Raw genomic sequence first — 56,619 nt, forward strand, 5'->3', positions numbered from 1 at the left:
ATGCTGGAGGATTTCTGCGCCTTGGCCTGACTGGCCTGGGGTCTGTGCACCTCGAGCCCGGCTTCACGCACGAAGGAGGTGGTGACAATAAAGAAGATCAGCATGATGAACACGATATCCAGCATGGGGGTCATGTCGATCTGCACTTCGTCACGCTGGCGTTTGGATTGCCGTCTCATTGCATTACCTTCTCTTCTCGCAGGCCGTCCCGGGTCTTGGCCAGCGCACGCTTGGCCTGACTCTCGAGCCGACTGAGTAACAACACGCCGGAGAGCGCCACCACCATGCCCGCCATGGTGGGGATAGTGGCGCGGGAGATCCCGCCCGCCATGCTCTCCGGGTTAAAGCGGTTGGCCGCAGCCAACGCATCGAATACGCCGATCATGCCGGTCACAGTGCCCAGCAGCCCCAGCATGGGGCAGAGCACCACCAGGGTGCGGATGAAGATCAGATGACGGTTCAGTTCCAGCTCCGCCTGTGCCAGCCAGCGGCTGCGGATCGCTCGGGCGTGCCAGCTGTGGCGCTCGCTGCGGGCCTGCCAGCGGCCGAGCAGCTGTTGCTGCAAGGGGCCAAAACCCAGATTGAGGTAGAGCAACCGCTCGATCATCAAAATCCACATCAGCACCAGCAGGGCCAGAATGACCCAGAGCACAGGGCCGCCACGGCCCATGAAGCTCTGCAGCTGTTGCCAGATGTCGAGCATCATGCTGCTCGCTCCATCCCGCCGTTATTGCTCTCGGCGCGCTCGGCCAGAATGCCGGCTACCTGCTGCTCCAGTACATTGGAGAGCTCGGTGAAGCGCGATTGCAGCAGGCTGTGGGCCAGGATCAGCGGAATGGCCGCCACCAGACCCTGTACCGTGGTAACCAGCGCCATGGAGATGCCGCCCGCCATGATCTTGGGATCGCCGGTACCAAACTGGGTGATCGCCTGGAAGGTGCCGATCATCCCGGTCACGGTACCGAGCAGACCCAGCATGGGGGCGATGGCCGCGATCACCTTGACCATGCCGATGCCGCGCTCCATGCGAGGAGTCTCCTGCAGGATCGCCTCATCAAGACGCAGTTCGAGGGTCTCCATGCTCAGCTCGGGGTGTTTGTCTGCCACCGTCAGCACCCGGCCGAGGGCGTTGTCGGCGTGATACTCGCCGCTCTTGAGCTGGCGACGAACCCGACCCAGCTCACGGGAAAGGCTCCACAGCCGTACCGCCGCAATTCCCAAACCGATGGCGGCCAGCAGCACGATAATGGCGCCGACCTGACCACCCTGTTGCACCTGCTGCCAGAAGGTGGGCGCCTGCGCCAGCATTGCCAGCAGAGTGCCATGAGAAGGATCCAGCGGCAGCGCTTCCCCTTCCTGACCCTGATAAGCCGCAACGGCAGAGAGCACGCTACCGGGCAGACCCAGTACCGGGCTCAAGCCTTCGGCAGTCGGTTGCAGGAAGCCTTCGCTCCCCAGCAGGGCAAAACTGCCAACCCGGGTCAGCGACTGCTCGCTGGCAGCCCCCTGGGCATCGAGCACCTTGCCGTTGAACTGAGCAATCCGGCCAGATTCGCGGATCTCCTGCAGCAGCGTGACGGGCAGCAGGGCGAGGGCGGCGCGATCCGGCACCTGTTTATCCTGTGCCATGGCTTTCAGCGGGGCGAGACGCTCCGGGTACTGGCCCTCGACGGCGGATTCGCTCAGCAGCTTGACCGCATCGCTGGCGCCCTGACGGGTGACCGCGAAGATCTCGTTCATGTCGCCGGAGGCTTGCTCCCACTGGGCGTTAAGCTCGACCAGCTGCTTCTCGTTGCTGGCGAACTTGCCAGCCAGCTCCTTGCTCAAGCGCTGGGCCTCGGCCAGTCTGGCGCGGGCAGTGCCGAGCTCCTTGGCAACGGTCGCCAGATCTTGCTGAGCCTGCTGTTCACGAGCCAGTTCCTGCTGCTGCCACTCATCGGCGACAGCGGCGTTGGCACCGCAGGAGAGGGCAATAAGGAGGGGGAACCACTTCATGGTGACTCTCATGATTGGGCCTCCTGACTGCGGCTGACAGAGAGGGGGACATTGAGCAACTGGGGAACTTTCTTGTCGGCGGCCACATCCATCGCCTCGGCGATGGGGGAGAGCCACTGGCTATCGAGGGCTTGCCACTGCTTCGCCTCGGCAGACCAGCGCCATGCCTGACTGCGATCGGCCGTCATTGCCAGCAGGGAGACCCGGCCCAGCGCCAGCACATCGACCCGACGCGGGGCACCATCCAGCTCCAGCTCGGCGGAATAGCTGTCCATCCGGCTGCCGTACTCGGCTTCAATCTGATAGGCCTGCAGCAGCTGACGGAATTTCTCTGCCTCGCTAACGTCTGCGCGAGCTAGGGTCGCTTTTAACTGTTCAACCCGCGCCAGCCGATCTTCCTTGCGCAGCGGGATGTCGTTTTGCACCAGCTGTTCCAGATCTGCCTGCATCTGCAACATCAGCGGGATCAAGCCCTGACGGGTCTCTTGCACCGCTTCAAGCTGCTGGCTCAATTTACCCAGCTCATTTTGCTGATCGGCCACCAGAGATTGCATGTAGCGGTTGTAGGCTTCTAGGTCGCGCAGTTGCAGCTGGGCGTTTTGCAGCTCCAGTCGTGCGGCAACAGCGGCATCGGCGGCTTTTTCCACCCGCTGCTGGGAGGCTTTCCCGGCAGCTATGCTGTTCTTGAGGGCGGGAGCAACCAGCTCATCCCCGATGGCAGCAAAGTGGACTGACAGTGGCAGCAGGGCCACACCCCATAATTTGTTCATTGAAATACATCTTACTAATGATAACTATTATCATTATCTCAAATGCGGGGCGGACTGGCAACGAGAGGATTTTCTTGGCCTTTATGCACAAAAACAGGATAATTTTTAAGCACGCACGGAATAAGTGGCGCCAATAGCCACCGCACAAATATAAATAACGATAAAAAATCTTTTCGATCAGTGTGATAGAGATCGAAAAAGGAGAAAGTAATGCTCAACGATGCGATCTGGGAACATATCGACAAGTTCACCAAGGCAACAAAAACCAGCGATATCCAGCAACTGCTGGAGCGCTTCAGTCATCAAATGGGCTTTGATTACTTTCGGCTGCTGATTATTTTCCCCATCAGCATGCAAAAATCCCACGTGGCACTGTTCAACAACTGTCCGACCACCTGGTTTGACGCCTACAGCGAAAACCAGTATCTGACCCAGGATCCGGTGGTCTATCTGGGGCTGAAACAGACCCAGCCGATCTTCTGGAACAAGCTCGACTGCGACTCGCCCTGGCTGCCCAGCGCCAGCCGCGACGTGATGAACCTGGCGGCTGATTTCGGGGTACGCAATGGCGTCTCCTTTCCGCTGCACACCCCGCAGGGGGAGCACGGCATCCTCTCTTTCATCACCAAGGACAAATCCAACTCCGATCTGATGTTTGAAAATGTTCCGCTGCTGTCGTTTTGTGCCAGCTACATCTTCAACTCCGCACTGCAACTGATCAAAAGCAGACCGGATATGATGAAATACCTGACCGAACTGTCGGATCGGGAGAAGGAGTGCCTGTTCTGGGCCAGCGAGGGCAAGACCTCCTGGGAGATCGCCACCATCCTCGGCATCAGTGAGCGGACGGTCAACTTTCACCTGACCCAGGTGACCAACAAGACTGACTCGAAGAACCGCAGTCAGGCCATCGCCAAAGGGATCACCAGCGGCATCATAGTGCCCTCCCTCGACGAGGTCACCATCACCAACCTGCGGCTGTCGTAACCCCTCAGCCGAAACAAAAAGAGCCGCAATAGCGGCTCTTTTTCATTTGAGAGAGTGACTTATCAGATAGTGACTTACTCAACGGTCACCGATTTTGCCAGGTTGCGCGGCTGGTCCACGTCAGTGCCCTTGATCAGGGCAACGTGGTAGGAGAGCAGCTGCAGCGGCACGGTATAGACGATGGGGGCGATCACCTCTTCCACATGGTTGAGGTTCATGACCCGCATGGTCTCGTCGCTCTTGAAGCCGGTATCGGCATCGGCGAACACGTAGAGGATACCGCCACGGGCGCGCACCTCTTCCACGTTGGACTTGAGCTTCTCCAGCAGATCGTTGTTCGGCGCCACCACAATGATGGGCATTTCGGCATCGATCAGCGCCAGCGGGCCATGCTTCAGTTCACCAGCGGCGTAAGCTTCGGCGTGGATGTAGGAGATCTCTTTCAGCTTGAGCGCCCCTTCCATGGCGATAGGGTACTGGCTGCCACGGCCGAGGAACAGGCTGTGCTGCTTGTCGGCAAACTCTTCGGCCAGGGTTTCGATATCCTTGGCCAGCGCCAGGCTCTCTTTAATACGCAGCGGCAAGGCTTGTAGCGCCTTGACCAGTTCGGCTTCGGCGGCTGCGCTCAGGTGGCCACGGCAGTGACCAACCGAGGCCACCAGCATCAGCAGGCCAGCCAGCTGGGTGGTGAACGCCTTGGTGGAGGCCACCCCAATTTCTGCCCCCGCACGGGTCATAAAGGCCAGATCCGATTCACGCACCAGCGAGGAGCCCGGCACGTTGCAGATAGCCAGCGAGCTCATGTAGCCGGATTCCTTGGCCAGACGCAGCGCCGCCAGGGTATCGGCGGTCTCGCCACTCTGGGAGAGGGTCACCAGCAGGCTGTTGGGGCGCACTACCGATTTGCGATAGCGGAACTCGGAGGCGATCTCCACATCGCAGGAGACACCAGCGATCTCTTCGAACCAGTAGCGAGCCACCATGCCGGAGTGATAGGAGGTGCCGCAGGCGACGATCTGCACGTGCTCGACCTTGTCAAAGATGGCGCGCGCGCCGTTGCCGAACGATTCGACCACCACGCGATCGCTGCCCAGACGCCCTTCCAGGGTGTTGGTGATCGCTTTGGGTTGCTCGTGGATCTCCTTGAGCATGTAGTGACGGTATTCACCCTTGTCACCGGCATCGTGGGAGAGTTCGGACTCCTGCTCTTCGCGCACCACGGCGTTGCCATTGGTATCGAAGATATGCACATCGCGACGGGTCACTTCGGCCACATCACCCTCTTCCAGGAAGATGAAACGACGGGTCACCGGCAGCAGCGCCATCTGGTCGGAGGCGATAAAGTTCTCGCCGATACCGCGGCCGATCACCAGCGGTGAACCGGAGCGGGCCACCACCACGCGGCTGTCGTCGCGGCTGTCCATCACCACGGTACCGTAGGCACCGCGCAGCTGCTTCACCGCAGTTTGCATGGCGGCCAGCAGGCTGCCGGCGCTCTTCAGCTCGTGATGGACCAAATGGGCAATCACCTCGGTATCGGTGTCGGAGCTGAACACATAACCCAGCGCCTTCAACTCTTCCCGCAGTTCTTCGTGGTTCTCGATGATGCCGTTGTGCACCACCACGATATGCTCGGAGACGTGGGGGTGGGCATTGCGCTCGGAAGGCTCGCCGTGAGTGGCCCAGCGGGTATGGGCGATGCCGGTACCACCATGGACGGACTGCTCGTCGAGCGCCTTGGCCAGCTCGGCCACCTTGCCCAGACGGCGAACCCGCTGCAACGGCTGGTTGGCGCTGAACACGGCCACACCGGCTGAGTCATAACCGCGGTACTCCAGACGGCGCAGGCCCTCTACCAGAATTTCAGCCACATCACGTTGGGCGACAGCCCCGACGATGCCACACATACACTTCTCCTTGAGATGCAAATCGTAAAGTCAGTTGGATGGTTCAGAGCTCGATGTCAGCAAGTGACCGGGGCGCAGATAAGCGTCACCCCCTGGGCTTGAATCTGTTCTCTGGCCTCGCTGGCCAGCCCCTCGTCGGTCACCAGGGTATGGATGCTCGACCAGGGAAGTTCGAGATTGGGGATCTTGCGGCCGATCTTTTCCGATTCGACCATCACAATGACCTCCCGCGATACCTCGGCCATCACCCGCGACAGGCCCACCAGCTCGTTGAAGGTGGTGGTGCCACGTTCCGGGTCGATACCGTCGGCACCGATAAAGAGCTGGTCGAAGTCGTAGGAGCGCAGCACCTGTTCCGCCACCTGCCCCTGGAAGGATTCGGAGTGAGGGTCCCAAGTGCCACCGGTCATTAACAGGGTAGGCTCATTTTCCAGCTCGCGCAGGGCTCCGGCCACATTGAGGGAGTTGGTCATCACGATGAGGCCGCGCTTGTTGCCCAGCATGGGGATCATGGCGCTGGTGGTGCTGCCGCTGTCGATGATGACACGGTTGTGATCACGCAGCCGCTCGGCCGCCGCACGGGCAATGGCTAACTTTCGGTTCGAAACTTGTTCAGGATTGGCCTCGACCACCATCTCGCTCGGCAAGGGGACGGCGCCACCGTAACGACGCAGCAGCAGACCGCCGGTCTCCAGTACCGCCAGATCTTTACGGATAGTCACTTCGGAGGTAGAAAAGTGTTTGGCGAGGGCGTCGACGCTCACTTCACCCTGCTCTTGTACCAGGGTCACTATGGTGTGTCGGCGTTGTTGAGTATTACGTTTGGTCATTTTTAAGTTTCGATTCGAAAGAACATCGAAATATTAGCCCCTTTTTCGGAAAAATAAAACAGCAAATAGGATCCGATTTAGTTCGATGCCAGAATGGGGTGCCAATTTGCGACGAGGATGCCATGCAAAAGAGAGTCATCTGGCTGGTGGAGGATGAGGCCAGCATCGCCGACACCCTGATTTACGCCCTGCAGACCGACGGGTTCGAGGTGGAGTGGTTCATGCTGGGCCAGCAGTTGCTGACACGACTGGAACAGACGCGACCCGACTTCCTGATCCTCGATGTGGGGCTGCCCGACATCAGCGGCTTCGAACTCTGCAAGCAGGTGAGGGCGCTGACCGATATCCCCCTGATGTTCCTCACCGCCCGCAGCGAGGAGATAGACCGGCTGATCGGGTTGGAGATCGGTGCCGACGACTATGTGGCCAAACCCTTCTCGCCACGGGAGGTGTGTGCCCGGGTGCGGGTCATCCTGCGCCGCAGCCAGCCCGTCGCCCCCCAGCCCAGCACCCTGCTGGTACTGGATGAGGAGCGGGCCCGCATTCACTTTCGCGGCCAGCCGCTGGCCCTCACTCGCTACGAATATCTGCTGCTCAAGACCCTGATGCTGGCGCCGGGGCGGGTCTACTCCCGCCAGCAGCTGATGGATCTGGTGTGGCAGGATGCGGAGGAGAGTCTGGATCGCACCGTCGATACCCATATCAAGACCATCCGCGCCAAGCTGCGCGAACATGATCCCGAGGCCAACCTGATCCTCACCCATCGCGGGCTGGGCTACAGCCTGGAGCTGGCATGAGACTCGGGTTGCAACTGCTGTGCGGCCTGCTGCTGATCTTCGCGCTGGCCGCCTGGTTCGTGCTGGAGATCTTCGTCGAGGAGATAAAACCCGGGGTGCGCAGCGCCACCGAGGATACTCTGGTAGACATGACCCAGCTGCTGGCGCCGCTCGCCCTCGATGATCTGAAAGAGGGCAATATGATGAACGGGCGGTTGGCCAGCGCCTTCGCCCGCCTCAACCAGAATCCCATCAATGCGATGATCGATGGCCACCTCAAGCAGCAGGCGGAGTACCGCATCTATGTCACTGACCAGAAGGGCATGGTGATTTACGACTCCGACGGCACGGATCTGGGCAAGGACTATTCCCGCTGGAACGATGTCTACCGCACCCTGCGCGGCCAATATGGCGCCCGCAGCACCCGCACCGATCCCGACGATGCAGCCAGCTCGACCATGTATGTGGCGGCACCGCTGCGGGAAGGGGCAGAGATCATCGGCTCCCTCACCGTCGCCAAACCCAATCGCACCCTGATGCCAGCCATCGAGCGCGGGGAACAGGAGCTACTGCGGGCCGGCGGCCAGATGCTGCTCATCTCGCTGCTGATCGGCAGCCTGCTGGTGTGGTGGCTAAACCGCGCCATCGGCAAGCTGGTGCACTACGCCGACTCGGTCAGCAAGGGGGAGGCGGCACCGCTGCCACGGCTGCACACCGTCGAGCTGGATCGGCTCGGCCGCTCGCTGGAGACCATGCGCCACCAGCTCGATGGCAAAAGCTACATCGAAGCCTATGTGCACAGCCTGACCCACGAGCTGAAGAGCCCGCTGGCCGCCATTCGCGGGGCAGGGGAGATTTTGGCCGAAACGCCGCCCCCCGAAGTTGCCAAACGGTTTATCGGCAACATCAATCAGGAAACCGCGCGCATGCAGCAGCTGATCGAGCGAATGCTGCAACTGGCGCGGCTGGAGTCGGGGCAGGGGCTGGATCGCCAGTCGGTGGAGCCAGCGAAACTGGGCAAGCGCACCCTAGACGCCCGCCAGATCATCGCCCAGCGCCGTCAGGTCGAGTTGGTGGCCGAGCTGGCCAGCGCGCCGAAACAGAAGTGGGATCCGCTGCTGGTGGAGCAGGCCATCGGCAACCTGCTGGACAACGCCATCGACTTTTCTCCCGCCAACGGGCAGGTAACCCTGAGCGGCAGCCAGCAGGAGGAGGGCTACTGTTTTCGGGTCACCGACAGCGGCCCCGGCATTCCCGACTACGCATTGCCGCGCATCTTCGAGCGCTTCTACTCCTTGCCGCGCCCGAACAAGGGCAAGAGCAGCGGTCTGGGGCTCAGCTTCGCCCATGAGGTGGCCCACCAGCATGGCGGCCGTCTGACCCTGAGCAACCGGCCGGAAGGAGGCGCGCTGGCGGAACTCTGGCTGCCGTTCGCCTAGTCACCCCCGCAACTTCACATTCCCCACACAAAGCGGCATTAGACTGCCGCTTTCTCTCATCCATTTGCTCAAGGAAATGCTATGTCCCGCCTGCTTCTCTCCAGCCTGCTGGCTGCCGGTCTGCTCGCAGCCCTGCCTGCCTCCGCCACCAGCGGCTGCTTTCTCTATGCTGACGGCAACGGCCAGCCCCTCTCCAGCGAAGGGGACTGCTCCAGCCAGCTGCCACCCGCGTCCACCTTCAAGATCCCGCTGGCGCTGATGGGTTACGACAGCGGCTATCTGGTGGATGAAGAGCATCCGGCACTGCCTTACAAACCGAGCTATGATGGCTGGCTGCCCGCCTGGCGTGAAACCACCACCCCGCGCCGCTGGGAAACCTACTCGGTGGTCTGGTTCTCCCAGCAGATCACCGAATGGCTGGGGATGGAGCGCTTCCAGCAATATGTCGACCGCTTCGACTACGGCAATCGGGATCTCTCCGGCAATCCGGGCAAACATGACGGCCTGACCCAGGCCTGGCTCAGCTCCAGCCTCGCCATCAGTCCGGAGGAACAGGCCCGCTTCCTCGGCAAGATGCTGAGCGGCAAGCTGCCGGTCTCGGCGCGGACCCTGCAGTACACCGCCAATATCCTCAAGGTGAACGAGATCGACGGCTGGCAGATCCACGGCAAGACCGGCATGGGCTACCCGAAGAAGCTGGATGGCAGCCTCAACCGCGATCAGCAGATCGGCTGGTTCGTCGGCTGGGCCAGCAAACCGGGCAAACAGCTGATCTTCGTCCATACCGTGGTGCAAAAGCCCGGCAAGCAGTTCGCCTCCCTCAAGGCGAAAGAAGAGGTGCTGGCTGCCCTGCCTGCACAACTTAAAAAGCAGTGAGCTCGCTTCCCGCCAGATAAACCCCGATAACTACGGTCAGCCCACCAGCGACGGGCTGACCGCCATTCGTAAACGAGACAAACATGAAATTATTTCTATTGCTGCTCTGGCTTCCGGCCAGCATGGCGCTGGCTGCCTGTGATCTCTCCGACCGCCTGAGTAGGCAGGGAGAAGTCACCCATGATCGGCTAAACCACCTCGAATGGCAGGCGTGCAGCCTCGGCAGCCAGTGGCAGGAGGGGAAAGGGTGCGTGGGCACACCGGCCCTGCTGACGCTGCTTGAAGCCAAAGATGAAGCTGCCCGCCTTGGCGAGGGGTGGCGACTCCCCACCATCGAGGAGCTCTTCACCCTGCTCGACGAAGATTGCCGGGCGCCGATGACAGACCCGCGCTTCTTCTCCGATATCCATGACAACGGGGAAAATTCAGCCCCCTACTGGACCTCCAGCTCCATTGAGGAGATGCCGGAACTGGTCTATTACATCGACTTTATGCACGGACTCATCGACGGCCACACCGATCGTTTCGCACAAGCCGCCCGACTGGTGCGCTCCCGCCCCTGAACAATCCCGCGGCGCCTGATGGCGCCGTTTTTCAACAGTTCACCGCCACTTCACACAAGCCCATCACCACTTCACGCCGGACTGACAGACTCACTCCATCCAACAAGGAGACGTGTCATGGTCAAACAGATATTCACCCACAAGATCTTTCTGCTGCTGTTGCTCAGCCTGCTGTTGATGGTGCCGGTGCAATCCATCATGGAGCTGAACCGGGAGCGTCAGGCTTACCGCAGTCAGGCCATTCACAGCATCATGGCCAGCAACAGCGGCCCGCAACGACTGATGGGGCCCATTATCGTGCAGCCCTATACCCGTTCGGTGACGGTCGAGCAGGAGGGCAAGCGCTTCGTCCGTCAGGAGCAGATCTACCGCTACCAGCTGCCGGAGCAACTGGATATCAAGGCCAACATGGAGGTCACCCCGCGCAAGCTGGGCATCTATCAGGCACAGGTCTATCAGACTCGGCTCACCCTCTCCGGCCGCCTGCCCACCCGACAGAGTCTGCTGAATGACGCGACCTCACCGCTTGATGAAGCGGCCGAGCTGGTGGCGGGTAAACCCTACCTGAGTCTGGTGCTCTCCGATGCCCGCGGTATCAACAGCGTCCCCGAACTGCAACTCGGCACACAGCGGATCCCGTTTGCCCCCGGCGCCCGCCTCGGTGATGCGCTCGCGGGTATCCATGCCCCGATCGACAGCCTGCCGCAACAGGATGGCACCTTCCATCTGGAGCTCAATCTACAGGGGATGAACGCCCTCGACATAGTCCCGCTGGGCAAGGAGAGCACCCTGCAGCTGGCGGGCAACTGGCCCCACCCCAACTTTATCGGTGACTTTCTGCCGGGCAGTCGCACCCTGAGCCCACAAGGGTTTGAGGCCAACTGGCAAACCAGCTGGTTCGCCAGCGACATGGAGACCCGCTTCAACCGGATGATGAACGGGGGCGATAGCAATCTCTCCACCTTCAGCGTCAGTCTGGTGCAGCCGGTGGATCACTATCAGCTCAACGAACGGGCGGCCAAATATGCCCTGCTGTTTATCGGCCTCACCTTTATCAGCTTCTTTATGTTCGAGCTGCTCAAGGGGCTGCGGGTTCACCCGATCCAGTACGCGCTGGTGGGCATGGGGCTGGCCATCTTCTATCTGGTACTGCTGGCGCTGACCGAACACCTCGGTTTTGGCTGGGCCTATCTGGTGGCCGCGCTGGCCAGCGTGCTGCTCAACGGCTTCTATCTGAGCCATGTGCTGGGCGGCCCGAAGCAGGGGATCGGCTTCGCGGCGCTGCTCGGGCTGGTCTATGCCATCCTCTACAGCCTGCTGCAGGCCGAAGAGATCGCCCTGCTGCTCGGTGCCCTGCTCTTGTTCGCCACCCTGACGCTGATCATGATGCTGACCCGCAAGCTCGACTGGTATCAGGTGATGGGGCAACAGAGTGTCGAATCCCGCCCAGCCGGACATGACAATGACGACTGAGGGCACAACCTCCGTCAATCTCTGACCTAGACAACAAAGGCTTCAGTCGGTTCTTCTCGAAAACAGCGGAACCGGCTGGGCCTTTGTCCGCCAATTTCCTAGCATGCAACCATGTTCCACAGGCGGACGATCACATGAAAATGCATCCGGGCAGGATCCTGCTCTATTCCGGCTTGCTATGGGCTCAGGGAGCTCTGGCCGGCACCCTCACCATTCATCCCGAACCGGTCGAAGACCTCTTGCACAATCCCGGCGTCGGTATCGAAGAGTTTCACAACAGCTGGGGTCATCCCCTCTCTCTGGCTGAACATCCGGTCAGCACGGTCGACTACTTCCGCTTCTACTGGAGCGAGCTGGAGCCACGGGAGGGCGAATACAACTTTGCTCTGATCGACAGGGCCATCGATCAGGCACAGCACGCCACCCCGAAACAGTCGATTGCCCTCAGGGTCATGACCCTTGATGAGCCCTTCTCGGGCAGCAAGATCCCGGAGTGGCTTATCAACAAGGGGATTCGGGGAGAGTGGGGGAACAACCACCAGACCTTTGTGCCCGACTACAGCGACCCGCTGTTCCTCGCCCGTGCTACCCGGCTGTTTCAGGCGCTGGGAGACCATTACGATGGCAATCCGGCGCTGAGTCATGTCGACATCGGCATGATAGGTTCATGGGGGGAGTGGCACATGAGCAACTTCCCCGGCCCGACGCTGGAACAGCGCTACAGCAGCGAGCAGCTCAAACCCTATGTTGACCTGCAGATGGCCGCTTTTCCGCGAACCCCCAAGCTGATGCTCATCAACAACCTGCCCATGTTCGAGTATGCAGTGGGCAAGGGATCTGGCTGGCGGGCAGACTGCCTCGGCGACTGGCACCACTTCTCCCAAAGCTGGAGCCACATGCGCAATGCCTACCCGGAACGACTGGCGAGCGCCCGCGCCAATGTGGCGAACTTCGATTCCAGCTGGCAGAGGGCTCCGGTCAGTTTCGAGGTGTGCGGCAAGCTGAGCGAGTGGCCAGGCCAGCAGCAGTACACCATGGAGGAGGTCAAGGCCACCTTTGACTGGGCGCTGGCCCAACACGCCTCCACCATCAATCTCAAGTCGGATCCGGTTCCCCCCCAATATCGACCCATCGTCGACAATGCCCTGCGCAAGATGGGCTATCGCATCGTGCTGGACCAGCTGACCCTCAAGGGAACCATGAAGCCGGGGGCTACCCTTACCCTCAACGGCGACTGGCACAACGACGGAGTAGCGCCGGCCTATCGCAACTGGCCGCTCACCTACCGGCTGGTCAACGAGGAAGGGCAGGTCGGCGCCATGCTGGTGACCCGCAACGACATGACCCGCTGGATCCCGGGCAGCAAGGCTACCACTCGCGACAGCCTGACCCTGCCGGGCCGGATGGCACGCGGTCACTACTATCTGGAGCTGGCCTTCATCGGTCAGGACAAGCAGCCCGCCCTGCAGCTCGGCATTGCCGGTCTGGAAGAGAGTGGCTGGTATCGTCTGGCCGAGATCGACATCCAGTAACGCAAGAGGGCTCCCGCAGGAGCCCTCTTTCATCACATCAGCACACTCTTTTTGAACAGATCCCACACCCCGAACGAGAAGTGCTTGAAGATGTCGATGCCAAGGGCCGACTTCACCAGATAGAGCAGCAGCACCATGCCGCAGATCGCCAGCAGCAACAGCAGGGTGGTCAGCAGCACCTTGAGGTGAAAGCGAAAGCCGCTCTCCCGCCCGCGGTAGCGGCGATCCCGTCCCATCAGCACCACCAGATAGCAGCGCCAGCGACCGATGCCGAAGGCGCTGTTGACGTTGATGGCGTGCGACTTGCCATCACTCATCAGCCGCAGCGCATGCTCGATACCGTCGCGCTGGGTTTCACTCAGGCTCTCGGCCACCTCGGGGGGGAGAGCACGGTAGAAGCGGTCGATCGCCCCCTGCGGTTTCTGCGGTAATTGGCTCATTGGTTTTCTCCTGCGGGCAGGCCCAAAGCCTTGCGGTAGACCTCCATGGTCTGGCCGGCGATCCGCTGCCAGTCATACCGCTGCAGATAGTCGCTGTAATCGACCTTGCCGCGGGTCATCTGGGCGCTGAGTCGCTCTGCCAGCGCACTCACATCGCCGACCGGGAAATAGCACTCCTGTTGCAGCGCCACCGCCAGATTGGCGGGAATGTCGCTCACCACCACCGGCAGGGAGAAGGAGAGCGCCTCCAGCAGGGCGATCGGCAACCCCTCGTGATAAGAGGGCATGGCAAACAGGGCCGCCTGTGAAAAGACGCTGATCAGCGCCTCGCCATTGAGGAAACCGGTGCGGATCACCCCCGGAGTTTCATCCGCTATCCGCTGCAAGCGCTCGCTGTAGGGGGTCGGGTGATCCGTATCCCCCACCAGAACCAGTGGCAGCTCGGTATCAAGCTGGCGATAGGCTGCGATGAGATCGTGCAGCCCCTTCTCCTCGACGAAGCGGCCCACCGCCACCAGATAGCTGCCAGCGGTCAGTCCGAAACGGGCCAGCGTCAGCTCCCTCTTGTCCGCTGCCGGCAACTCGACCCGTTTCACCCCGTTGTAGATGAGGTGGGCATCCTGGCGATCGTACTGGCGGCGGATCGCCTCGTTGATCACTTCGGAGATGACGATCACCTCGCAGGCATAACGTACCGCCCAGCGCTCGCCAAGGCTTAATACCCACTTGGCCAGCGCCCCCCACTTCTGGCGGTCATAGTCGGGGCCGTGATGGGTAAAGACCACCCGCTTGCCAAGCAACCTCAGCAGCGGCACCACCAGCCCCGGGCCGATGGCATGGACATGCACCAGATCGCAGGCATGACGGCGGCAGTAAAAAGCCGCGAGCAGAGAGTGGAGGATTGCCTCCAGCGACTTCTTTTTGGGGGCGGGCAACGCCTTGAGAGCCACCCCTTCAAACTCGCCGCTTCGGTAATTCACATAGGGGGCGCGAGCCAGCACGGTCGCGGCCACTTCGAACTGGCGGTGCAGCTCCGGATAGAGGGACTGACAATGGGTTTCGACACCGCCCAGTACATGGGGGATCCCCCGGGTACCGAGTACGGTCACACTAATCTGCTTCATGATCTTCTCGAATGATTCTGGCGGGATTGCCCGCAACAACGGCGCGAACCGGGACGGAACGAGTAACGACGGCGCCGGCACCGACACAGGCATGATCACCAATGGCGATGGCCCCGATGACGATGGCGCCGGTGCCGAACTCGACCCCGTCCCCCACGGTGGGCGAGAGGAGCTGGCCGCTTTGGCGATCAGGCTTGTTGCCCAGGGTACAGTTGTGGCGCAGGGTGCAGTCACGCCCCATCTGCACGCCGTCACCGATGACGATATTCTGCGGGTGATAGAGGCGTAGACCCCAACCCAGCCGGGCTCTTGGCGAGATATCGAGGCCGCACAACAGCTTGAATCCCTTGAGCAGCAGCAAGCCGGGTAACGCCAGAAAGCGGCCTCCCTGATAACGGGTCTGTGCCAGCCGGTAACTGAACAGGAACAGGCGCGCCGTCTTGCTCGGATTGAGCGCCAGTTCGGCTTTCAACTCGTGCCAGAAACTCATCTCTGTTTCTCCTCCAGCAACGACTGGTAGAGCGCCAGCAGAGCTTGCTGGTGGCTGGCGAGGGAGTAGTTGTCGATCAGCCGCTGGCGGGCCGAACGCCCCATGGCCGCCGTCTGCTCCGGCTCGGCCACCAGCCTGTCCATGCAGCGGGCCAGCTCGTCGGCATTGCCCGCCTCGAACAACAGGCCATCGAGACCGTCGCGGATCTGCTCCGGAATCCCGCCAATTCGAGCCCCGATCACCGGTTTGCCATAGGCCATCGCCTCCAGTACCGACATGGAGCAGTTCTCGTACCACTCGGACGGCACCACCACGGCCTTGGCGTGACGCAGCAGATCGAGCAACTCCTCCCCCTGCCTGAACCCCAGCAGTTCGGCATTGGGATAATGCTGCCCGAGGTGCGCCTGCAGCGGGCCACCGCCCACAATTTTGAGACCCGCCGGCCGCGTCATGCGCTGATGGGCACGGGCAAGCGTTTCGACCCCTTTCTCGGCCATCAGGCGCCCGAGGAACAGAAAGTACCCCCGATCCTCTCCGCTTTCGCGGCTCGACTCGACATCTATGCCATTGAGGATCACCTCGATGCGGGAAGCGGGCAGCCGGGTGCGAAGCATCCCGGCCATGAAGGCGCTCGGCGCCACCAATGCATCGACCTGCTCATAGTTGCGGCGCCACTGCTGCCAGGCGGCCTCGGCAGAGAGCAGCAGGCTCTTGCCCCATGATCCCTCCTGCCACTGATGGCGAAACAGCTTGAGCCAGGAACCCTCGATCCGGGTCAGATCGAACGGCTCGCCATCGACCAGCATGCTGTAGTTGGGACAAGCCACCTTGTAGTCGTGGGCTGTCAGCACCGTCTTGCAGCCCAGGGATTTGGCCACCCGGATGATTGCCGGGGTGAGCTGGTGGTAGATGTTGTGAAAGTGAACGATATCGGGCCGCTCGGCACGGATAAGCTCCGCCAGCCGATCACAGGCCTCCTGATTGTGGATGAAGCGAACGGCGATCTTCAGCCGATCGAAGAGCCCGTGCCGCTGGTGATAATCGACGTTGGCCGGAAAGTAGCCACTCTGGGGCGAGGGGAGGTTATCCGGATGCTGCATGGCAAAGTCGATCACCTGATGACCCGCCTGACGCACCATATCCCGCTCCTGAAAGAGTACTGTCTCGGCGCCCCCCTTCATGAAAAAGAACTTGTTGGCAAAGAGCACCTTCACGGCAATGACTCCTGGATCAGACGATGGGCGGGCGCCTCGCGCGGAGAGCGCTGGGGCAACAGCAGGCCGCGCACCAGCCCGGCTGCATAGATGGAGAGGTTCATGACACTGCGCAGGGCATCTTGCAGGGAGCGGTTCTTCAACCACTTGAGAGCGATGAAGCCACCCAGCGGTGCCAGCGCCAGCAGCGGCAACCAGAACGGCAGCCCGGCTGCGAAAAGCAGTACGCAGAACAGGAGTGTCAGCAGGTAGAGCCCGAACAGCAGCTCGGAGCGGATCACCGACAGCACCTCGCGAAAATAGGGCTGCCCCCACGCCGAGCGCACCAGCTCGCCGCTGGCAAACAGATACCCCATGCGCCAGCGGTAACGGATCAGGGCAAGGGAGTCCATGGTGTGGGAGGTGTGAAAGAAGAAGGGGACATCGAGCCGCTCCAGCCGATAGCCCGCCTGACGCAGCCGGATACCCAGCTCCGCCTCTTCGTAACCGTGCAGGTTGCGATTGGTGAGATAGCCGATCTGCTCGATAGCGCTGCGTCGAAACAGGCCGCCACCACACAGCCAGCGCGACTCGCCCAGCGGATAGATCTGGTTGATGCGCTGCTTGCGCGACTTGAACTCATAGCTGTGGGCATCATCCATCTCGGCCCGCCCGGCCACGCCACCGCATTCGGGGTGGGAGTGCATGTGCGCAAGGGCGGCCGGCACAAACTCCGGCTCCAGCTTCATGTCGCCATCGAGCAGCAGCAGGAACTCCCCTTCGCTGAAGAGGTAGCCAAGCTGTGGCCCCACGCCGCAACAGCGATCTGCCGGGTCGGTCAGGCTCACCACAGTCACCCCCAGCTGGCAGGCAATCGCCTGGGTGCGGTCGGTCGAGAGACTATCCGCCACGATAATCTGGTGGGAGTAGTCGGCCAGAGCGCTCCTGATGCTGGCTATGGTGTCGGCAATCCCTGCCTCCTCGTTGTAGGTCTTGATGATGACGGAGATAAGGGGGGATGGAGTCATGACACCTCACAGGAACGGGTGGCCTGCCGAACCGAAGAACGGATCACCAGGGCGGCACCCAGCACGAAATAGAAGAGAAACTGCTGCACCGGGATTAGCATCAGCAGCTGGCTGTAAGGCAAGCTCAGCAGGCAGGCGATCCCGAACGCGATGAAAGCGGGTTGATAGCTGAGCAGACGCACATCTGCCGCGCTCAGCAGCTGGCGATCCAGCAACGGACGGGGACGGCAGCACCAGAGCAGCAGAACGATCAGCACGATGAAGATCAGGGTGCCCATCAGTCCCACCTCCCACAACAACACGCTGAGGGACGTGGAGTCGAGCAGCACGTTGAACAGGGGGTTGAGAAAACCGGGCAGGGTGCTGCCATGGTTGGTGGTGTTGAGGCCATAACCAAACAGCAGATTGCTGAGACCGTGGTGATCACCGTTGCTGGCCCAGAAAAAGAGCGTCGTCACCCGCCCCAGCTCGCCGGTTTCCGGGTTGATGTGGTTGGGATCGAAGATATAGCCGAGGGAGTCGATAAACAGCGCAATGGCCCCCTGTTGTCCGGCCCCCTCGAACACGGATGAGTAGGAGGCAGCCAGCACCAGAACGGCCACTGCCACCAGCGCAGTCATCGCCAGCGCAATCAGCAGCAGACGCTTGAGGTCATAGCTCTTCATCCCCCTGACATAGCTTGGCGAGAGCCAGACCCAGGCCAGTAGCAAGGGGGACAACAGGATGACGAACTTCACCTCGGCCAGCACACAGATGGCAAAGGCGGCAAGAATGTGAAAAGCGACCGAACGACGCGAAATGAGGCCGTGGCGAAACTCGGAGAGCTTGATCAGCATCACCAGCAGGCAGAAGAAGCCGAGTGCACCGGTATTGCCGCCCCCCATGGGATCCCCCCCGAAGGTGCCGACCACTGAGTCCCACTTCTCAAACTCGCCGCGCATTGCCACCCGTTTCGGCACCACCACCAGCACCTGAAACAGCACCACCGGGATCTGCAGGTAGAAGACCCACTCCACCAGCTTAATGATGCGGTAAATCTGTGACTCGCGGCAGAAGCCTAGCAACAAGCAGGGAAGCAGCAGAGAGAGCGCCAGCTCGTTCTTGAAACCGATGATAGTCACCATGCCCCCCTGCTGAAGCAGGGTGCCCAGCAGCGCCAGCACCAGCAAGCCACAGTAGAGCAGCAGCAGCACCTTCTCCTGATAGTCGAGCCGCAGCGGGCTGTAACGCGTCTGCAGCGGCAGCAACATCAAGGTGGCAATCGCCAGCAGGAAGGGCAGCCAGAGGAAGGCTGTAATGCCGGTGACGTACTGGGCCAGGCCGCAGATCACCAGCGACAGCAGCAGATTGGCCTGCATGATGAGGGCACTGTTCACGAGGCCAGCTCCATCCGCCCCTGCAACTCGGCAGCCCGGCGGTTGACCCGCAAAAAGACGAAGCCGTAGCGCACCGCAGTCAGCAGAGAGAAGGCCAGCACGCAGAGCTCGTACTCCTGATGCAACCAGGGCAACAGCACGAAGGCGATCACTACGACCAGCAGCTGCTCAAGCTGGATCCGCAAAAAGTAGCGGGGCGAGCCGAACACCAGCTCGATTACGGTCAGCGGGCAGATGGCCACCGCAGTAAACACATAGGGCAACATGTAGCGGGAGGTATCGATGGAGGCGTTCCACTCCGCATTGAAGAACCACTTCATCACCAGCGGATAGCAGATGAGGATCCCGAGGGTGGCCGCACTGCCCATCGCCAGCAGCAGCCGCTTCACCTTGCGAAACTCCTCCCCGTTGAAACGGCGCAGGCGGAAATCCTCCGACCATCGCGAGAAGATGGAGTGGCGGATGGCGTTGCCGACAATCACCACGGGCGCCAGACAGAAGCGGTTGACCACGGCAAAGTAGCCCGCCACCAGAGGGGAAAACCAGAAGTTGATCAGCACGGTTGGCAGATTAGCCGTCACCATCGCCAGCACTTCGGCACTGCCGACACCTGCCAGATGCGCTTTATGGCGGGAGAAGAAGTGCAGCAGGTGGCGCGGGGCAGCCTCCCTCAGCATGGCACTGTGCCAGGTAAAGGCAGACCACAACCAGCCCCCGATCACCACCAGCAGCAGACAGGCCCATAACTGATAGAAGTGCGCCATGTCAGGGGCCAACAGCAGACAGAGCAGCACCACGGCGGAGGCCGAGATACGCTGCAGACCGAGCCGCTGGTAGTGGCCGGCCCGCAGGGCCAGATTCTCGGCGATGAGGATCAGCCCGTGGGTCACGGTCAGCAGGTAGAGCGGCCAGAGCGGCAGCGAGAAAAAGCAGACCACCACCAGCACATAGGGGATGGGGAACAGCCAGACCTGCAACAGGGAAAAGATCAGGTTGCCGGGCAGCTCGGCCTCCTCCAGCTTGGGCAACAGCAGTTGCGAGGCAAAGGTGGCAAGCTGGGCACCGATCAGCACCAGACTGTAGCTGAGGGCATAGAGCCCGACCGCAGCCATGTCGAACTTGTGCGACAGTGACCAGACCGAAAACGCCCCGATCAGCTGGGATAGCACGGAAGCACCCCCTATGGTGGTGATGCTGCGCAGCAGTTTCATAGCGCGCCCCGGGTGGGTGCACCACAGAATCTCAGGTTCTCCGCCCCTTCCAGATCGCGCTCGGCGACCTGGGTCAGCACTGTCCCCAGTACCGCCACTCTGGCATCCCGCAGTTGTGCCAGCACGCTCAGCACCCGACTGGCCGGCAGCTGGCCGGACTGGATCACATGAATGGCACCATCCAGCGGCTGCCCCAGCAGCAGGGCATCCTTGCCGACCTCCAGCGCAGGGGTGTCCACTATGATGCGGTCAAACTGCCCGGCCAGAGTTGCCAGCAGTTCGCTCCAGCGTGGCGAGCCAAGCAGTGCCAGCGGGGAGGAGACCGGCTGGCCAGCCGGCAGCAGGGTCAATCCCTCTTTTGGCACCAGACAGGCAGCCAAATCGGCTTCGCCTGCGAGCAGCTCGGCCAACCCCGGTCTGGCTGCCTGCCCCAGCAACTGGCGACCAAGGGAGCCCCGGCGCAGATCCCCATCCACCAGCAGCACTCGCTCATGGCGGGCAAAGCTGGCGGCACAGAGAGCCACCAGCGTCGACTTGCCCTCACCAGCACGGGTCGAGGTGATCATGATGCGCTGCAGCTGACCCGGCTCCAGCCGCATGATGGCGTAGAGGTCATCGGCACTGGCACCTACTCTGGGATTGACCGCCCCCACCCGCAGCAGAGCACTCTGATCCTGCAGGGCCGCCAGCCGCGGGATTTCACCAAGCACCCGACCACCGAGCTGGGAGACCAGCTGGCTCAGACGATTCAGGGTATTGCGCAGCGCTCCGGCAGTGATGACTACCAGCACGGCAACCATGCCCGCCATGATCACCACCATCAGCAGAAACAGCATCTTGTTTGGTTTGGCAGGCAGCAAGGGCACCGATGCCGCGTCGTAGAGGATGGCATTCGACTCGTGCAGCTGAGCGTTCAGGCGGGTCTCTTCCTGACGGCGAAACAGCTCGTTATAGAGCTGACGGGTCTTGTCGATATTGTTCTTCAGGTTGTTGTACTCATCCTTCTTGACTGCCAGCGAGGAGAACTCCCGCTTCTTCTCGTCAAGCTGGGCGAGGTACTCCTGCTCCTTGCGCTGGCTGCTCTGGTAGCGATCCTCGATACCGTCGGCAATCTCCCGCATCAGCTGGTTTGACTGGGTATTGAGCGCCTTGATGCGCGCTTCGGCCTGCAGAATACGGTCATGCTTGGGGCCATAACGCTTGGCCAGCTCGGAGAGCTCCTGCTGGGCCTTGATGAGGGCGATGCGCAGATCCTGCATCTGGGGGTGGTTGGAGACCTCGGGCAGGGAAGCCAGCGCCGCCGGATTGCGGCCGTACTCCTGAATGGACTGGAATTCGGCCTGCGCCGCCAGCCGCCGCTCGCGGGCATCCGCGTACTTGTTGGTGATGATGCCGAGCTCTTCGGTTTGCAGACCATCTACGCCGCGAAACGTCAGCAGATCATTGCGGGCAAGAAAATCGCCGAGCTGCTTCTCCTGCTTCTCCAGACTGGCCTTTATCTCCACCAGCCGGCTCTGGTTCCAGTGCGATGCCGTGGTGTTGGCATCGACCCGCTCCTCCACATTGAGATCGATGTAGGTCTGGGCCACCTCATTGGCGACGCTGGCGGCCAGCTCGGGAGAGCGGGATTCGAACCCGATGCTGACCAGCTGGGTATCGCGCACCGGCGAGACGGTCAGGTGTCTGGCCAGATACTCCAGCGCATGCTGGTGGCGTGAGGAGGCATCCTCCTGATGTGCGGCACTCCAGAGCCCCTTGATGCGGCTCAGCCAGCTGTCGGGATTGGGCTGTCCGTTGAATTCCGGCAACTCGGCCAAACCCAGATGAGTAACCACCTTCTCGGCTACCCGGCGTGACTTGAGCAGCTCGAACTGGGTGTTGTAGTACTCGCGGCGGCTGGTATCGACCCGATAGACGGGCTCGATAGGGGAAGCGCTGTTGGCATCTGCCTTCAGCAGCAGGGTCGCACTGGATTGATAATAGGGCGGCATGCTGAGAATAAAGGGGGCTGCCGCCAGGGTCACCACGGCGGCAAACAATACCACCCTCCACCAGTTTGCCTTGAGCACCCGCCAAGGGCCGCTGAAATCGAGGCGACTCTCTAGCGCACGGCCATTTTCAACCAACAATGAAGTCATGAAGAGCGTCCTGGATCAGAAGAAACTTTGTTCGATGGTGATGATGTCGCCGGGATTGAGCTGCCGTTGCAGGCTCACCTCTTCCAGCAACTGATCGCTGCCATTGAGGCGCAGGCTGATATCCCGTCTGGCGGCGCGATCGGTGAAACCACCCGCCAACGCGACAGCCTTCTCCACCGTCAGGCCGGGCTGGTATTCATAGCCACCCGGGTGAGCCACCTCGCCAGCAACAAACACCTGGCGGAAAGTGGTCACGTTGACCGTCACCATGGGGTCGAGCAGCACGCCGTGCTTGAGCCCTCTGGTCAGCAGCTCGGCCACCTCAGTGGTGGTGTGCCCCATCAGCAGCACCTGACCCAGATAGGGGTAATTGACGTGGCCACTGGTATCGACCTTGAACTTCATCGACAGATCCGGCTCGCCATACACCCGGATTTCGACCTCGTCCCCCGGCGCCAGCCGGTAGGCGGAATCGTTGCCTTGCGGGCTCTGGCCAGCCCAGACCGACAGGCTGAACAACCAGCCAAGCAGAAGCACCATCACGCTTTTGTTCATGTTAAATGGCTACCTTGAGTGAAAGAGAAAGCTGTTGTTTGTCGTAACCGAGGGCCCGGCCATAACAATTGCCACCGATGTCGATGGGCTGCCCGGCAAAGCTGGAACCGGAGTCGGCCTGCTGGTAGTGGAGCCCCAGATTGACGGAGGGACGAATGTCGTAGCTGATGCCCATGCCCCAGCGATGGATGTCATCCTGACGGTGGCGGTTGTCGTTACCACAGACCACCGACTGGTGATAATCATCCCGGATATCGTGATAAGAGAGCATGGTCGCCACTCTGGGTGACCAGTGGTGCTGCCACTCGGCGCCATATAGCTGGCTGCTGACGTAGCCGCCGTCACCACCCGGATCACGAATGGTCCGGCTGGAGAGCAGCGCGAGCTTGCTGTAATCGAGCGGTTGCCACTCCAGACGCAGATCCCAGTTCAGCCCTTTGAAACTCTCCGCCTGCGGATCGTTGACGAAACGCTTGTAGATCCCGCCGATATTGGCATCGATCCGGGTCTTGCCGGTCAGCTGGCTCATCACCCCTGTGATGAGAAAAAACTCGTCGGAATCCTTGCGCGGATTGGCCGGATAGCGTCGCAGATTGGTCTGCAGGGTGTAACGAAAACGGCTGACATGGCTCACCTGATCGAACAGCTCGACAATGGCGGTGTTCTCCTGCCACTCCTGCTCGGCCATATAGCGCTCAAAGTCATGCAGGTAGAGGTGCTTGTCGAGATAGCCCAGATCCTTGTGGGAGAGCGCCAGCTCCAGCTTGCCTCTGGCATCGGGAGCGCCGTAACTGTAGCGGCCACCCACTTCGCTGCGTTTGAAGCGCAGCGGCTCATTTATCTGAAATCTGCCGAATGTGGCATCACCACAGAGCGCACGACCTTTCTTATCAGCGTCGCTGGGACAAGGAGAGGCATCTCCCTGCAACATAAAGCCTTCGGTCAGCCCCTCGCCACGCGCCTCATGGCCCAGCCGATACTGGTACATCAGCTTGAAGGCGTTGCGCAGGGAGAAGCGCCAGCTGCCGTCAAACTGGAACTGGTGATCGGCATAGTCATCCGCATGGCTGCTGCCATAGCGACGATAATCACCCAGATAGCTGAACTGATAGCGATCCAGGCCGCGTTCGCCCACCATGCGAAATTCCGGGGTGATCCCGACGAAATCGGAGCCAATCGCCTGACCATTGTCACGCAGCCACAACAGGTTGCTGTCGTGGCCGTAACGGCTCTCCACCTCGGTCTGGATCTCCAGACCAAGCGGCCCCTGATGGGATACGGGGGTGACCTCGGCGCGGACTGAAAGAGAGGGGGAGAGCAGCAGTCCGGCGCAAACGAGGCTAGTAAGCGGATGCACCGACAAACCCTTTGAATACAGTCAGGAAAATGACTTTGAAATCCAGTCCGAGCGACCAGTACTGGATGTACTTGAGATCGAACTTGACCCGCATCTCCATCTTGTCGAGGGTGTCGGTTTCACCACGAAATCCATTTATCTGGGCCAGCCCGGTAATCCCCGGTTTGACCTTGTGGCGCAGCATGTAACGCTCCACCAGTGAGCGGTACTGCTCATTGTGCGCCACGGCATGGGGACGCGGCCCCACGATCGACATGGAACCCTGAATCACATTGAAAAATTGCGGCAGCTCATCCAGCGAGGTACGACGCAAAAACGCACCGAATGGCGTCACTCTGGGATCGCCTCTGGTTGCCTGAGTCACCACGGCATCATTCTCCATGACGCGCATGGAGCGGAATTTCCAGACCTGGATCCGTTTCCCCCCCAGGCCGTAGCGATCCTGCTTGAAGAGCACAGGTCCGGGTGAAGAGAGACGCACCCCGAGCGCCACCAGCGCCATGACCGGAGAGATGAGCAGCAGGATGAGTGAACCCAGCACCAGATCTTCAATCCGTTTGAGCAGGGCGGCGCCACCTTCAAACGGGGAATCGAAAAAGCTGAAGGTATAGATATCGCCCACCCGATCGATGTGGGATACGGTCAGGCCGTACTCGTAGAAATCGGGTACCAGATAGGTATCGACCGTGGTATCGGAGAGTTCGTAGAGGTAGTTATTGATGCGCTCTCGGGCAGTCAGGGGCAGCGCCAGATAGACTTCGTCGACCAGCCCTTTGCGGGCCAGCTCGAGCAGCTCGTCGACATCACCCAACAGAGGACTGCGAGTCGGGTAACCGAAGCGCTCTTCGCTGCGGGCATCGAAAAATCCGAGCATCTGGATAGCGTGACGCGGACTCTCCCAGAGGGATTTCTCCAGCGCCAGTCCGGCCGGAGTCACGCCAATGATGGCCACACGACGACAACAGGAAGCACCGCTGAACCAGAGGGTCACCAGTTGGTACAGCACCCGATAACCGGTGGAAATAAGGCAGGCCATGGCAAGCCAGAGCACAGCCAGCTCCAGCGGGAAAGGGTGGTAAGGTTTGAAGAGGGGAACCAGATAGACCAGCAGGTAGAGCAGGGTCGCGGTTACCAACCAGGAGAAGATGAGGCGCAGCAGAGACTGCGCCAAATATTTACGAACCCGGCTGCAATAAAGCCCGGTATTCTGGGAAACCAGAAAGAAGACCACCATGCCCAGCGTGGTCAGAGACATCTCGTCCAACCCATGAAACAAACCAAAGTGCCGCGAGAGCAGCACCATTGAGACTGAAATTCCCACCAAATCGACAAAGCGGGAAAACAGACTGTGGCTCGCATCTGCGAGCTTGATAATTCGCTTGTTCATGGGTCGCCTTCATACTGATATCACTTATCAGTTTTCTTGACCGGACGAGCCCAGTTCTTGATATGGCGCTGGGGTACCCGGGTAATCACGAGTTCATGTTCGCCCACGTCCTTGGTAATAGTAGAGCCGGCACCCAGGGTGGCCCCCTTGCCGATGCGAACAGGCGCTACTAGTTGGGTATCAGAACCGACGAATACATCATCCTCGATGATGGTCTGGAATTTGTTGACCCCGTCGTAGTTGCAGGTGATGGTACCGGCTCCGATATTCACCCCGGCACCGATCTCGGCATCACCCAGATAGGTCAGATGACCGCACTTGGAACCGACACCAAGACGGGCCTTCTTCATCTCGACGAAGTTGCCAACGTGCGCATCCTGCTCCAGAACCGCCCCCGGACGCAAGCGGGTAAACGGACCCACTGAGCACTGATCCGCCACCTGTGCACCCTCGATGACCGAGTAGGGTTTCACCTCGGTGTGATCGCCAATGACACAATCTTTCAGTACGCAACCGGCTCCGATACGAACGTGATTGCCGAGAGTCACCTTGCCCTCAATGATGACGTTTGCATCAATAACAACCTCTTCACCAATTTCCAAAACCCCACGCAAATCAAAGCGTGCGGGGTCGATCATGGTTGCACCTGCAATCATAAGTTTCTCGGCCTGCATCTGCTGATAGCTACGTTCAAGCTGAGCCAATTGCACCCGATTGTTGGCCCCTTCCACTTCAGCGGCGCGCTCCGGATGAACGGCGGCAATCGGGCAATTATCGCCGCGAGCCATCGCGATCACATCGGTCAGATAGAACTCGCCCTGGGCGTTTTTGTTGTCGAGACGAGACAACCATTGACGCAACTGGCCCCCATTGGCCACCAGCACGCCGGTATTCACCTCACGGATCGCCAGCTGTTCGGCATTGGCATCCTTCTGCTCAACGATACCGACCACCAGACCGTTTTCACGGACGATGCGGCCATAGCCGGTGGGGTTGTCCAGCACCACGGTCAGCAGTGCCATCCCGTTTTCCGCTTTGGCGGCGAGCAAGCGCTGCAGGGTCTCGGGCTGGATCAGCGGGGTATCGCCGTAGAGCACCAGCACGTCGTCTTCATCCTTCCAGAACGGGATGGCCTGGGCGACGGCGTGACCTGTCCCCAGCTGCTGAGCTTGCAGCACCCAGTTCACATCAGCCGCCACGATCCGCTCTTTCAGCAGCTCGGCACCGTGGCCATAGACCAGATGCAGCTGCTCGGCACCGACCTGACGTGCAGTATCGATCACATGGGAAACCATAGGTTTGTTGGCTACCGGGTGCAGTACCTTGGGCAGGGAAGAGCGCATGCGGGTACCTTTACCCGCAGCCAGGATCACGACGTTGAGGGACATAAATTGACCTTTGGAACATGAGGAAATACTCGGCGGAGTCTATCCAACGGGTAAAAAAAAAGCGACCCGAAGGTCGCTTTTTACATCACCGTTATTAGCGGTAATTCTTTTTGACGATATCGATGACTCGCAGTTGAGCCATCGCCTTGGCCAGCTCGGTGGCGGCCTGGGCGTAGTCGATATCACCATGGGAGCTGTGGATCCGCTCTTCGGCTGCGCGCTTGGCTTCCTGGGCTTTCGCCTCATCCAAGTCGTCAGCACGAATCGCGGTGTCCGCCAGCACGGTCACGGATTCAGGTTGTACTTCCAGCATACCGCCGGAGATGTACAGCACCTCTTCAGTTCCGTTCTGCTTCACCAAGCGGACCAGGCCCGGCTTGATGGCAGTCAGCAACGGAGCATGACCGTGGCGGAGACCCAACTCACCTTCGGAGCCTGATACCTGAGCAGATTGCACGCGACCGGAAAACAGTTTTCCTTCGGCGCTCACCACGTCCAGGTGAAAGGAGATCATCTCTGCCATGGGCCCTCCTGTCGAGGCTTACAGTTTCTTGGATTTCTCGACGACTTCGTCGATACCGCCAACCATGTAGAACGCCTGCTCGGGCAGATCGTCATACTCGCCTTTCAGGATGCCCTGGAAACCACGGATGGTCTCTTTCAGCGGCACGTATTTACCCGGAGAACCGGTAAACACTTCTGCTACGAAGAACGGCTGGGACAGGAAACGCTCGATCTTACGGGCACGGGCTACGGTCAGTTTGTCTTCTTCTGACAGTTCATCCATACCCAGGATGGCGATGATGTCCTTCAGCTCTTTGTAGCGCTGCAGTACGGTTTGAACGCCACGAGCGGTCTCGTAGTGCTCTTTGCCAACCACCAGCGGATCCAGCTGACGAGAGGTAGAGTCCAGCGGGTCAACGGCCGGGTAGATACCCAGTGCCGCGATTTGACGGGACAGTACGACGGTCGCATCCAGGTGGGCGAAGGTGGTCGCCGGAGACGGGTCAGTCAAGTCATCCGCAGGAACGTAAACGGCCTGTACGGAGGTGATGGAACCGGTCTTGGTGGAGGTGATACGTTCTTGCAGAACACCCATCTCCTCGGCCAGGGTCGGCTGGTAACCTACTGCGGAAGGCATACGGCCCAGCAGTGCGGATACTTCGGTACCGGCCAGGGTGTAACGGTAGATGTTATCTACGAAGAACAGTACGTCACGACCTTCGTCACGGAACTTCTCGGCCATGGTCAGGCCGGTCAGCGCAACGCGCAGACGGTTTCCGGGCGGCTCGTTCATCTGACCGTAAACCAGAGATACTTTGTCCAGTACGTTGGACTCCATCATCTCGTGGTAGAAGTCGTTACCCTCACGGGTACGCTCACCTACACCGGCGAACACAGAGTAACCACTGTGCTCGATCGCGATGTTACGGATCAGCTCCATCATGTTTACGGTTTTGCCTACACCGGCACCACCGAACAGACCAACTTTACCACCCTTGGCGAACGGGCATACCAGGTCGATAACCTTGATGCCGGTCTCCAGCAGATCGTTGCTGTTGGACTGATCTTCGTAGCTGGGGGCAGCGCGGTGGATAGACCAGCACTCTTCTTCACCGATCGGACCTTTTTCGTCGATTGGCTCACCCAGTACGTTCATGATCCGACCCAGAGTCGCAGTACCGACCGGAACCTGGATGGATTTACCGCTATTCACTACTTCCAACCCACGACGCAGACCGTCGGAGGAGCCCATGGTGATGCAACGAACGACGCCGCCACCGATCTGTTGCTGAACTTCCAGCACCAGACCCTGGCCTTGACCTTCGCTAACGACCTTCAGTGCATCGTACACCTGGGGCACGGCATTCTGCGGGAACTCGATGTCCACCACAGCGCCGATGATTTGGACGATGAAACCGTTACTCATGTCAAATCCTCTAAACCTTTGATAACCCTTGCCTTACACCGCAGCAGCACCGGATACGATCTCTGTCAGCTCCTGGGTAATACTGGCCTGACGGGCCTTGTTGTATACCAGTTGCAGATCGTTAATCAGGTTACCGGCGTTGTCAGTCGCGGCTTGCATGGCAACCATTCGGGCTGCCTGTTCACTTGCCAAGTTTTCCACTACACCCTGGTAAACCTGAGATTCGACGTAGCGAACCAGCAGGGTATCCAGCAGCTTCTTGGGATCCGGCTCATAGAGGTAATCCCAGTGGTGTTTCTTGGCGAGCTTGCTGTCTTCAGTTACGGGCAAAGGCAGCAGTTGATCGACCCGTGGTTGCTGCACCATGGTGTTGACGAACTTGTTGTACACCAGATACAGCTTGTCAATCTCACCGTTGTCGTAAGCCTTCAGCATGACCTTGACTGAACCAATCAGGTCATTGACGCTCGGACTATCGCCCAGTCCTGCGACATGAGCTTTAACCTTGGCGCCGTGCCGTTCAAAGAAGTTGGAGGCCTTGTTACCGATCAGTGCCAGGTCAACCTTGGCACCTTTCGCGCTCCATTGCTTCATATCATTGAGGGCAGCCTTGAACAGGTTGATGTTCAGACCACCACACAGGCCACGGTCGGTGGAGACGACGATGTAACCCACTCGCTTGACCTCACGTTCGATGAGGTAGGGGTGCTTGTATTCCAAGTTCCCCTGAGCGATATGGCCGATCACCTTGCGCATGGTTTCAGCGTACGGACGGCTGGCAGACATGCGTTCCTGCGCACGGCGCATTTTGCTTGCTGCCACCATTTCCATAGCGCCGGTGATCTTCTGAGTGTTTTTCACACTCCCGATCTTGTTACGTATCTCTTTTGCGCCGGCCATCTCTTACTCTCCATCAAGTGGCAGCTCACGCTGCCACACACGCTTACCAGGTCTGGGTTGCTTTGAAGCTATCCAGCAACGCAGTCAGCTTGCCAACGATCGCGTCGTTGTAGTCGGCTTTGGCATTGATTTCAGCCATCAGCTCGGCATGCTGGGTATTGGCGTAAGAGAGCAGAGCGGCTTCGAAGTCGACGATTTTGTTCAGCTCGACATCGGAGAGATAGCCTTTCTCGGCAGCGAACAGCACCAGAGACTGGTGAGCCACGCTCAGCGGAGAGTACTGCTTCTGCTTCATCAGCTCGGTCACTTTCACACCGTGATCCAGCTGCTTGCGAGTCGCCTCGTCCAGATCGGAAGAGAACTGGGCGAAGGCCGCCAGTTCGCGATACTGGGCCAGCGCGGTACGGATACCACCGGACAGCTTCTTGACGATCTTGGTCTGAGCAGCACCACCTACACGGGATACAGAGATACCCGGGTCAACCGCCGGACGAATACCGGAGTTGAACAGCTGTGAAGTCAGGAAGATCTGACCATCGGTGATGGAGATCACGTTGGTCGGAACGAACGCAGATACGTCACCAGCCTGGGTTTCGATGATCGGCAGCGCGGTCAGAGAGCCGGTCTTGCCTTTCACTTCACCCTTGGTGAACTTCTCTACGTACTCGGCGTTAACGCGAGCAGCACGCTCCAGCAGACGGGAGTGCAGATAGAAAACGTCACCCGGGTAAGCTTCACGTCCTGGCGGACGGCGCAGCAGCAGGGAGATCTGGCGATAAGCTACGGCCTGTTTGGACAGGTCATCATAGATGATCAGCGCGTCTTCACCGCGGTCACGGAAGTACTCACCCATGGAGCAACCGGCATACGGAGCCAGGTACTGCAGAGCAGCCGCTTCGGAGGCAGAGGCAACCACCACGATGGTGTTGGCCAGGGCACCGTGCTCTTCCAGCTTGCGCACCACGTTGGCGATGGTGGAGGCCTTCTGGCCAATCGCAACGTAGACACACTTAATGCCGGAATCTTTCTGGTTGATGATGGTGTCGATCGCGATGGCGGTCTTACCAACCTGACGGTCACCGATGATCAGCTCACGCTGGCCACGACCGATAGGGATCATGGCATCGATGGCTTTCAGACCGGTCTGGACCGGCTGGTCAACAGACTTACGCTCGATAACGCCCGGTGCGATCACTTCGATCGGCGAGAAGCCGTCGTTGTCGATCGGACCTTTACCGTCGATCGGCTGACCCAGGGTGTTCAACACCCGGCCCAACAGACCACGACCTACCGGCACTTCCAGAATGCGGCCAGTACCTTTTACTTTCATTCCTTCTGACAGACCGTCATAGGAACCCATAATCACCGCACCGACGGAGTCACGCTCCAGGTTCAATGCCAGAGCGTAGCGGTTGCCCGGCAGCTCGATCATCTCACCCTGCATGGCATCAGCCAGGCCGTGAATACGAATGATACCGTCGCTCACAGAGACGATAGTACCTTCGTTACGCGCTTCGCTCTTTACATCAAACTGCGCAATGCGCTGCTTGATCAGCTCGGCGATTTCAGTGGAATTCAGTTGCATGCTCTAATACCCCAATCAAGATTGCAGCGCGTCAGCCATGCGATCCAGCTTACCGCGGACTGTGCCGTCGATTACCAGATCACCGGCCTTGATGAGCACCCCGGCCATCAAGGACGCATCGATGCTGCAATTCAGCTTCACTTTGCGCGCGAGACGTTGTTCCAGAGAAGCCTGAATATTGGCTTTCTGCTGGTCGGTCAGTTCGATCGCCGAAATCACGTCAGCCTGAACCTCTTTATCCAGTTCAGCTTTGAACGCTACAAATTCAGCAACGACCGCCGGCAGCACACCCAAGCGACCATTCTCGGCCATCACCCGGATCAGGTTCTGGCCATGCACGTCGAGTTGCTCACCGCAGACACCGACAAACAGCGTTGCCAGCTCTTCGGCGGCCACAGAGCCGTTTACCAGGTTGTGCATGGTCTCGTTTTCCACTACTTGCGCAGCGAAACCGAGCATACCCAGCCACTGGTCAACCGCCTTGTGCTCAACGGCAAACTCGAAAGCAGCCTTGGCGTAGGGGCGAGCGATTGTAGTCAGTTCAGACATAGCCCCGTTCCCGTTACAGTTCTGCTACCAGTTTGTCGACGATGTCGCTGTTGGCAGCCTGGTCGATTTGACGCGCCAGGATCTTCTCTGCACCAGCAATGGCAAGAGCAGCAACCTGCTTACGCAGTTCTTCTTTGGCACGATGACGTTCAGCTTCGATCTCGGCACGGCCCTGAGCCAGGATTTTTTCCCGCTCAGACTGGGCACCAGCGGCAGCTTCATCAATGATCTGGGCTTTACGTTTGTTAGCCTGCTCAATGATTTCAGCAGCCTGCAGCTTGGCTTCTTTCAGCTGATCGGTGGCGTTGGCCTTGGCCAAATCCAGATCTTTCTTGGCACGTTCGGCAGAAGAGAGACCGTCAGCAATAGCTTTCTGACGGGCTTCGATGGCAGCAATCAGCGGCGGCCATACGTACTTCATGCAAAACACTACGAAGAAGAAAAAAGCAATTGCTTGGCCGAGGAGGGTGGCATTGATATTCACAGCCGATGTCCTCTTAAGTTAGTTAATGGGTTATGCCTGGAGAGTCGTAACGACTTAGCCAGCAACCGCAAACATCACGTACAGACCCAGACCAACGGCGATCATCGGGATCGCATCCACCAGACCCATTACGATGAAGAACTGGGTACGCAGAACAGGGATCAGATCCGGTTGACGAGCAGCACCTTCCAGGAACTTGCCACCCAGGATACCGATACCGATGGAAGCGCCGATAGCAGCCAGACCCATCATCATTGCAGCAGCGATGTACAGCAGGTCCATGTTCAAGTTTTCCATGAGGATCTCCAGTTATTTAGATGTAATTGATTGTATAAAAAGGATTATTTGAGTTGCATCAACCATGGTCTTCCTGCGCCATCGACAGATAGACGATGGTCAGAACCATGAAAATGAATGCCTGCAAAGTGATGATCAGGATGTGGAAAATTGCCCAAGGCACGGACAGGATCCACTGTGACCACCAGGGTAACAAACCAGCAATCAGGATAAAGATCAGTTCGCCAGCATACATGTTGCCGAACAGTCGAAGACCCAGAGAAACAGGTTTGGAAATCAGCGTAACAGTTTCCAGGATGAGGTTAACCGGGATGGCCGCCGGGTGGTTGAAAGGCTGAAGCGTCAGCTCCTTCACAAACCCGCCGATACCCTTGACCTTGATGCTGTAATACAGGATCAAGAAGAACACGCCCAAAGCCATGGACATGGTGATGTTAACGTCAGCAGAGGGAACCACACGCAGATAGGGAATACCCATCAATTGTGCAGCGTGAGGGATAAAGTCAACGGGGATCAGATCCATGAAGTTCATCAGGAAGATCCACACAAACACCGTCAGCCCCAAAGGTGCGATGACCTTGTTGCGACCGTGAAAGATGTCTTTGACGTTACCATTCACAAACTCGACCAGCATCTCCACAAAGCACTGCAGCTTACCCGGCACCCCGCTGGTAGCGTTAACGGCTACTTTGCGGAACAGCAGGATAAACAGGGCGCCTAGCACGACGGAAAATACCATTGAGTCGATATTGACCGTCCAGAACCCGGACCCGACTTGAAGGTGGGTCAGGTGGTGGGAGATATATCCCTGAGGAGTCAGGACTTCTCCGGTTGCAGACATGAGTTTTCCTAATAGTGGTTGTTAAGCGTGAATGAAACCATCCACTGTACAACGAGGGCGAGGATATAAGTGGCGAAAAACGAGACGGTAACGACCTCGACTCCCGCACCAAACATCAGGGCGAATAGACCTGTTGTAGAAATGAGCTTAATCCCTGCCCCACCATAAAAGTCCCGCAAAACCAGGCCCACACTCTCGGTTGTCACCTCGCGGCGCAGCACCCAGACAGTAAACAAGGCTTGAGGAACCCAGTACATCCCCCCTCCGTAGAGGGCGGAATAACCGGCGCTGGCACCAGTCAGGTAAAACCAGACGGCACTCATCGCCAGGATCAGGATGAGCTGACAAACGAGCATAACCAAGGCCAGTGTCAAACCTTCCAAGGCTATTTTCTGCTTCACCAACCTACCCCTGAACATTACAGAACTGTAAAAAATCGGGATCCGAAGACCCCATGTTAACAGCTCTTAAAGCCGGTCAAATTATACCCTTGAGGGCAGCTATTGCAATATGACAAAAATCCTTAATTTTTGCGGCTTTCCGCGGCAAATCAGGGTTATGGTCATATCAAAAGGAATGGATGTTTTATTACTACAAAAAGCGTAAAAATCACGATTCCGACACGCCAAAATAGCCCAATATACGGTCCAAATCGGACAAATTCTCGTAACTTATTACTAACTTCCCGCTATCCCGCTTGCCAGGCTGAAGTTGCACCTGATTGCCAATTTTTTCTGCCAGTTGGCGCTCCAGGTAGCCGATCTGCGGATCACGGGCCGGTTCGACCCTGGCTTTTGCCGGTTCGAGCGCTTTTTGCACCAGCTTCTCGGTATCGCGTACGGTCAGCCCTTTCTGGGCAACCAGCTTGGCCAGTTCAGACTGGGCCTGCCCGCTCAGGGCCAGCAGGGCACGGGCATGGCCCATGTCGAGGTCGCCATGCTCGACGAAACGCTTCACGTCGTCGTTGAGCTGGTTGAGACGCAACAGGTTGGTCACCGTGGTGCGGGACTTGCCCACCGCCTCGGCCACCTGCTGGTGGGTGAGTTCAAATTCGGTCAGCAGTCTTTGTAGAGCGACCGCCTCTTCGATGGCATTAAGGTCTTCCCGCTGAATATTCTCAATCAGCGCGATGGCGACGGCAGCCTCGTCGGGTACATCCTTGACGATACAGGGCACCACCTCGAGCCGCGCCAGCTGGGACGCGCGCCAGCGCCGTTCACCGGCGATGATTTCGAAGGATTGTTCGCCGAGAGGGCGTACCACGATGGGCTGGATCACCCCTTGGGCGCGGATGGAGTTGGCAAGCTCTTCCAGTGCATCCTGGGACATGTCCTTGCGGGGCTGGTACTTGCCGGACTGCAACCACTCCACCGGCAGCTTGCGCAGCTCGCCCTGATTGGTGGGGGCCATGGCCTCTTCAGTACGTTGATCGCTCATCACCTGTTTCTGGCGGGCAGCCGTGCTGGTACTGAGCAGGGCATCCAGCCCCTTGCCCAGTCCACGTTTTTTCGGAGTCATATGCTCTCTCGGTCTGCGATGGTCGCCTGACGTTCCTGCTCCTGGCGGCGCAGGATCTCGCCAGCCAGTGCCAGGTAGGCCTTGGCGCCCACCGATGATTTGTCATAGTGCATGGCCGGGGCACCGAAACTCGGGGCCTCAGCCAGTCTAACGTTGCGGGGAATGATGGTGCGGTAGACTTTGTCGCCAAAGTGCTGTTTTAGCTGATCGGACACATCATTGGCCAGCCGGTTGCGGTGATCGAACATGGTGCGCAGCACCCCTTCGATCTTGAGCTCCGGATTGACCACGGCGGCCAGCTTGCTGATGGTGTCGACCAGGGCGGTGAGCCCCTCCAGCGCGTAATATTCGCACTGCATGGGCACCAGCACGGAGTCGGCGGCGGCCATGGCGTTCACGGTCAGCATGTTGAGAGAGGGCGGGCAGTCGATGAAGACGTAGTCGTATTTGTCCCGCACCGAGGCCAGCGCATTGCGCAGGCGGATTTCGCGGGCGAAAAATTCCATCAGACGGATTTCAGCCGCGGTCACGTCGGCGTTGGCGGCAATCAGGTGATAGCCCCCGGTGGTTTCGGGGATGATCACTTCGCTGATGGGGGCATCCTCGATCAGCAGCTCATAGGCGGTGCGCTCGACGTCATACTTGTCGACACCGCTGCCCATGGTGGCATTGCCCTGCGGATCCAGATCGATCACCAGCACCTTGCGCCGGGTGGCAGCCATGGAGGCGGCCAGATTCACACAGGTGGTGGTTTTACCCACTCCACCCTTCTGGTTGGCTATGGCGATGACTTTTCCCACACGATCCCCTAAATGAAACTGCGACCCTATTCGGGCTGGATATGTTTGAATTCCAGCAGATGACGTTCGCCTTCCAGCTCCGGCACCCGCAACTCATGACAGGCTACCAGACGGATATTGGCAGGCAACTGGGCCAGCTCCTGCTCGGGATATTGTCCCTTGAGCGCCAGGAAGCTGCCCTGTTCTGACGGCAGGTGGTGACACCAGCTCAGCATGTCCTCCAGAGAGGCAAATGCCCGACTCAGTACACCATCAAATCCCACCTCGGGTTGATACTCTTCAACCCGGGATTTGACCGGCGTCACATTGGTCAGACCCAGCTCCTGGATCACCTGGCGGATGAAGTTGATCCGCTTGCCCAGACTGTCGAGCAGGACGAACTGCTTGTCCGGATTGATGATCGCCAGCGGCAATCCCGGCAGGCCGGGACCTGTCCCCACATCGATGAAGCGCTCACCGTGCAAGTGGGGGCTTACCACCAGACTATCGAGGATATGCTTGACCAGCATGGCGTCCGGATCTCGCACCGAGGTGAGATTGTAAGCCTTGTTCCACTTGTGCAGCAACTCGACCAACTGCACCAGTTGGCTCTTTTGGGTATCGGTGATAACAATTTCGGCCTGCTTGAGCAGGCCGTTCAATCTTTCCAACATGGGATTCCTCAGGCGGTTTTACGCAGCAGGCCGTGTTTTTTCAGGTGAACCAGCAGGATGGATATGGCCGCCGGGGTGATGCCGGAGATGCGGGAAGCCTGACCAATGGTCTGCGGCTTGGCATCGTTCAGCTTGGCTTTCACCTCGTTGGAGAGGCCGTTCACCTCGCGATAGTCCAGATCCAGCGGCAGCAGGGTGTTCTCGTTGCGCAGCTGCTTTTCCACTTCATCGTGCTGACGCTCGATGTAACCGGCGTACTTGATCTGGATCTCAACCTGTTCGGCCGCGGCAGGATCGGTCACGGAAGGGCCGACCCCTTCGATGGCCATCAGCGCATCATAGGTCACCTCGGGGCGACGCAGCAGCTCTTCCAGACTCTGTTCGCGGGTCAGCGGGGTGTTGACCAGGGCGTTGACTGCCTCCAGTGACGGATGTTGCGGGTGGATCCAGGTTGAACGCATGCGCTGACGCTCCAGCTCGACCTGTTCCATCTTGGCGTTGAATTTGCTCCAGCGCTCGTCATCCACCAGACCCAGTTCGCGACCGATGGCAGTCAGGCGGATATCGGCGTTGTCTTCCCGCAGCAGCAGGCGATATTCGGCGCGGCTGGTGAACATGCGGTAAGGCTCGCGGGTCCCCAGGGTGGAGAGATCGTCCATCATCACTCCCATGTAGGCCTGATCCCGACGCGGGTTCCAGGGATCCTTGTCCTGGGCACGCAGGGCCGCGTTCAGGCCGGCCATCAGGCCTTGTGCCGCCGCCTCTTCGTAGCCGGTCGTGCCGTTGATCTGGCCGGCAAAGAACAGATTTGGAATGCACTTGCTCTCCATGTTGGCCTTGAGATCCCGCGGATCAAAGAAATCGTACTCGATGGCATAACCCGGGCGGGTGATGTGGGCGTTCTCGAAGCCGCGCACGGAGCGAACGATCTGCACCTGCACGTCAAACGGCAGGCTGGTGGAGATCCCGTTCGGGTAAAGCTCGTGGGTGGTCAGGCCTTCCGGCTCGACGAAGATCTGGTGCGCCGTCTTGTCGGCGAAACGGGTGATCTTGTCTTCGATCGACGGGCAGTAGCGCGGGCCGATCCCTTCGATGACCCCGGCGTACATGGGGCTGCGATCCAGGTTATTGCGGATCACTTCGTGGGTACGCTCGTTGGTGTGGGTGACGTAGCAGGGCACCTGACGGGGATGCTGGCTGGCATCGCCAATAAACGAGAAGACCGGACGAGGATCGTCGCCGTGCTGCTCCTGCATTACGGAGAAATCGACGCTGCGGGCATCGATGCGCGGCGGGGTGCCCGTCTTGAGACGATCGATGCGCAGCGGCAGCTCACGCAGGCGCTGGGCCAGAGCGATCGAGGGAGGATCCCCGGCACGGCCGCCCTTGTAGTTTTCCATCCCGATGTGGATCAAACCATTCAGGAAGGTACCGACCGTCAGCACCACAGTTTTGCCGCTGATGCGGATCCCGCTTTGGGTGACCACACCGGCAACACGATCCCCGTCCATGATCAGATCGTCACAGGCTTGCTGGAAGATCTTCAGGTTCGGGTAATTCTCCAGCATCTGGCGAACGACGGCCTTGTAGAGCAGGCGATCCGCCTGGGCACGGGTGGCTCGCACTGCCGGGCCCTTGGAGGAGTTGAGGGTGCGGAACTGGATCCCGCCAAGATCGATGGCACGTGCCATGATCCCGCCGAGTGCGTCAACTTCCCTGACCAGGTGTCCCTTGCCGATCCCGCCGATCGCCGGATTACAGGACATGTGTCCCAGCGTATCGATATTGTGGGTCAGCAACAGGGTGTTCATGCCCATACGGGCTGCCGCTGTTGCTGCTTCGGTTCCGGCATGACCGCCACCGACGACGATCACATCAAATTGTTCATGGTATTGCATTGGGATCACCTTGATCTGCACGCCTGAAGATCTTTATTTGCCTGGGCTAAAGGGCGGAACATTCTATCTGTTTCGCGTCCTGAGGGGAACGTCTACTTAACGTTCAGTATGAAGGGAGGATCCACTAATTAGATCTTAAGGATCTTTAGATCGATCTTTTACTGGATCTCTTATTAGGATCCGCCCTTTCTGTTGATAAGCACTTTTTGATCATAAAGATCATTAATTTAAGGACGATCCTAGCTTGTGGAAAAGCTTGGATCCTGGCCCGGTGAACGAGGGGATAACCAGGACTTTTATACACAGAGGTCTGTCGGTCTGGATCTAATACATGGATAACTATAGGTTTTGCAGAGCTTTACACCGTAGTTATGCACATTACCCCTGGGCGTTGTGGGTAACCTTGTAGAACAACTCCCCCGGATCAATCTGTTAATAACATGGTGGATAGTCGATCTGGGGATAAGTGGGGAGATCAAGCTTTTTTTCAGGATCTCCCGCACGCTGATCAGGCGATCATCGTCATCCAGTCGCGGATCCACACTTCTGCGGCATCTTCGGGGATCTCGTGTTGGGTCACATCGATGTCGAGCCGCTCGCCGATCCGGCTGGCACCGCACTCGGCCAGCAGCCGATCCAGCGTCTTGCCACCCTGGCAAAAGGTGTCATAACTGCTGTCGCCAAGGGCGATCACGCCATATTTCAATGAATTAAGATCCGGATGCTGCTCGGCAAGATCCTTGGCGAAGGGTTGCAGGTTGTCGGGCACATCCCCGGCACCATGGGTGGAAGTGACCACCAGCAGGATGGATCCCGCATCATCCAGCACCTCTGCCAGCTTGGCCGGGTTGTGGATGCGGGTCTGGTGGCCAGCCTGTTCCAGCAGGTTGGCGACGTGGTCTGCGACATATTCGGCGGCGCCCAGCATGGAGCCGACGACGAGATTGAGTTTGGCCATGGAATGGATCCTGATTTCAGACAAAGAAACGGAAAGCCGGATTCTACCGCCAAAGGGTGTGGATAAATATGGATAAAGCTTGGGGATAATGGATCCAGTCAGATAATGCAGCCGGATCCATCCTGCCGATCTTTTTTCTGCTTCTTTATATTCCTCTTCATTTTCTTCTCCGCTAATGGCTCTCCTGATGACGCCCATCCCCCGCGAAATCCTGCCAACGATGCAGCTAGATAACAATGTAGATGCAAATGATTAGCAATTATTGAATCGATTCGATCACGGCTCCTGTAGTACGATTGCGCTGCTTTATTCGCCCATGGAACAGGGTGATGTCGTGACAAACGACCACAAATAACAATTAAAACAACATAACTCATTGATAAACGAGACTTTAATATGATTGCGCAAAAATACACTACAGGCCCCGGCAAGAAGGGCGCCTTCGGCGTGCTTTCGCTCTCCGGTTTGCTCGTCTCTCTGCCGCTGATGGCCGAACAAACCACCGCTGAGCTGCCCAAAGCCAGCGAAACCATGGTGGTGACCGGTACGGCCATGAAGGTGGAAGTGCCTATGGCCGAGACCCCTCGCGCCGTCTCCGTGGTTAATCGCGAGGAACTGGATCAGCACGCCGTGTTGCAGCTGGATGAAGCGATTCGCTACCGTTCCGGCGTATTGACCGGTCTCTATGGATCCGACAACAACACCGACTGGTTCAAGGTGCGTGGCTTCGATGCCGCCTCTTATCTGGATGGCAACCGCTTGTTTGGCACCGGCTACTACGTCTGGACGCCGGAACCGTTCGGTCTGGAGAGTGTGGAAGTGCTGAAGGGGCCAGCCTCGATCCTTTACGGTGAGGCGCCTCCGGGCGGGGTGATCAATGCCATCAGCAAGCGACCGACCGCCACGCCGCAAGGGCAGGTAGATCTGCAGCTTGGCAGCCGGGATCATCGTCAGGTCGGGGTGGATGTCTCTGACGCGCTCTCCGACAACAGCCGCTACCGCATGGTTGCTCTTTATAAAGAGCGTGATGGTGTGCTTACCGGTACTTACAACGATCGGGTTTATCTGGCGCCCAGCATCACCTTCGATCTTTCGGATCGTACCAGTCTGACCCTGCTGGCCAGCTTCCTGCACGACGAAGGGGTCCCGACCAACGGCTTCTTCCCGGTCTATGGCACCCTGAATACGTCAGGTGGCCAGATTGATCCCTCCACCAACCTGAGTCAGCCGGATTACGATAGCAACCGCAATGCCCAGATCTCCACCGGTTATGAGCTGGCCCACCAGCTCAACCAGACTTGGGAGTTCAAGCAGAACGTCCGCTTCAACTATAACGATCTGCTGCTGCGCCAGACCTATATCTTCCCGACCTATGAAGGCACAACCGCCAGTCGTGGCCTGGTTTACCGCGATGGCAATACCAAGAGTGCCACCATGGACAACCAGATGGTGGGCTACTGGAACACCGACAGCACCGAGCAGACCTTGTTGCTGGGGGTTGATCTGCAGCGTCATGTCAATGAAGGGGTCGAGGCCGACAACTACGGTATGGGCTCCATCAATACCATGAACCCGGATTACAGCGGCTTCCCCGGTTTTGACGAATCGACCGCCACTCACCAGAAGAGCAGCAAGGGCCAGAGCGGCCTCTATGCCCAGCACCAGATCCGCTGGGACGATCGCTGGTTGCTGACTGCCGGTGGCCGTTTTGACTATGTGGAGACCCACAACACCAATACCAGCAAGGACGAGCGCCAGTACGATCACGAGCTATCCCTCTCGGGCAGCCTGATGTATCTGGCTGACAACGGCCTCTCTCCCTACTTTGCCTATGCCGAGTCGTTCGAGGTGCTGCCGGGGATCGATCCTAACACCCGAAACTCCTACAAGCCGCTCAAGGGCAAGCTCTACGAGACCGGCGTGAAGTATGCGCCTGCCTTCCTCGACGGTTACATCAATCTGGCGCTGTTCGATCTGGCCCAGACCAACTCGCTGGTCTCTACCGGTTCCGGCCAGCAGACCCAGGCGGGTGAAGTGACCTCTCAGGGGGTTGAGCTGGAAGGGAGCGTGCAGGTGACCGATGCACTGCGTCTGACCGCTGCTTATACCTACACCGATGCCAAAACTAACGACACCGGCAGTGGCGATCGACGTGCCAGCCTGATCCCGCGGCACCAGGCCTCCTTCTGGGATAACTACAAGGTGCAGCAAGGGGTGGCTTCGGGTCTGGAGCTGGGGACCGGTGTGCGTTATATCGGTTCCAGCGTGGGTATTGGCGCCGTGAATGCGGACTATACCCCCATCTACGGCTCTGCCGAGGTGCCGGCCCATACCGTCTGGGATGCGATGATCGGGTATGACTTTGCCAAGAACTGGCGTGCCCAGCTCAACGTCAACAACCTGCTGGGTGAAACCTACGTGGCCAGTTGTGACTACTACTGCTACTACGGCGAGCCGCGCAGCGTAGTGGGCAGCATCAACTACCGCTGGTAATCGAAGTCGGGCGGGAACCGGATTCCCGCCCTTCTTTTCACCCGCAGTTGTTCTGATCTCTCTGGAATACCGGTCCGTTATGGAACTCTTGTCTCTGGTTTATCGCCAATATCGTTGGCCTTTTATCGCCATTACCCTGCTCAGTCTGCTCAGTGCCGTCAGCGGGATTGGCGTCATTGCTTTTATCAATCAGTCTCTTATCGAATCTATAGGTGATCCGCTGCCGATCCTCGGTCAGCTGGTCGGCCTGATTGTGTTGCTGCTGGTGATCACTCTCGGATCTCAGCTGGCCCTGACCACTCTCGGTCACCATTTTGTCTACCGGTTGCGCGGCCGTCTGCTCAAGCAACTGCTGGATACCGATGTCGCCCGCATTCGCCAGATAGGTCAGGGGCCGCTGCTGGCCTCCCTCTCCAGCGATATCGGCCAGATCACCATCGCCTTCGTGCGCCTGCCGGAGCTGGTGCAGGGACTGGTGCTCACGCTTGGTTCTGCCCTCTATCTTGGCTGGCTCTCTCCTGCATTACTCGGGGTGACCGCACTCTGGGTCACCGTCACCATGGTGGTGGGCTGGTTGCTGGTGAACCGTGTTTATCGCCATCTCTCCCACATGCGTCAGGCCGAAGATCGGCTCTATCAGAACTATCAGGCCATCATCGCCGGCAGCAAGGAGCTGGCGCTCAACCGCGAGCGGGCTCACTTCGTTTACCACCAGCTCTATGAGCAAAATGCCCGTGACTACCGCCAGCAGATCATTCGCGCCGACACCTATCACCTGAGCGCGGTGAACTGGTCGAATATCATGATGCTGGGGGCCATCGGTCTGGTCTTCTTTCTGGCCAACGGCCTTGGCTGGGCCAACACCAATGTGGCCGCCACCTTCGCCCTGACCCTGCTGTTCCTGCGCACCCCGCTGTTGCAGGGGATTGGCGCCCTGCCGACCCTGCTTGCCGCTCAGGTGGCGTTCGACAAGATAGCCGCCCTCAATCTGGCCGAGCCGGATGCGGACTTCCCGCTGCCGCCCGCCATCCGCCCCTGGCAGCGTATCGAGCTGGAGCAGGTGAGCTTTCACTATCAGGGGGAGGGCGGTTTTGCCGTTGGCCCCATCGATCTGGTCATCGAAAAGGAGGAGCAGATCTTCATCATCGGCGGCAATGGCTCCGGCAAGTCGACGCTGGCCATGCTGTTGACCGGCCTTTACCAGCCGGTATCGGGCCGCATCCTGTTGGATGGTGAACCCGTCACCGATCGCAACGGCTATCTGGCGCTCTTCTCCGCCATCTTCACCGACTATCACCTGTTCCAGCACCTGCTGGGGCCGGAACCCAAGGATGAGCTGGTGGCCGAGTGGCTGGAGCGGTTGCAGATGGGCCGCAAGCTCACCATCGAGGATGGCTTTATCGCCGATATCGAACTCTCTCAGGGGCAGCGCAAGCGGGTCGCCCTGCTGCTGGCGCTGGCCGAGCAGCGCGAGGTGATGCTGTTTGACGAGTGGGCTGCGGATCAGGATCCCCAGTTCCGCCGCATCTTCTATCAGGTGCTGTTGCCGCGCCTCAAGGAGATGGGCAAGACGGTGATTGCCATCAGTCACGACGATCACTACTTCCCGCTGGCTGATCGCCTGCTGGAGATGCGTCAGGGTCAGCTCACCGAACTGACCGGGGCGTGCCGCGCCGCAGTGAGCCGCGATGCGATCGCCCATCTGGATTGTGAGGTGCCGGCTTGATGCCGGCACCGATGAGACTGGCGGCAAGCCAGCACAGGAATTGCTTATGTTTGAGATGAAATCAGCGAGTTTTGTGGTGAACGACCGCACGCTGCTGCACCCCACCGACCTGCGTTTCGAGCAGGGACAGGTCTATGGCCTCATCGGCCACAATGGGTCGGGCAAATCGACCCTGCTCAAGCTGCTGGCACGCCAGCAACCCCTCAGCGACGGCGAGATCCTGTTCGATGGCAAGCCGCTACCCGACTGGGGCAACCGGGAGTTTGCCCGTCAGGTGGCCTATCTGCCCCAGCATCTGCCGAGCGCCGAGAATCTGCTCGGGCGGGAGCTGGTGGAGATGGGCCGCTACCCCTGGCGCGGCCTGCTGGGCCGGATGGGGGCGGAGGATCACCGTCAGGTCGAGCGGGCCATCGCCCTTACCCATACCGAACGCTTTGCCGATCGGCTGGTGGATACCCTCTCCGGCGGCGAGCGGGGGCGGGTCTGGCTGGCGATGCTGCTGGCGCAGGAGAGCCGCTTCATCCTGCTGGACGAGCCGCTGGCCGCGCTGGATGTGGCCCATCAAGTGGAGGTGCTCACGCTCGTCAAGCAGTTGAGCCGTCAGCTCAACCTCGGGGTCATCATCGTCATTCACGACATCAATATGGCTTCCCGCTTCTGTGATCGGCTGGTGGCGCTCCACTCCGGCAGCCTGCTTACCCACGGTGAACCTGAGGGGCTCATGACCAGCGAGACCCTGCACGCCATCTATGGCATTCCGATGGAGGTCATTCGCCACCCGGCTCATGCTCATCCCATCGCCATCGTCTGACCGGGGGCATCCTTGAACCTTTTATTGAAGAAGATGGCTCCCTGCCTTATCAGCCTGTTGTTACCACTTGTGGCGCAGGCCGACACATCCCCGATCGCTTCTGCGCCGCTACCCCGTATCGCCACCGTCGACTGGACCATAGCCGAAACCCTGCTGGCGCTCGGGGTGACGCCGCTGGCTGTGGGGGATGCTGGCCCCTATCAGGCCTGGGTCGGTGAGCCACGGCTGCCCGCCGGAGTGGTGGATATCGGCCTGCGCACCCAGCCCAACCGCGAGTTGCTGGCGGAGCTCAAACCCGATCGCATCCTCATCTCGCCGCTGGCGGCCCCGCTGGCGCCAACTCTTTCCCGCATCGCGCCGGTGAGTACCATCGCCCTCTATGATGGGCAAACCGATCTGTGGCAGCGGCTGCACGAGGTGACCCTGACTCTCGCCCGTATGGTGGGCAAAACCGCCGAGGGCGAATGGCTGCTGGCCGGGCTGGATCGGGATCTCGCCAGTATGCAGGCCGGATTGCCTGCGGATCTGCCGCCCCTGCTGGTGGTGCAGTTTATCGATGAGCGCCATGTGCGGGTGTTTGGTCGCCACAGCCTGTTCGATGCGGTGATGACGCGGCTTGGGCTGCGTAATGGCTGGCAGGAGCAGACCAATGACTGGGGTTTCTCGGTGGTCAGCATCGAGCAGTTTATGACCTTGCCAACCGCGCGGCTGGTGGTGGTCGATCCCATCCCGGTAGGGGTGAGCGAACGGCTGCAGGAGCCTGGGCTGTGGCAGCATCTGCCGCTGGTAAGGCAGGCGCCCGTGCTGCATCTGCCTGCGGTCTGGAGTTTTGGTGGCGTATTGGCCGCCCGCCGTTTCGCCGGTCTGCTCAGCGATGCATTGTTGCAAGATGCCGAGCGTATGGAGGCGAGCCGATGAAGCGACTGCTCACATCGCCGCTGCTGCGGCCGGTCTCGATCCTGCTGGGGTTGACCCTCTCGCTCGCGTATTGGGAGCTGGCTCGCCAGCTGCCCGCTGCGCTCTGGTGGCAGAGCCTCTTCGCCCCCAATCTTAATGACGTCAGCCAAGCGGTGGTGCATTTCAGCTGGTTGCCCCGCTTGGCGGTCACCCTGCTGGCCGGGGCGGCGCTCGGGCTGGCGGGCACCCTGATGCAGCAGGTGCTGCGCAACCCGCTCGCGTCACCGACCACCTTGGGGGTGGCCTCCGGTGCCCAACTGGCGTTGATGATGGTGACCCTGTTTGCCCCCTCCTGGCTGTTGCTGGGGCGGGAGTGGATCGCCATGGCCGGTGGCTGCCTCGCGATGGCACTGGTGTTTGCCCTGGCCTGGCGTCGTCAGCTCAATCCGGTGGTCATCGTCTTTGCCGGGCTGGTGATCAACCTCTATCTGGCGGCCATCAGCATGGGGCTCTTGCTGTTCTTTCAGGAGGAGCTGAAAGGTTTGCTGGTGTGGGGCAGTGGTTCGCTAGTGCAGAATAGCTGGAGCGGGGTGAGTTACCTGTTGCCCCGCCTGCTGGCAGCTGCGGTGCTGGCCGTTGTGCTGGTACGCCCGCTGGCGGTGCTGGAGCTGGATGATGCCAGCGCCCGCAGTCTGGGGGTCTCCCTTCAACATCTGCGTTTTGCCGGACTGGGGCTGGCGGTGTTTGTCACCGCTTGCGTGGTGAGCGTGGTGGGGCTGATCGGCTTTATCGGGTTGGCAGCGCCCGCCATGGTGCGGTTGCTCGGGATCCGCCAGCTTGGCCAGCGGCTGCTGTGGGCTCCAATCCTCGGCGCCCTGCTGCTGGCGGCGACCGATCTGTTGCTGCAGAGTCTGAGTCGCTTCTGGCCAGTCTTGATCCCCACCGGCGCCATGACCGCCCTGCTGGGGGCGCCGCTGCTGCTCTGGCTGATCCCGCGCCTAGGTATCAAGTCGGGTACGCCTAAGGCAAACGCTGGCCTGCTGGTGGCTCGCCATCCGGCTCCGGCTCGCCTTATCGGCCTGTTGCTGGTCGGGCTGCTGCTGGCCGTGGTCGCCACCCTGCTGTTGGGGCAGGGAATGACGGGCTGGAGCTGGCCAAGCTGGCTCCGCTGGCAGGCCCAGCTGGAGTGGCGGTTGCCGCGCACTCTGGCGGCGGGAGCTGCTGGCGTGTTGCTGGCGCTGGCGGGCACCCTGTTGCAGCGGGTCAGCAACAATCCTATGGCGAGCCCGGAGCTGCTGGGGGTGAGCGGCGGCACCTTTATGGGGGTGATAGCGACGGCGCTGTTGCTGCCTGCATTGCCCCTGCCGCTGATGCTGTCCGGTGGCTTGCTCGGTGCCTTCGGCTGCCTGTTGCTGCTGGTGGTGATTAATCGCAAGCACGGCTTCCAGCCGGAGCGGATCCTGCTCTCAGGTATCGCCATCACAGCGTTGTTTGAGCCGCTGCAGGCTATCGCGCTGGCCAACGGTGACCTGCGGGTGCAGCAACTGCTCTCCTGGATGTCCGGTTCCACCTATTACGTCACCCTGCCGGTGGCCTGTGGGCTGGTGGGGCTGGCGTTGTTGATGCTGGCCGCCTGCCTGCTGGTGAGTCGTTGGCTCGATCTGCTACCGATGGGGAGTGCTGTAGCGACTGCGCTTGGCATTCGCCTCAACCGTGCCCAGCTCGCCATCTTGCTGCTGGTGGCCGTGCTCACTGCCAGCGCCACCCTGGTGGTCGGGCCGCTCTCGTTCGTCGGTCTATTGGCGCCACATATGGCCAAGCTGATGGGGTTGGTGCGGGCACGCTGGCACCTGCTTGGGGCCGCCGCTTCCGGTGCCCTGTTGATGGTGTCGGCTGACTGGGTTGGCCAGCAGGTCCTCTTCCCGCAGGAGGTGCCGGTCGGGCTGGTCTCCACCTTGTTAGGGGGCGCTTACTTCATGTGGTGCCTGCGTCGCCTCTAGGTTCGCGGACAAAAAACGCACAATAAAAAGCCCGGGATTAGCCCGGGCTTTTTATTGTTTGCCGAACCGGCTTACTTGCCGATGCAGAAGCTGGAGAAGATACGGCCCAGCAGATCGTCGGAGCTGAATTCGCCGGTGATCTCGGAGAGGGACTCCTGCGCCAGGCGCAACTCTTCGGCCACCAGCTCACCGGCCACGAACACTTCCAGCTGCTCCTTGGCCACCAGCAGGCGCTCGGCGGCGCGCTCCAGCGCATCCAGATGGCGGCGGCGGGCCATAAAGCCTCCTTCGGTGTTGCCCTGGAAGCCCATGCAAGCCTTCAGGTGCTCGCGCAGGGCAGGCAGCCCCAGCTCGGTCTTGGCGGAGATGCGGTAGACGGCGTGGCCCTGCTCCTGACTCGGTGCCAGATCCTCGCCGGTCAGGTCGGCCTTGTTGCGAATGACAGTGAGGCCGATGTTTTTTGGCAACCGATCAACAAATTCCGGCCAAATTTCCCGCGGGTCGACCGCGTCCGTGGTGGTGCCATCCACCATAAACAGCACCCGGTCGGCCTGTTCGATCTCGGCCCAGGCGCGCTCGATACCGATCTGTTCCACCTTGTCCTGGGTGTCGCGCAGACCGGCGGTGTCGATGATGTGCAGCGGCATGCCATCGAGATGGATATGCTCGCGCAGCACATCGCGGGTGGTACCGGCGATCTCGGTGACGATGGCCGACTCACGGCCCGCCAGGGCATTTAGCAGGCTCGATTTGCCGGCGTTGGGACGACCGGCGATCACCACCTTCATCCCTTCCCGCAGCAGGGCGCCCTGTTTGGCTTCCCCGCGGACATCGTCCAGCTCGGACATGATGGCGTAGAGGTCGCCCGCCACCTTGCCATCGGAGAGGAAGTCGATCTCCTCGTCCGGGAAGTCGATGGCCGCTTCCACATAGATGCGCAGCCGGATCAGGCTCTCCACCAGTTGCTGAATTTTGCTGGAGAACTGCCCCTGCAGGGAGTGCATGGCGCTGCGGGCGGCCTGTTCGCTGGAGGCTTCAATAAGGTCAGCGATAGCTTCGGCCTGGGCCAGATCCAGCTTGTCGTTGATGAAGGCGCGCTCGCTGAACTCGCCGGGCCGGGCAGGACGAATGCCGTCGATTTTCAGAATGCGGCGGATCAGCATGTCCATGATGACGGGGCCGCCGTGGCCCTGCAGCTCCAGCACATCCTCGCCGGTGAAGCTGTTGGGGGCTTTGAACAGCAGGGCGATGCCCTGATCCAGTACCTGGCCTTGCTCATCCCTGAACGGCAGATATTCGGCGTAGCGCACCCGCGGGAGCTTGCCGAGCACTATCCCGGCGACCTGTTCGGCGGCGGGGCCGGAGACCCGGACTATGCCGACGCCACCACGGCCTGGCGCGGTGGCCTGGGCCACGATCGTATCTGTTGTCATCTTGCTTGGCTCGTTTGTTCGCTGATAGGAAAACGTAGTGGGGACATTGTAATAAAAAAGGCGGCCCGAAGGCCGCCTCTTTTGTCATCACGGGAAGATTAGCTGCGTGAATGCAGTCCTTTCTTCTCCAGCTGACGATAGATGATGGTCTGCTGGATGATGGAGATGACGTTGCTCACCAGCCAGTAGAGAGTCAGGCCAGCCGGGAACCAGAGGAACATGAAAGTGAAGATGATCGGCATGAACTGCATCACTTTCTGCTGCATCGGGTCGGTTACGGTGGTCGGGCTCATCTTCTGCAGATACCACATGGAGGCACCCATGAGGATTGGCAGCACGAAGAAGGGGTCCTTCACTGACAGGTCAGTGATCCACAGGGCGAACGGCGCGTGGCGCAGCTCAACAGACTCCATCAGTGCCCAGTAAAGGGCGATGAAGATCGGCATCTGAACCAGGATCGGCAGACAGCCACCCAGCGGGTTGACCTTCTCCTTCTTGTACAGCTCCATCATGCCCTGAGACATCTTCTGGCGGTCATCGCCGAAGCGCTCGCGCAGGGCCGCAATCTTGGGTTGCAGCATGCGCATCTTGGCCATGGAGGTGTACTGGGCCTTGGTCAGCGGGAACATGATGCCGCGTACCAGCAGGGTCAGCATGATGATGGCCAGACCCCAGTTTTGGACGAAACCGTGGAACACGGTCAGCAGCCAGTGCAGCGGTTGGGCGATGAACCACAGCCAGCCGTAGTCGACGGTCAGGTCGAGGTGGTTAGCCACCTTGGCCATCTGGTCTTGCAGCTTGGGACCAACCCACAGCTTGCTGGTCACTTCAGCCTGTTGGCCGGCAGCCACGTCAACCAGCGGCGCCTTGTAACCGATGATGGCCTGGCCTTTGCCCGGGATCACACGGCTGTAGAAGCTGTTGGTATCGTCGGCATTCGGTGCCCAGGCAGAGACGAAGTAGTGTTGCAGCATGGCGACCCAACCACCCTTGGTGGTCTTGTTCAGGTCGGCATCCTTCATCTCGTCGAAGGTGTACTTCTTGTAGCGGGTATCTTCAGTGGAGAAGGCACCACCACGGTAAGCGCTGGCTACCATGGCATGACCTTCCTGATCCTTCGGTGTGGCTACGGTCTGCTTCAGCTGACCATAGAACTGCACCTGAACCGGCTCGGCAGATTTGTTGTCGATCTTGTAATCAACGCCAACGGCATAATCGCCACGCTTGAGGATGAACTCCTTGGTGAAGACCACGCCCTTGCTGTCGGTCCAGGTCATCGGAACGACGACTTGATCCTGACCATCGGCCAGCTGATAGCTGGTCTGGGCGGCTTCATAGGTAGGACGACCTTCGGCCTGACTGTCCGGACCGTTGCGACCCACCAGACCGCTCTGGGCGATATAGAGGTGCTCGGGCTTGCTGGTCAGCAGCACGAACGGTTGGTCCTTGCCCTCTTCCAGTTTGTGAGACAGCAGTTCGGCAGACACGATGTCGCCACCCTGGGTATCCAGGGTCAGCTTGAGCACGTCAGAGGAGACGGTGATCAGCTTGCGTGCGGCAGTCGCATTGGCTTGCTCGGAAACCTGAGGAATATCACCGGTCTGACCGGCTTCAGGTACGAAATGTTCGGTTTGGGCCACGGTAGTCGGGGCCGGCTTCGGAGCCTTGTCGGACTCCCACTGTTGCCAGAGCAGAAAGCTCACGAACAGCAAACCGATCAGGAGTAGATTGCGTTGTGATTCCATAGTTTTCAGTTTCTTCGCTTTGGTTGCGGAACCGGGTCATAACCACCCTCGGATAAGGGATGGCATTTTAATAGACGTTTGCTGGCTAACCAAACGCCTTTTATGAAACCGTGAAGTCGGATGGCTTCTATCGCAAATTGGGAACAAGTTGGGGTAAAACGGCAGCGCGGCCCGAGCAGAGGGCTAATGATTAGCTGATACAGGCGTATCAGTTTGATAGCTACCCATTGCAACGGCGTGACAGGGTGCGCCATAGCTTTTCCAGTAACTTGAACAGTTCCTCGTTATCCATCTCTTTCACACCGGCCTTGGCGATCACCACGATGTCGATAGCGGGCAGCTGATGTTGTTTGAGGCGGAAACTTTCCCGAACCACCCGTTTGACACGATTACGCCAAACGGCACGCTTGAGTGCTTTTTTGGGCACAGCGAGACCAAGACGAGGGTGTTCGAGCGAATTGGGAGAAGCGAGAAGGGTAATCTGCGGAGAGGCGGCCCGGACAGGCTCGGCGAAAACGCGTTTGAAGTGTTCGGGAGTTAACAGACGTAACTCCCGAGAGAAGGTGTGCTGGGTAGGCATTAGACTACCAGGCGGGCACGACCCTTGGCACGACGAGCGGCCAGAACTTTACGACCGTTGGCAGTTGCCATGCGGGCGCGGAAACCGTGAGAGCGCTTGCGCTTCAGGTTGGACGGTTGAAAAGTACGTTTCATGATTCGATTCCGTATTTCTGTACAGTTTTGATTGTCACACTTAGCCGACGCGCCAGCTATAGCGTGTGACGACTAGCAAAAGAGGCCGAATTCTAAACAGAGTTCGGCTTTTAGTCAATCCGCCGTTCCCTCTCATCCTGCCGTGGTCTTGAAAAGGCCGCTGCCGAGCGTGAGGATCCAGAGGATCAAGGGCTCCGGATTATACTGGCAACCCGGGGTTAAACAAGGGATCCCTCAATAAAAAAGGCGGCCAGGCCGCCAAAGAGAGAGCTATTTAAGGACTTTCCGCAAGAACTCCCGGGTACGGGGATCCTTGGGATCGACCAATATCTGATCCGGCGGGCCCTGCTCGACGATCCGCCCCCCTTCCATGAAGATCACCCGATCGGCAACATCACGAGCAAATTCAATCTCATGAGTCACCACCACCATGGTCTGGTGCTGGCGGGCCAACTCTTTCATCAGTCCCAAAACCTCGTCGACCCATTCCGGATCGAGCGCCGAGGTGGGTTCGTCAAACAGGATCACCTTGGAGTGGGCCGCCATGGCCCGACCGATGCCGACCCGTTGCTGCTGGCCGCCGGAGAGGGAGGCCGGATAGGCATCCTGCTTGTCGGCGAGACCAATGTCCTTGAGGATGCCGAGCGCTGTGGCGCGGGCCTCCGATTTTGGCTGCTTCCAGACGGTGATCAGCCCTTCGGCGATGTTGTCGAGCGCCGTCTTGTTGGCAAACAGGGCGTAGTTCTGGAACACGAAGGAGGCCCGTTTGCGCAGCTCGATCGCCTGCTGCTCGCTGGCATTTGCCAGATTGAGCTGCAGATCGTCGATGGCAAGCGAACCTGCATCCGGGGTCTCCAGCAGGTTCAGGCAGCGCAACAGAGTCGACTTGCCGGTGCCGGAGGGACCGATGATGACGACAATTTCCCCCTTTTTGACCTCCAGATCGATGCCATTGAGCACCTGATTGCCGTGATATGCCTTGGAGAGGCCGGTTAGCTTGATCATGAGAGCCCTCCTTTAAACAGGCGCAGTGTTAAAACGGACTTCCGGCGTGCATTGCAAGCGGGTCAGTTGCTTTGTCATGGCAAACCCCTAATAGGCACGGTTGAGACGAATTTCCAGCAGGTGCTGCAAGCGGGTAAAGAAGATCACCACCACCCAGTAGATCAGCGCCACCGCCATAAAGCTCTCGAAGAACTTGAAGGAGGAGGAGGCTTCCATCTGCGCCTTGCCCATGATCTCGGCCACTCCCAGTGTGAAGGCCAGCGAGGTGCTCTTGATCATGTCGATGAAGTAGTTCATCAGCGACGGGGTGGCGATGCGTGCCGCCTGCGGCAGGATGATCCGCTGCATCGCCTGATAACGGCTCATGCCGATACTGAGCGCCGCTTCCATCTGGCTTTTGTGAATGCCGAGGATGGCTGCTCGGATCGACTCGGCCATGTAGGCGGCGAAATGCAGGGTCAGACCGACGATGGCGGCAGTAAAGGCATCCATCCCCACGAAGATCGGGAACAGTTGCGGCAGTCCGTAGTAGAGCAGGAACAGCTGAACGAGTAGCGGTGTACCCCGAAAGAACGAGATATAGAGCATCGCCAGCCAGTGAATCGCGGGGACGCGAAACACCCGTACTATCGCCAGGGCCAGCGAGAGTACGAGTGCCAGCACGAATCCCCACAGGGCCATCTCCATCGTGGTGCCCAGATATTTGAGCAGGATGGGAAACAGCCCCAGCGTGTATTCGAGGTCAAATTCCATCATTTATTTGTCGGTGATGTCGGAAGCGAACCATTTCTCGGAGATCTGACGCAGGGAGCCATCCTTGCGCATGGCAGTCAGGGCCTCGTCGACCTTCTTCAGCAGCGCCTGTTTCTCCGGGGTCTTCAGGAAGGGCAGGGCGTTCTCGATAGTCTCGAACGGTGCGCCAGCCTGTTGCAGCGGCAGCTTGGACTCTTTGATCAGCTGGGCGGTGGAGACGCGGTCCATCACGAAGGCATCGATGCGACCCAGGGCAACATCCTGCTCGAAGGCGGAGTCATAGGTGCGGATATCGATCTTCTTGTTCGGGTCGTTCTTGCGCAGCAGCTCTTCGAAGTTGGAACCCAGGTTCACGGCCACCTTCTTGCCTTCCAGATCCTTGATGCCGTGGATGGTGTTGTTGCCCTTGCGTACCACAATCTGGGCGCCGTCATAGACGTAAGGCTGGGAGAAGTCGTACTTCGCCTTGCGCTCGTCGGTGATGGTGATCTGGTTGGAGATAGTATCGATGCGGCCGGTTTCCAGCATGCCGAACAGGCCGGAGAAGCTGGCGGTCACGAATTCGACCTTGTAGCCGGTGCGCTCGCCGATCTGGTTCCACATATCCACTTCAAAACCCTGCAGCTTGTCCTGCTTGACGAAGGTGAACGGGAAATATTTGCCGGACATGCCGACCTTGATGGTCTCCTGGGCAATGGCCTGACCGGACAGGGTGGCGAGCAGGATGGCTGCGCCGGAAATAAGCTTGATGGAAGTTTTCATGGGTTTTCTCTCTCTCAATGTCTTGTATTTGTAGTTGTAATCACTGCTTTGGCGCTGATGTTATTGGAATAAAATTTAAAAAATAAATGACATTTGGTTATATGAAATAACAGGAGTGCAGCACGAGATCCGCCAGTTGCAGCAGTGGATCAAGCTGTGGGTAACTTTGGGGATGAAATCCGATCCAAAGGCGCTGGATCCTTGAAAGTCAAGGATCTTATTTGCTGGATCCACCGGGCGATGGCTGGAGATCCGGCAGCTAAAAACGTAGAATAGCCGGTCTTTAGTTAATCAATCGACAGGAGTTTAGAGTGACTGCTTCGCTATGGCAGCAGTGCCTTAACCGGCTGCAAGATGAGTTGCCCTCGGCAGAATTCAGCATGTGGATCCGGCCGCTTCAAGCGGAGTTGAGTGACAATACTCTGACCCTGTATGCACCGAATCGCTTTGTTCTGGACTGGGTACGAGACAAGTATCTCATCCGGGTTAACGGCATCATCAACGAACTCTGCGGGGTCGATGGCCCCGCTCTGCGTTTTGATATCGGCAATCGTCCTCACCCCGTTACCGTCGCTGCAAGCAGAGCGCCGGTACAGGGTGCCGCGCCTGTGAATAACTTGCAGAAGAGCTGGGAAAGCAAGGCTGAAACCAAGCCTGAGCCGAACCACAAGAGCAACACCAACGTGAACTATACCTTCGAGAACTTCGTCGAAGGTAAGTCCAACCAGTTGGCGCGTGCGGCTGCCCGTCAGGTGGCGGACAATCCGGGTGGTGCTTACAACCCGCTGTTCCTCTATGGCGGTACCGGCCTGGGTAAAACCCACCTGCTGCACGCCGTTGGCAATGCCATCAAGGAGAGTAAAAAAGATGCCAAAGTCATCTATATGCACTCCGAGCGGTTCGTCCAGGACATGGTGAAAGCGCTGCAAAACAACGCCATTGAAGAGTTCAAGCGTTACTACCGCAGCGTCGATGCCCTGCTCATCGATGACATCCAGTTCTTCGCCAACAAGGAGCGCTCCCAGGAGGAGTTCTTCCATACCTTCAATGCCTTGCTGGAAGGTAACCAGCAGATCATCCTGACCTCGGATCGCTATCCGAAGGAGATCAACGGTGTCGAGGATCGCCTCAAGTCCCGCTTCGGCTGGGGCCTGACCGTGGCGATCGAGCCGCCTGAGCTGGAGACCCGCGTCGCGATCCTGATGCGCAAGGCGGACGAGAACCAGATCCATCTGCCGGACGAAGTGGCCTTCTTCATCGCCAAACGTCTGCGCTCCAACGTCCGTGAACTGGAAGGCGCCCTCAACCGGGTGATCGCCAACGCCAACTTCACCGGCCGTGCCATCAACATCGATTTCGTGCGCGAAGCGCTGCGCGACCTGTTGGCACTGCAGGAGAAGCTGGTCACCATCGACAATATCCAGAAGACGGTGGCGGAGTACTACAAGATCAAGCTGGCGGATCTGCTCTCCAAGCGTCGTTCCCGCTCTGTTGCCCGTCCGCGCCAGCTGGCGATGGCACTGGCCAAGGAGCTGACCAACCACAGTTTGCCGGAGATAGGTGATGCCTTTGGTGGCCGTGACCACACTACCGTTCTTCATGCCTGCCGCAAGATCGAGCAGCTGAAGGAGGAGAGTCACGACATCAAGGAGGACTATTCCAACCTGATCCGTACCCTTTCTTCCTGATAACGGAATCGAGTGGACAGATGCAGCGCGAATATTCCAACCTGATCCGAATCTTTTCCTCCTAATCACAACGGAGAGCACAGATGCAGCTCGAAATTAGCCGTGAGGCCCTGTTACGTCCTCTGCAACTGGTGTCCGGCGCCCTCGGCGGCCGACCGACCCTGCCGATCCTCGGCAACGTGCTGCTTGATGTCAGCAACGGTCTGCTGTCACTGACCGGTACCGATCTCGAAGTAGAGATGATCGGTCAGGTCTATCTGAACGGGGCCAGCGAAGATGGCCGCACCACAGTACCGGCGCGCAAGCTGCTGGATATCTGCCGTGGTCTGCCGGAAGGCGCCGAGATCCGTCTCAATACCGAAGGCGAGCGCCTGATCATCCGGTCCGGTCGCTCCCGCTTCAACCTCTCGACCCTGCCGGCGACCGAGTATCCGAACATCGAGGATTGGGAATCCGTGCTCGAGTTCGATATCAGCCAGCTGGAGCTGAAGAAGCTGATCGATGCGACCCAGTTCTCCATGGCCAGCCAGGATGTGCGTTACTACCTGAACGGCATGCTGTTCGAGAGTGAAGGTCACGGTCTGCGTACCGTGGCGACCGACGGTCACCGTCTTGCTACCTGCCGCCGCGAGGTAGTCGGGGAATCGCTGCCCGATCATCAGGTTATCCTGCCGCGCAAAGGGGTACTGGAGCTGGTGCGTCTGCTGGAAGCAGAAGATAAGCCGGTGCGGCTGCAGATCGGCCGCAGCAACCTGCGTGCTGCCCTCGACGGCTTCATCTTCACCTCCAAGCTGGTGGATGGCCGCTTCCCGGATTGGCGCCGCGTCATTCCGCGCAACAGCGACAAGGCCCTGATCGCCGGCCGTGAGGATCTGCGTCAGGCGTTTGCCCGCGCCGCCATCCTCTCCAACGAGAAATTCCGTGGGGTGCGTCTCAATCTGCAGGAAAACCTGCTGCGCATCACCGCCAACAACCCGGAACAGGAAGAAGCCGAAGAGCTGCTTGACGTACAATATACCGCTGGCGAGATGGAGATCGGCTTTAACGTCTCTTATGTGCTCGACGTGCTGAATACGTTAAAATGTGACCAAATTCGGATTAGCCTGAGCGATTCCATCAGCAGTGCCATTATTGAGGATTTTGAACATCAGGATGCTCAGTACGTGGTGATGCCGATGCGGATCTAGTCGTGTCTCTGGTCAAACTCCAGCTCAGCGACTTTCGCAATATCCAGCAAGCCAGTCTCAAGCTGTCGCCCGGCCTCAACATTCTGGTCGGGTGCAATGGCAGCGGCAAGACCAGCGTGCTGGAAGCCATTCACTACCTTGGTCTGGGGCGCTCCTT

At 59.3% G+C, this 56,619-nt stretch carries 55 protein-coding genes (2 of these 55 only partly in view); 15 read left to right on the forward strand and 40 right to left on the reverse strand.

The features are described from left to right. The 4 genes in view from ACTG19_RS12775 to ACTG19_RS12790 are tightly spaced (each overlapping or abutting the next) and all read right to left on the reverse strand, a layout consistent with a single transcriptional unit that may run on beyond the window. Positions 1–179, reverse strand: partial view of an ExbD/TolR family protein gene (locus tag ACTG19_RS12775; protein ID WP_005339369.1) — the 5' portion only. 223 nt of this gene lie to the left of the window's left edge; 179 of the gene's 402 nt are visible here — the first part of the coding sequence; its start codon is at positions 177–179; its stop codon lies off the left edge, out of view. Next, positions 176–706 carry a MotA/TolQ/ExbB proton channel family protein gene (locus ACTG19_RS12780; RefSeq protein ID WP_005339367.1) on the reverse strand — a complete coding sequence of 177 codons (531 nt, stop codon included), beginning with the start codon at positions 704–706 and terminating at the stop codon, positions 176–178. Before ACTG19_RS12780 ends, ACTG19_RS12775 begins: the two co-directional genes overlap by 4 nt. Continuing rightward, positions 703–2,007, reverse strand: a complete 1,305-nt coding sequence (locus ACTG19_RS12785) for a MotA/TolQ/ExbB proton channel family protein (RefSeq protein WP_439832488.1) — start codon at positions 2,005–2,007, stop codon at positions 703–705. Before ACTG19_RS12785 ends, ACTG19_RS12780 begins: the two co-directional genes overlap by 4 nt. Further along, complete coding sequence (locus tag ACTG19_RS12790; protein ID WP_005357258.1) at positions 2,004–2,765, reverse strand: DUF3450 domain-containing protein; 762 nt, start codon at positions 2,763–2,765, stop codon at positions 2,004–2,006. Before ACTG19_RS12790 ends, ACTG19_RS12785 begins: the two co-directional genes overlap by 4 nt. A gap of 210 nt (positions 2,766–2,975) precedes the next feature. Between ACTG19_RS12790 and ACTG19_RS12795 the strand changes: the two genes are divergently transcribed. Continuing rightward, positions 2,976–3,752 carry a helix-turn-helix transcriptional regulator gene (locus ACTG19_RS12795; RefSeq protein ID WP_005339360.1) on the forward strand — a complete coding sequence of 259 codons (777 nt, stop codon included), beginning with the start codon at positions 2,976–2,978 and terminating at the stop codon, positions 3,750–3,752. A gap of 74 nt (positions 3,753–3,826) precedes the next feature. Here ACTG19_RS12795 and glmS read toward each other — a convergent pair whose 3' ends face one another. Both glmS and ACTG19_RS12805 read right to left on the reverse strand, forming a co-directional pair. Beyond that, entirely contained in the window at positions 3,827–5,659 is a 1,833-nt protein-coding gene (gene glmS, locus ACTG19_RS12800; protein ID WP_201990978.1) for a glutamine--fructose-6-phosphate transaminase (isomerizing), read from the reverse strand. Positions 5,660–5,715: 56 nt separating this feature from the next. Continuing rightward, positions 5,716–6,489 (reverse strand): DeoR/GlpR family DNA-binding transcription regulator, encoded by a 774-nt coding sequence (locus ACTG19_RS12805; protein ID WP_005339356.1) that lies wholly within the window; start codon positions 6,487–6,489, stop codon positions 5,716–5,718. Between the two features lie 122 nt (positions 6,490–6,611). Here ACTG19_RS12805 and blrA point away from each other — a divergent pair, with 122 nt between their 5' ends. The 6 genes from blrA (at position 6,612) to ACTG19_RS12835 (ending at position 13,148) form a co-directional block, all read left to right on the forward strand. Further along, positions 6,612–7,286 (forward strand): beta-lactam response regulator transcription factor BlrA, encoded by a 675-nt coding sequence (gene blrA, locus ACTG19_RS12810; RefSeq protein WP_047437750.1) that lies wholly within the window; start codon positions 6,612–6,614, stop codon positions 7,284–7,286. After that, a complete protein-coding gene (gene blrB / locus ACTG19_RS12815; RefSeq protein ID WP_439989134.1) occupies positions 7,283–8,704 on the forward strand; it encodes a beta-lactam sensor histidine kinase BlrB in 1,422 nt (473 codons plus the stop codon). Before blrA ends, blrB begins: the two co-directional genes overlap by 4 nt. Before the next feature lie 81 nt (positions 8,705–8,785). Continuing rightward, entirely contained in the window at positions 8,786–9,580 is a 795-nt protein-coding gene (blaOXA, locus tag ACTG19_RS12820) for an OXA-12 family class D beta-lactamase (protein WP_439989135.1), read from the forward strand. 83 nt (positions 9,581–9,663) lie between these two features. Next, positions 9,664–10,143 carry a DUF1566 domain-containing protein gene (locus ACTG19_RS12825; protein ID WP_439989136.1) on the forward strand — a complete coding sequence of 160 codons (480 nt, stop codon included), beginning with the start codon at positions 9,664–9,666 and terminating at the stop codon, positions 10,141–10,143. 117 nt (positions 10,144–10,260) lie between these two features. Then, positions 10,261–11,616 carry a cell envelope integrity protein CreD gene (creD, locus tag ACTG19_RS12830; protein WP_113740535.1) on the forward strand — a complete coding sequence of 452 codons (1,356 nt, stop codon included), beginning with the start codon at positions 10,261–10,263 and terminating at the stop codon, positions 11,614–11,616. Between the two features lie 134 nt (positions 11,617–11,750). Beyond that, complete coding sequence (locus tag ACTG19_RS12835; RefSeq protein ID WP_439989137.1) at positions 11,751–13,148, forward strand: DUF4832 domain-containing protein; 1,398 nt, start codon at positions 11,751–11,753, stop codon at positions 13,146–13,148. Between the two features lie 32 nt (positions 13,149–13,180). On the opposite strand, the gene ACTG19_RS12840 is transcribed toward ACTG19_RS12835, so the two are convergent. From ACTG19_RS12840 to mioC, 26 genes are all read right to left on the reverse strand, one after another. Continuing rightward, a complete protein-coding gene (locus ACTG19_RS12840; RefSeq protein WP_113740537.1) occupies positions 13,181–13,588 on the reverse strand; it encodes a hypothetical protein in 408 nt (135 codons plus the stop codon). Beyond that, positions 13,585–14,712, reverse strand: coding sequence for a glycosyltransferase family 4 protein (locus tag ACTG19_RS12845; RefSeq protein WP_113740538.1), 1,128 nt, complete (start codon positions 14,710–14,712; stop codon positions 13,585–13,587). Before ACTG19_RS12845 ends, ACTG19_RS12840 begins: the two co-directional genes overlap by 4 nt. Beyond that, positions 14,699–15,202: a serine acetyltransferase gene (locus tag ACTG19_RS12850; RefSeq protein WP_113740539.1), complete on the reverse strand. Its 504-nt coding sequence runs from the start codon at positions 15,200–15,202 to the stop codon at positions 14,699–14,701. The genes ACTG19_RS12845 and ACTG19_RS12850 overlap by 14 nt, the downstream gene beginning before the upstream one ends. Further along, positions 15,199–16,416, reverse strand: a complete 1,218-nt coding sequence (locus tag ACTG19_RS12855; protein WP_201990981.1) for a glycosyltransferase family 4 protein — start codon at positions 16,414–16,416, stop codon at positions 15,199–15,201. Before ACTG19_RS12855 ends, ACTG19_RS12850 begins: the two co-directional genes overlap by 4 nt. Then, positions 16,413–17,423 (reverse strand): glycosyltransferase family 2 protein, encoded by a 1,011-nt coding sequence (locus ACTG19_RS12860; protein ID WP_201990982.1) that lies wholly within the window; start codon positions 17,421–17,423, stop codon positions 16,413–16,415. Before ACTG19_RS12860 ends, ACTG19_RS12855 begins: the two co-directional genes overlap by 4 nt. After that, on the reverse strand, positions 17,420–18,799 hold the full coding sequence (locus ACTG19_RS12865) for a capsular biosynthesis protein (protein ID WP_320643245.1): 1,380 nt from the start codon (positions 18,797–18,799) through the stop codon (positions 17,420–17,422). The genes ACTG19_RS12860 and ACTG19_RS12865 overlap by 4 nt, the downstream gene beginning before the upstream one ends. Then, complete coding sequence (locus ACTG19_RS12870; protein WP_439989138.1) at positions 18,796–20,010, reverse strand: lipopolysaccharide biosynthesis protein; 1,215 nt, start codon at positions 20,008–20,010, stop codon at positions 18,796–18,798. Before ACTG19_RS12870 ends, ACTG19_RS12865 begins: the two co-directional genes overlap by 4 nt. Next, positions 20,007–22,148 carry a GumC family protein gene (locus ACTG19_RS12875; protein WP_439989139.1) on the reverse strand — a complete coding sequence of 714 codons (2,142 nt, stop codon included), beginning with the start codon at positions 22,146–22,148 and terminating at the stop codon, positions 20,007–20,009. The genes ACTG19_RS12870 and ACTG19_RS12875 overlap by 4 nt, the downstream gene beginning before the upstream one ends. A gap of 15 nt (positions 22,149–22,163) precedes the next feature. Next, positions 22,164–22,703 (reverse strand): polysaccharide biosynthesis/export family protein, encoded by a 540-nt coding sequence (locus ACTG19_RS12880; protein WP_201963337.1) that lies wholly within the window; start codon positions 22,701–22,703, stop codon positions 22,164–22,166. Between the two features lies 1 nt (position 22,704). Next, on the reverse strand, positions 22,705–24,060 hold the full coding sequence (locus ACTG19_RS12885) for an outer membrane beta-barrel protein (protein ID WP_439989140.1): 1,356 nt from the start codon (positions 24,058–24,060) through the stop codon (positions 22,705–22,707). Then, positions 24,044–25,447 carry an undecaprenyl-phosphate glucose phosphotransferase gene (locus tag ACTG19_RS12890; protein WP_439989141.1) on the reverse strand — a complete coding sequence of 468 codons (1,404 nt, stop codon included), beginning with the start codon at positions 25,445–25,447 and terminating at the stop codon, positions 24,044–24,046. Before ACTG19_RS12890 ends, ACTG19_RS12885 begins: the two co-directional genes overlap by 17 nt. Before the next feature lie 20 nt (positions 25,448–25,467). Then, positions 25,468–26,835 (reverse strand): bifunctional UDP-N-acetylglucosamine diphosphorylase/glucosamine-1-phosphate N-acetyltransferase GlmU, encoded by a 1,368-nt coding sequence (gene glmU, locus ACTG19_RS12895; RefSeq protein WP_439989142.1) that lies wholly within the window; start codon positions 26,833–26,835, stop codon positions 25,468–25,470. A 94-nt stretch (positions 26,836–26,929) separates the two neighbouring features. Then, entirely contained in the window at positions 26,930–27,358 is a 429-nt protein-coding gene (locus tag ACTG19_RS12900) for a F0F1 ATP synthase subunit epsilon (RefSeq protein ID WP_005339345.1), read from the reverse strand. A gap of 18 nt (positions 27,359–27,376) precedes the next feature. Further along, positions 27,377–28,765 (reverse strand): F0F1 ATP synthase subunit beta, encoded by a 1,389-nt coding sequence (atpD, locus tag ACTG19_RS12905; protein WP_005339344.1) that lies wholly within the window; start codon positions 28,763–28,765, stop codon positions 27,377–27,379. Between the two features lie 33 nt (positions 28,766–28,798). Beyond that, the gene (atpG, locus tag ACTG19_RS12910; protein ID WP_005339343.1) at positions 28,799–29,665 is read right to left on the reverse strand and encodes a F0F1 ATP synthase subunit gamma; all 867 of its coding nucleotides are present in this window, start codon (positions 29,663–29,665) and stop codon (positions 28,799–28,801) included. Between the two features lie 43 nt (positions 29,666–29,708). Continuing rightward, positions 29,709–31,250 carry a F0F1 ATP synthase subunit alpha gene (gene atpA, locus ACTG19_RS12915; RefSeq protein WP_005339342.1) on the reverse strand — a complete coding sequence of 514 codons (1,542 nt, stop codon included), beginning with the start codon at positions 31,248–31,250 and terminating at the stop codon, positions 29,709–29,711. Positions 31,251–31,265: 15 nt separating this feature from the next. Beyond that, positions 31,266–31,799: a F0F1 ATP synthase subunit delta gene (gene atpH / locus ACTG19_RS12920; RefSeq protein ID WP_005339341.1), complete on the reverse strand. Its 534-nt coding sequence runs from the start codon at positions 31,797–31,799 to the stop codon at positions 31,266–31,268. A gap of 13 nt (positions 31,800–31,812) precedes the next feature. Continuing rightward, positions 31,813–32,283 (reverse strand): F0F1 ATP synthase subunit B, encoded by a 471-nt coding sequence (gene atpF, locus ACTG19_RS12925; protein ID WP_005339336.1) that lies wholly within the window; start codon positions 32,281–32,283, stop codon positions 31,813–31,815. A gap of 54 nt (positions 32,284–32,337) precedes the next feature. Then, positions 32,338–32,580, reverse strand: a complete 243-nt coding sequence (gene atpE / locus ACTG19_RS12930) for a F0F1 ATP synthase subunit C (RefSeq protein WP_005307205.1) — start codon at positions 32,578–32,580, stop codon at positions 32,338–32,340. 58 nt (positions 32,581–32,638) lie between these two features. Further along, on the reverse strand, positions 32,639–33,421 hold the full coding sequence (gene atpB, locus ACTG19_RS12935; RefSeq protein ID WP_005339335.1) for a F0F1 ATP synthase subunit A: 783 nt from the start codon (positions 33,419–33,421) through the stop codon (positions 32,639–32,641). Positions 33,422–33,429: 8 nt separating this feature from the next. Continuing rightward, positions 33,430–33,840, reverse strand: coding sequence for an ATP synthase subunit I (locus ACTG19_RS12940; protein WP_162628463.1), 411 nt, complete (start codon positions 33,838–33,840; stop codon positions 33,430–33,432). Between the two features lie 190 nt (positions 33,841–34,030). Beyond that, entirely contained in the window at positions 34,031–34,939 is a 909-nt protein-coding gene (locus ACTG19_RS12945) for a ParB/RepB/Spo0J family partition protein (RefSeq protein WP_005342343.1), read from the reverse strand. Further along, positions 34,936–35,739, reverse strand: a complete 804-nt coding sequence (locus ACTG19_RS12950; protein WP_005357226.1) for a ParA family protein — start codon at positions 35,737–35,739, stop codon at positions 34,936–34,938. Before ACTG19_RS12950 ends, ACTG19_RS12945 begins: the two co-directional genes overlap by 4 nt. 26 nt (positions 35,740–35,765) lie before the next feature. After that, on the reverse strand, positions 35,766–36,392 hold the full coding sequence (gene rsmG / locus ACTG19_RS12955; RefSeq protein WP_031227633.1) for a 16S rRNA (guanine(527)-N(7))-methyltransferase RsmG: 627 nt from the start codon (positions 36,390–36,392) through the stop codon (positions 35,766–35,768). Between the two features lie 8 nt (positions 36,393–36,400). Beyond that, positions 36,401–38,290, reverse strand: a complete 1,890-nt coding sequence (gene mnmG, locus ACTG19_RS12960) for a tRNA uridine-5-carboxymethylaminomethyl(34) synthesis enzyme MnmG (protein WP_058056584.1) — start codon at positions 38,288–38,290, stop codon at positions 36,401–36,403. A gap of 508 nt (positions 38,291–38,798) precedes the next feature. Further along, positions 38,799–39,248 (reverse strand): FMN-binding protein MioC, encoded by a 450-nt coding sequence (gene mioC, locus ACTG19_RS12965; RefSeq protein WP_033138545.1) that lies wholly within the window; start codon positions 39,246–39,248, stop codon positions 38,799–38,801. 396 nt (positions 39,249–39,644) lie between these two features. Between mioC and ACTG19_RS12970 the strand changes: the two genes are divergently transcribed. From ACTG19_RS12970 to fhuB, 5 genes are all read left to right on the forward strand, one after another. Beyond that, the gene (locus ACTG19_RS12970; RefSeq protein ID WP_439989143.1) at positions 39,645–41,741 is read left to right on the forward strand and encodes a TonB-dependent siderophore receptor; all 2,097 of its coding nucleotides are present in this window, start codon (positions 39,645–39,647) and stop codon (positions 41,739–41,741) included. Between the two features lie 79 nt (positions 41,742–41,820). Further along, complete coding sequence (locus ACTG19_RS12975) at positions 41,821–43,467, forward strand: multidrug ABC transporter permease/ATP-binding protein (RefSeq protein WP_439989144.1); 1,647 nt, start codon at positions 41,821–41,823, stop codon at positions 43,465–43,467. A 46-nt stretch (positions 43,468–43,513) separates the two neighbouring features. Next, the gene (locus ACTG19_RS12980; protein WP_439989145.1) at positions 43,514–44,278 is read left to right on the forward strand and encodes an ATP-binding cassette domain-containing protein; all 765 of its coding nucleotides are present in this window, start codon (positions 43,514–43,516) and stop codon (positions 44,276–44,278) included. Positions 44,279–44,311: 33 nt separating this feature from the next. Next, positions 44,312–45,196, forward strand: coding sequence for an ABC transporter substrate-binding protein (locus ACTG19_RS12985; protein ID WP_252656616.1), 885 nt, complete (start codon positions 44,312–44,314; stop codon positions 45,194–45,196). Next, positions 45,193–47,175: a Fe(3+)-hydroxamate ABC transporter permease FhuB gene (fhuB, locus tag ACTG19_RS12990; RefSeq protein ID WP_439989146.1), complete on the forward strand. Its 1,983-nt coding sequence runs from the start codon at positions 45,193–45,195 to the stop codon at positions 47,173–47,175. The genes ACTG19_RS12985 and fhuB overlap by 4 nt, the downstream gene beginning before the upstream one ends. Before the next feature lie 71 nt (positions 47,176–47,246). On the opposite strand, the gene mnmE is transcribed toward fhuB, so the two are convergent. The 8 genes from mnmE to ACTG19_RS13030 form a co-directional block, all read right to left on the reverse strand. Next, entirely contained in the window at positions 47,247–48,608 is a 1,362-nt protein-coding gene (mnmE, locus tag ACTG19_RS12995) for a tRNA uridine-5-carboxymethylaminomethyl(34) synthesis GTPase MnmE (protein ID WP_042063286.1), read from the reverse strand. A 98-nt stretch (positions 48,609–48,706) separates the two neighbouring features. Further along, on the reverse strand, positions 48,707–50,353 hold the full coding sequence (gene yidC, locus ACTG19_RS13000) for a membrane protein insertase YidC (RefSeq protein ID WP_005342319.1): 1,647 nt from the start codon (positions 50,351–50,353) through the stop codon (positions 48,707–48,709). Between the two features lie 5 nt (positions 50,354–50,358). Then, positions 50,359–50,607, reverse strand: a complete 249-nt coding sequence (yidD, locus tag ACTG19_RS13005) for a membrane protein insertion efficiency factor YidD (RefSeq protein WP_075116235.1) — start codon at positions 50,605–50,607, stop codon at positions 50,359–50,361. Continuing rightward, positions 50,574–50,933: a ribonuclease P protein component gene (gene rnpA / locus ACTG19_RS13010; RefSeq protein WP_005342318.1), complete on the reverse strand. Its 360-nt coding sequence runs from the start codon at positions 50,931–50,933 to the stop codon at positions 50,574–50,576. The genes yidD and rnpA overlap by 34 nt, the downstream gene beginning before the upstream one ends. Continuing rightward, entirely contained in the window at positions 50,933–51,067 is a 135-nt protein-coding gene (rpmH, locus tag ACTG19_RS13015) for a 50S ribosomal protein L34 (protein ID WP_005307156.1), read from the reverse strand. Before rpmH ends, rnpA begins: the two co-directional genes overlap by 1 nt. A 270-nt stretch (positions 51,068–51,337) precedes the next feature. After that, positions 51,338–52,072 carry an amino acid ABC transporter ATP-binding protein gene (locus ACTG19_RS13020; protein WP_113740551.1) on the reverse strand — a complete coding sequence of 245 codons (735 nt, stop codon included), beginning with the start codon at positions 52,070–52,072 and terminating at the stop codon, positions 51,338–51,340. An 87-nt stretch (positions 52,073–52,159) separates the two neighbouring features. Next, complete coding sequence (locus ACTG19_RS13025; protein ID WP_013724235.1) at positions 52,160–52,828, reverse strand: amino acid ABC transporter permease; 669 nt, start codon at positions 52,826–52,828, stop codon at positions 52,160–52,162. Continuing rightward, the gene (locus tag ACTG19_RS13030; protein WP_113740552.1) at positions 52,829–53,587 is read right to left on the reverse strand and encodes an amino acid ABC transporter substrate-binding protein; all 759 of its coding nucleotides are present in this window, start codon (positions 53,585–53,587) and stop codon (positions 52,829–52,831) included. A gap of 311 nt (positions 53,588–53,898) precedes the next feature. On the opposite strand from ACTG19_RS13030, the gene dnaA reads away from it, so the two are divergent. The 3 genes from dnaA to recF form a co-directional block, all read left to right on the forward strand. Then, the gene (dnaA, locus tag ACTG19_RS13035) at positions 53,899–55,275 is read left to right on the forward strand and encodes a chromosomal replication initiator protein DnaA (protein ID WP_439989147.1); all 1,377 of its coding nucleotides are present in this window, start codon (positions 53,899–53,901) and stop codon (positions 55,273–55,275) included. 83 nt (positions 55,276–55,358) lie between these two features. Next, entirely contained in the window at positions 55,359–56,462 is a 1,104-nt protein-coding gene (gene dnaN / locus ACTG19_RS13040) for a DNA polymerase III subunit beta (RefSeq protein ID WP_439989148.1), read from the forward strand. A 2-nt stretch (positions 56,463–56,464) separates the two neighbouring features. Then, positions 56,465–56,619, forward strand: the 5' portion of a protein-coding gene (gene recF, locus ACTG19_RS13045) for a DNA replication/repair protein RecF (protein WP_005339305.1). 949 nt of this gene lie beyond the right edge of the window; 155 of the gene's 1,104 nt are visible here — the first part of the coding sequence; it begins with the start codon at positions 56,465–56,467; its stop codon lies off the right edge, out of view.

It is taken from the genome of Aeromonas sp. 3P (genome assembly GCF_051919745.1).
GTDB lineage: Bacteria > Pseudomonadota > Gammaproteobacteria > Enterobacterales > Aeromonadaceae > Aeromonas > Aeromonas veronii.

What these genes read in the sequence shown, in the direction of transcription:
- glmS (WP_201990978.1), bottom strand. Translation starts at nt 5,659, where the DNA reads ATGTGTGGCATCGTCGGGGCTGTCGCCCAACGTGATGTGGCTGAAATT.
- ACTG19_RS12880 (WP_201963337.1), bottom strand. Translation starts at nt 22,703, where the DNA reads ATGAACAAAAGCGTGATGGTGCTTCTGCTTGGCTGGTTGTTCAGCCTG.
- rnpA (WP_005342318.1), bottom strand. Translation starts at nt 50,933, where the DNA reads ATGCCTACCCAGCACACCTTCTCTCGGGAGTTACGTCTGTTAACTCCC.
- yidD (WP_075116235.1), bottom strand. Translation starts at nt 50,607, where the DNA reads ATGGCGCACCCTGTCACGCCGTTGCAATGGGTAGCTATCAAACTGATA.
- rsmG (WP_031227633.1), bottom strand. Translation starts at nt 36,392, where the DNA reads ATGTTGGAAAGATTGAACGGCCTGCTCAAGCAGGCCGAAATTGTTATC.
- fhuB (WP_439989146.1), top strand. Translation starts at nt 45,193, where the DNA reads ATGAAGCGACTGCTCACATCGCCGCTGCTGCGGCCGGTCTCGATCCTG.
- ACTG19_RS13030 (WP_113740552.1), bottom strand. Translation starts at nt 53,587, where the DNA reads ATGAAAACTTCCATCAAGCTTATTTCCGGCGCAGCCATCCTGCTCGCC.
- ACTG19_RS12875 (WP_439989139.1), bottom strand. Translation starts at nt 22,148, where the DNA reads ATGACTTCATTGTTGGTTGAAAATGGCCGTGCGCTAGAGAGTCGCCTC.
- ACTG19_RS12945 (WP_005342343.1), bottom strand. Translation starts at nt 34,939, where the DNA reads ATGACTCCGAAAAAACGTGGACTGGGCAAGGGGCTGGATGCCCTGCTC.
- ACTG19_RS12835 (WP_439989137.1), top strand. Translation starts at nt 11,751, where the DNA reads ATGAAAATGCATCCGGGCAGGATCCTGCTCTATTCCGGCTTGCTATGG.
- ACTG19_RS12785 (WP_439832488.1), bottom strand. Translation starts at nt 2,007, where the DNA reads ATGAGAGTCACCATGAAGTGGTTCCCCCTCCTTATTGCCCTCTCCTGC.
- mioC (WP_033138545.1), bottom strand. Translation starts at nt 39,248, where the DNA reads ATGGCCAAACTCAATCTCGTCGTCGGCTCCATGCTGGGCGCCGCCGAA.
- ACTG19_RS12850 (WP_113740539.1), bottom strand. Translation starts at nt 15,202, where the DNA reads ATGAGTTTCTGGCACGAGTTGAAAGCCGAACTGGCGCTCAATCCGAGC.
- rpmH (WP_005307156.1), bottom strand. Translation starts at nt 51,067, where the DNA reads ATGAAACGTACTTTTCAACCGTCCAACCTGAAGCGCAAGCGCTCTCAC.
- blaOXA (WP_439989135.1), top strand. Translation starts at nt 8,786, where the DNA reads ATGTCCCGCCTGCTTCTCTCCAGCCTGCTGGCTGCCGGTCTGCTCGCA.
- mnmE (WP_042063286.1), bottom strand. Translation starts at nt 48,608, where the DNA reads ATGACAACAGATACGATCGTGGCCCAGGCCACCGCGCCAGGCCGTGGT.
- ACTG19_RS12780 (WP_005339367.1), bottom strand. Translation starts at nt 706, where the DNA reads ATGATGCTCGACATCTGGCAACAGCTGCAGAGCTTCATGGGCCGTGGC.
- ACTG19_RS12860 (WP_201990982.1), bottom strand. Translation starts at nt 17,423, where the DNA reads ATGACTCCATCCCCCCTTATCTCCGTCATCATCAAGACCTACAACGAG.
- ACTG19_RS12890 (WP_439989141.1), bottom strand. Translation starts at nt 25,447, where the DNA reads ATGAACAAGCGAATTATCAAGCTCGCAGATGCGAGCCACAGTCTGTTT.
- mnmG (WP_058056584.1), bottom strand. Translation starts at nt 38,290, where the DNA reads ATGCAATACCATGAACAATTTGATGTGATCGTCGTCGGTGGCGGTCAT.
- ACTG19_RS12870 (WP_439989138.1), bottom strand. Translation starts at nt 20,010, where the DNA reads ATGAAACTGCTGCGCAGCATCACCACCATAGGGGGTGCTTCCGTGCTA.
- ACTG19_RS13020 (WP_113740551.1), bottom strand. Translation starts at nt 52,072, where the DNA reads ATGATCAAGCTAACCGGCCTCTCCAAGGCATATCACGGCAATCAGGTG.
- ACTG19_RS12975 (WP_439989144.1), top strand. Translation starts at nt 41,821, where the DNA reads ATGGAACTCTTGTCTCTGGTTTATCGCCAATATCGTTGGCCTTTTATC.
- atpG (WP_005339343.1), bottom strand. Translation starts at nt 29,665, where the DNA reads ATGGCCGGCGCAAAAGAGATACGTAACAAGATCGGGAGTGTGAAAAAC.
- atpH (WP_005339341.1), bottom strand. Translation starts at nt 31,799, where the DNA reads ATGTCTGAACTGACTACAATCGCTCGCCCCTACGCCAAGGCTGCTTTC.
- blrB (WP_439989134.1), top strand. Translation starts at nt 7,283, where the DNA reads ATGAGACTCGGGTTGCAACTGCTGTGCGGCCTGCTGCTGATCTTCGCG.
- ACTG19_RS12795 (WP_005339360.1), top strand. Translation starts at nt 2,976, where the DNA reads ATGCTCAACGATGCGATCTGGGAACATATCGACAAGTTCACCAAGGCA.
- atpD (WP_005339344.1), bottom strand. Translation starts at nt 28,765, where the DNA reads ATGAGTAACGGTTTCATCGTCCAAATCATCGGCGCTGTGGTGGACATC.
- ACTG19_RS12845 (WP_113740538.1), bottom strand. Translation starts at nt 14,712, where the DNA reads ATGAAGCAGATTAGTGTGACCGTACTCGGTACCCGGGGGATCCCCCAT.
- blrA (WP_047437750.1), top strand. Translation starts at nt 6,612, where the DNA reads ATGCAAAAGAGAGTCATCTGGCTGGTGGAGGATGAGGCCAGCATCGCC.
- ACTG19_RS12940 (WP_162628463.1), bottom strand. Translation starts at nt 33,840, where the DNA reads ATGTTCAGGGGTAGGTTGGTGAAGCAGAAAATAGCCTTGGAAGGTTTG.
- ACTG19_RS12970 (WP_439989143.1), top strand. Translation starts at nt 39,645, where the DNA reads ATGATTGCGCAAAAATACACTACAGGCCCCGGCAAGAAGGGCGCCTTC.
- atpB (WP_005339335.1), bottom strand. Translation starts at nt 33,421, where the DNA reads ATGTCTGCAACCGGAGAAGTCCTGACTCCTCAGGGATATATCTCCCAC.
- ACTG19_RS12840 (WP_113740537.1), bottom strand. Translation starts at nt 13,588, where the DNA reads ATGAGCCAATTACCGCAGAAACCGCAGGGGGCGATCGACCGCTTCTAC.
- ACTG19_RS12790 (WP_005357258.1), bottom strand. Translation starts at nt 2,765, where the DNA reads ATGAACAAATTATGGGGTGTGGCCCTGCTGCCACTGTCAGTCCACTTT.
- ACTG19_RS12805 (WP_005339356.1), bottom strand. Translation starts at nt 6,489, where the DNA reads ATGACCAAACGTAATACTCAACAACGCCGACACACCATAGTGACCCTG.
- glmU (WP_439989142.1), bottom strand. Translation starts at nt 26,835, where the DNA reads ATGTCCCTCAACGTCGTGATCCTGGCTGCGGGTAAAGGTACCCGCATG.
- dnaN (WP_439989148.1), top strand. Translation starts at nt 55,359, where the DNA reads ATGCAGCTCGAAATTAGCCGTGAGGCCCTGTTACGTCCTCTGCAACTG.
- ACTG19_RS12985 (WP_252656616.1), top strand. Translation starts at nt 44,312, where the DNA reads ATGGCTCCCTGCCTTATCAGCCTGTTGTTACCACTTGTGGCGCAGGCC.
- ACTG19_RS12980 (WP_439989145.1), top strand. Translation starts at nt 43,514, where the DNA reads ATGTTTGAGATGAAATCAGCGAGTTTTGTGGTGAACGACCGCACGCTG.
- atpA (WP_005339342.1), bottom strand. Translation starts at nt 31,250, where the DNA reads ATGCAACTGAATTCCACTGAAATCGCCGAGCTGATCAAGCAGCGCATT.
- ACTG19_RS13025 (WP_013724235.1), bottom strand. Translation starts at nt 52,828, where the DNA reads ATGATGGAATTTGACCTCGAATACACGCTGGGGCTGTTTCCCATCCTG.
- ACTG19_RS12825 (WP_439989136.1), top strand. Translation starts at nt 9,664, where the DNA reads ATGAAATTATTTCTATTGCTGCTCTGGCTTCCGGCCAGCATGGCGCTG.
- atpE (WP_005307205.1), bottom strand. Translation starts at nt 32,580, where the DNA reads ATGGAAAACTTGAACATGGACCTGCTGTACATCGCTGCTGCAATGATG.
- ACTG19_RS12900 (WP_005339345.1), bottom strand. Translation starts at nt 27,358, where the DNA reads ATGGCAGAGATGATCTCCTTTCACCTGGACGTGGTGAGCGCCGAAGGA.
- yidC (WP_005342319.1), bottom strand. Translation starts at nt 50,353, where the DNA reads ATGGAATCACAACGCAATCTACTCCTGATCGGTTTGCTGTTCGTGAGC.
- creD (WP_113740535.1), top strand. Translation starts at nt 10,261, where the DNA reads ATGGTCAAACAGATATTCACCCACAAGATCTTTCTGCTGCTGTTGCTC.